The following is a 55,345-nucleotide window of genomic DNA, read 5'->3' on the forward strand; positions in this document are numbered from 1 at the left end:
GTCATCGGCAGCCAGCCGTCGAGCGTGACGTCGTAGTCGCCGCCCGCGACGCCCGCGAAGACGGGGCCGGCGTCGGCGTACTCGAGCTCGACGTCGTAGCCCTGCTCCTCGAGGATCGCCTCCCACAGGTAGGAGACGGCCTCGCCCTCGGGCCAGCCGTTGAAGACGCCGATCGTCAGGTCGGTCTGGTCGCTCGTCGACGCGGCGTCGCCCTCGGGGGCCTCCGCCTCGTCGCCGCTCGACGAGCAGCCGGCCAGGGCCAGCGCTCCGACGGCAGCCACGGCCGTCGCGCGGATGAATCGCTTGTGCATGCTGTGTCCTTCCTCGTTCCGTATCTTTCGTCCGTCGGCGGCCACCTGAGCGGCCGCCGAAGTCTCAGCGGCCGCTGCCGGCCGGTGCCGTCTCGACGGCCGCGACCGCGGCGACGTCGTGCGGCGATGCGGCGCTCGACGCGCGCGCTGCGATCCGTCGCCGCGAGCGCAGCTTCGCGACGGGGCTGTGCGCCTGCAGGCTGCCGAGCGCGTTCGTCACCCGGTCGAGCACGATCGCGAGGATCACGACCGACAGGCCCGCTTCGAAGCCGAGCCCCACGTCGATGCGCTGCAGCGCCTGCACGATGTCCTGCCCGAGCCCGCCCGCGCCGACCATCGCCGCGATGACGACCATCGAGAGCGACAGCATGATGATCTGGTTGACGCCCGTCATGATCGTCGGCAGCGCGAGCGGCAGCTGGATCTGCCGCAGGATGCGACCGGGGGAGGCGCCGAAGGCGGCGCCCGCCTCGACGATCTCGCGGTTGACGCCGCGGATGCCGAGCTCGGTCAAGCGCACGCCGGGCGCCATCGCGAACGCGATCGTCGCGATGATGCCGGGCACGACGCCGATGCCGAACAGGATGATCGCCGGGATGAGGTAGACGAACGCCGGCATCGTCTGCAGGAAGTCGAGCACGGGGCGGACGATCGCCGAGACGGTGTCGGAGCGCGCCGCCCAGATGCCGAGCGGGATCGCGAGCAGCAGCGCGAGCAGCGCCGCGACGACCGTGAGCGCGAGGGTCGCCATCGCGTTGTCCCACTGGTCGACGAGCACGATCACGACGAGCCCGACGACCGTGCCCACGCCCATCCGCCACCCCCGCACGAGGAAGGCGATCAGGGCCAGCACGACGATCATGACGATCGCGGGCGGCTCGGTGAAGACCATCTCGACGACGTCGAAGACGCCGGCGACGACCGTGCGGATCACGTCGAAGAGCACGGCGAGGTTGTCGGTGATCCAGTCGACGCCGGTCTCGACCCAGTCGCCGAGCGGCAAGCGGATGTCATCGAGCATCGGAGACCTCCTGGGAGTCGAAGCGAGCGGTCGCGTCGTCGAGCGTCTGCGCGACGAGCGCGGGGTCGAGCGCCGGGGGGAGGTCGACGATCGCCATCTCCGAGGTCTCGGTCGGCACGTTGCCGAGCGCCGCGAGCAGCATCACGCGCGGGATGACGCCGAGCAGGCGATCGCCGCCGTCGACGACCGCGATCGGCAGGCCGCTCGTGACGGCGAGCTCGGGCAGCTCGGCGAGGCTCGTGTCGGGCGAGACGCGGTGCACGTCGGCGTCGACGAGCGGGCGCAGCTCGCGGTGCCCGCGCTGCACGGCGCGCAGCACGTCGCGGTCGCGCACGGCGCCGAGCACGGTGCGGCCGGGGCCCGTGACGAGCAGCGTCGAGCTCTGCACGTCGCGCATCGCGCGCAGCGCGCCGCGCGGTCCGACGGTGACGGGCACGGATGCGGCGGGCGGCTCCATCACGCTCGCCGCGGTGAGCACGCGAGTGCGGTCGACGTCCTGCACGAACTGCGCGACGTAGTCGTTCGCGGGATCGGTGAGGATCTCCTCGGGGCTGCCGATCTGCACGATGCGGCCGTCGCGCATGACCGCGATGCGGTCGCCGAGGAACATCGCCTCGTTGAGGTCGTGGGTGATGAAGACGATCGTCTTGCCGAGCTCGGCCTGCAGCTCGACGAGCTGCTCCTGCATCTCGCGGCGGATGAGCGGGTCGAGGGCGCTGAAGGCCTCGTCCATGAGCAGCACGGGCGTGTCGGCGCACAGGGCGCGGGCGATGCCGACGCGCTGCTGCATGCCGCCGGAGAGCTCGCTCGGGAGCCGCTCCTCCCAGCCGGAGAGCCCGACCCGGCGCACGACGTCGCGCGCGAGCTCGAGGCGGCGCTCGCGGTCGACGCCCTGGATCTCGAGCCCGTACGCGACGTTGTCGAGCACCGTGCGGTGGGGCAGGAGCGCGAAGTGCTGGAACACCATCGAGACCTGCGAGCGGCGCACGGCGCGCAGGCGCTTCGCGTCGACGCCGGTCACGCGCTCGCCGTCGATCTCGACGGTGCCGTGGGTGGCGTCGAGCAGCCCGTTGAGCATGCGGATGAGCGTCGACTTGCCGGAGCCCGAGAGCCCCATGACGACGAAGATCTCGCCGCGCCGCACCTCGAAGGAGGCGTCGATGACGGCGGCGGTGCCGAGCTTGGCGACGTCCTCTCGGGAGGCGCCGGCGGCGAGGCGGTCGGCGGCCTCGAGGGCGCGGCGGCCGAACACCTTCGTGAGGTGCTCGACGCGCACGGCGATGTCGTCGGCGCCACGGGTCTCATCGGCACCCCCGGCGCGCGCGATCACTTGCGGTTCGGTCACGGTCACTCCTGCCACGCCGCGAGGGCGTTCAGTCGAGGACGGGTGCCACCGCGCCGGCGGTGTGTCGTCTGCCGTCCATCGACGACGGAGGTCGTCTGCGAAGCGGCACCATACGCTCGTCGACAGCTGGGAAGCCGACGGTCGCGTCCAATGGGAAGGGCGGCCAGCCGTGGCCGCCGCAGATCGACGTTACCCCACGTCAGAAGAAGAGCTACGAGCGCCGATCGGCCGCAACCGCGGAATCACGCGGATGGCGATGGATCCTCACCGCGGAAACGTGATGGTTTCGTTATAGCCAGGTCTCAGCGACCTACTGCCACCACGGCCGCTCGCGCTGCGCCGCGCGCCGGGCGGCTTCGAGCTCGGCGAGCTCCTCGTGCCGCTCGCCGATCTCGTGCACGGCCGACACGCAGCGCTTGACGAGCGCCTCGAGGTCGTCGAGCTCGTGGCGCTTCGCGGCGCCGATCACGATCGCCGCGCACGCCTCGGCGTCGCCACCGGCGTCGTGGTGGCGGAAGTCGTCGAAGCCCGCGGCGAGTGCCGCGACTGGCAGCCGGTACGACTCGAGCGCGAACGTCTTGCGGGCGATGCGCAGCGAGTCGGTCCAGCGCATGTCGGGCACGGGCAGCCGCGCGGCCTTCGCCGCCGCGCGCATGACGCCCTTGTCGAAGCCCGCGTTGTGCGCGACGTAGATGTCGTCGCCGCCGAACTCGAGGATGAGCCGCTGCGCCTCGGCCCAATCGGGGGCATCGAGCACCTGATGGGCGTAGATGCCGTGGATGCGCGTGTTCCACTCCCAGAACTCGTCATGCGGGAAGGACGGCCGGATGAGCGTCGAGAAGCGATCGACGATGAGCCCGTCGCGCACCTTCACGAGGCCGACCGCGCACGCGGAGGCGGCGCTGCCGTTGGCGGTCTCGAAGTCGATTGCCGTGAAGTCGAGCGCCATGTGACCAGTCTCCCAGTCGGCGCCCACACCGCTGGGCGACCCACGGCATCCGCCCCGGTCTGCCAGCATGGATGCGTGACCAACCCGACGCTCGACGCCCTGCGCGACATCGACGCGACCGATCACGCCGGCGCGTGGGCGATCGTGCGCGAGGCTGAGCTCGTCGTGCCCGCGGTCGTCGAGAACCCGCGCGACCCGGGCTCTGGCCGGTTCCTCGTCGTGCCGCACGGCGAGCTGCAGCTCGTCGTCGCGTTCACGTCGACGAAGCGCATCGGCGGCTTCGTCACGAAGACGCGCCGACACCTGAAGCTCACGGGCGCCGAGCTCGCCGCGGCGATCCCCGAGGGGCACGCGATCGTGCTCGACCCCGGCCACGACGACGGGCGCGTGTTCCTGCCCGACGTGCTCGACGCGGACGCCGACGCGGCTTCCTAGGCCAGCCGCTCCTCGATCGCCGCGCGGAGGCGCTCGAGGTCGGCGCCATCCTCGAAGCGCGCCCACCGGTCGAGCTGCGCGACGACCCACCGCCAGTGCTCGCGCTGCAGCACGATCGCCAGCATCCGATGCGCCGGAGGCCAGCCGAGCGCGTCGTGCTCGTCGGCGAAGGCGGCGGATGCGCGCCAGCCGGCATCGCGCACGCACGCGCTCGTGGTCACCGAGCCGATGTCGAGATCCACCACATCGGTGGATGCGCTGTTGTCGACGCACGCGTCGACGAGCTGCCAGTCGCGCACAGGCAGCTCGATCTGCACGTACTCCATCGGCGGCGGTCCCGATCGCTCAGGTGCACTCGCCGGTGCGCCCGATGCGGTCGACGGCGTTCGAGACGCCCTCGAGCGCGGTCACCGCGCTCACGACGTTCGTGTCGATGACGACCTCGGTCGCGGGGGAGCGGCCGTAGCTCACGAACGTCCAGACGTTCTCCTCCTGCGCGACCTCGAGCCAGTCGACGGGGCCGACCTGGATGCAGCGGTTCGCCGACGGCGCAGGCTCCGGCATGCCGCAGCGCAGCGTCACCGCGCTCGGGTCGCCCCACGCGGCCGTCGCTTGCGACGTCGTGTCGCGGCGCTCGAGCGGCTCGGGGAGGCTCGCATCGCCGAGCTGCTCGGGGAGCGAGACCGAGACGCGCGCGCACCCGGGGTCGGATGCGTCGTCGGCGGCCGGGAGCGTCACTGCGCGAGCGCAGCCGGTGAGCGCGAGGAGCGCGGCGGCAGCGGCAGCGAGGGGGAGGAGGCGCACCCGTCGAGCCTACCGAGGGGCCTGCGAGTGCTGCCCGGCGCGGCACCGCCGCCGCGGGACCCCTCCCACCCAGCGGGACCTGGTGCACCGGGTCCCGCGCGGTCGAAGGGGTCCCGGACGGAGCGCATCGGCCTTCCCGGCTAGCGTTGCCGACATGGACGACGCGACGCTGGCCGACGTCGGCGAGCTCGAGGTGCTGCGCCGGTTCCTGCCGCTCCTCCCGACGGGCGACGCGACGCTCGTCGGCCCCGGCGACGACGCGGCGGTCGTGCGGGCGCCCGACGGCCGCTTCGTCGTCACGACCGACACGATGCTCGAGGGCGCCGACCTGCGGCTCGACTGGTCGAGCTGGCACGACCTCGGCTGGAAGGCCGCCGCCTCCAACCTCGCCGACATCGCCGCGATGGGGGCCGTGCCCACCTCGCTCGTCGTGGCGCTCGCGGTGCCCCGCGCGACGCTCGTGCGCGACCTCGAGCGCTTCGCCGAAGGCCTCGCCGACGGCATCGCCGCGATGGCGCCCGGCTGCGGCGTGGTCGGCGGCGACCTCGGCACCGCCGAGCGCGTCACGATCGCAGTGACGGCGTTCGGCGACCTGCGGGGCGCGGATGCGGTGCTCCGCTCGGGCGCGCGGGCGGGCGACCGCGTCTGCGCCGTCGGCACCCTCGGCATGTCGGCGACTGGGCTCGGCCGCCTGCTCGCCGCGAGCGCCGAGGCCGGCGGCACGCTCGAGCCCGGCGCCGCCGAGCGACTCGCCGCCGACGATGCGACCGTGCGCATCCACCTCGCCCCGACCGCGCCCGTCGCGGCGGGGCCCGCGCTCGCGGCGATGGGCGGCACCGCGATGCTCGACGTCTCCGACGGCCTCGCGCTCGACGCCGCTCGTGTGGCCCGCGCATCCGCCGCCCGCATCGCGCTCGACGGCGCCGCCGTCGATGCGCTCGCGGCGCGGCTCGGCGTCGCGCGCGACGCGGTGCTCCACGGCGGCGAGGACCACGCGCTGCTCGTGACGCTCCCGCCGAGCATCGACCTCCCGACCGAGGTCGCCGGCGCGCCGCTCACCGAGCTCGGCGTCGTCGAGGCGGGCGAGGGCGTCACGCTCGACGGCGCGCCGGTCGAGCCGCGCGGCTGGGACCCCTACCGCGCCTGAGGCGGCAGGCGCGGGTCAGCCGTCGACCGTCGTCCCCGCGGTCGCGAGGTAGTGCAGCGTCGTGTCGCCGTAGTCGCGCGCCCGCTCGAGCACGAGGTCGCCCGGCAGGTCGAGGGCGCCCGAGCGCTTCGACTGCTCGACGACGACGACCGCGGGGTGCGACAGCAGCGGCGCGAGCGTCGCGAGCACGAAGCCGATCTCGGCGGGCGGCAGGTCGTAGGGCGGGTCGATGAAGACGAGGTCGAACTGCCGCCCCGAGCGCTGCAGGAACTGCGCGACCGACACCGGCTCGACGACGGCGCGCGCCGCGCCCGCCTTCGCGACGGCCGCGGCGTTGCGCTCGGCGACCTTCGCCGCAGCGCGATCGCGCTCGACGAGCACGACGGTCTCCGCGCCGCGGCTCGCGGCCTCGAGGCCGAGCGCGCCCGAGCCGGCGTAGAGGTCGAGCACGTTCGCGCCGTCGCACAGCCCGCGCGCGTCGAGCGCGCTGAAGATCGCCTCGCGCACGCGCTCCGACGTCGGCCGCGTGCCCCGCAGCGGCACGTGCAGCCGCAGCCCGCCCGCGAGCCCTCCGATGATGCGCGTCACGGACACATCCTGACGCATGAGCACTGTGCGGATGCGCCAGGGCGCGTGGGCGGGAGCGCCTACCCTGGGCGAGTGGTGTCGAAGGCAGCCGGCGGAGCGCTCCCCGAGGGGCTCGAGCGCCCGCTCGAGCGGCTGCTCGGGAAGGCGCAAGCGGGGAAGCTGCATCGCGCGTTCGGCCTCGAGACGGTCGGCGACCTGCTGTGGCACCTGCCGCGCCGCTACGCGAAGCGCGGCGAGCTCACCGAGCTGCGGAGCCTCGTGCCGGGCGAGCACGTCACGGTCGTCGCGAAGGTCCGCAGCGTCGAGACGCGCGACCTGCAGCGCGACGCGCGGGGTCGGCCGCGGAGCCTCACGAGCATCACGATCACCGATGGCTCGAGCGAGCTCGAGCTCGCCTTCTTCAACCAGGCGTGGCGGAAGGCCGAGCTGCACCAGGGCGTCACCGCGCTCTTCTCCGGCGTCGTCGGCGACTACAAGGGCAAGCGGCAGCTGACCCACCCCGACTACGAGCTCTTCGACGAGGAGGCGGGCGTCGACGCCGAGCGGTGGGCGCAGCAGCCCGTGCCGATCTACCCGGCGACGCAATCGCTCGCGACGACGAAGATCCAGGCGATGGTCGCGCAGGCGCTCGACTCGCTCGACGTCGTGCGCGACCCCGTGCCGGCGGAGGTGCGCGCCGAGCACGGCCTCATGTCGCTGCTCGAGGCGCTCCGCATGGCGCACCAGCCCGAGACCGAGCGCGACGCCTACCGCGCCCGCCACTCGCTCGCGTGGCAGGAGGCGTTCCTGCTGCAGACCTACCTGCTCGCCACCCGCGACTGGTTCGACACCCTCCCCACCCAGCCGAGGCATCCGGGTGCCCTGCTCGAGCGCTTCGACGCGGGCCTGCCGTGGCAGCTGACCGATGACCAGCGCGCGGCGGGCGACGCGATCGCCGCCGACCTCGCGAGCGGCACCGCGATGCACCGGCTCGTGCAGGGCGAGGTGGGCTCGGGCAAGACCGTCGTCGCGACCCGCGCGATGCTCACGGTCGCCGAGTCGGGCGGCCAAGCGGCGCTCCTCGCGCCCACCGAGGTGCTCGCGGTGCAGCACCTCCGCTCGATCGTGCGCTCGCTCGGGCCCGACCTCGCCGCCGAGCTGCAGCCGACGCTCCTCACCGGTCAGATGCCGGCCGCCGACCGCAAGCGCGCGGCGCTCGCGATCGCGGCCGGCTCCGCGCGCATCGTCGTCGGCACGCACGCGCTGCTGAGCGAGCGGACGACCTTCGCCGAGCTCGCGCTCGTCGTCATCGACGAGCAGCACCGGTTCGGCGTCGCCCAGCGCGAGGCGCTGCGCGCGAAGGGCATCCACCCGCACACGCTCGTGCTCACTGCGACGCCGATCCCGCGCACGATCGCGATGACGGCGTTCGGCGACCTCGACGTCTCGACGATCCGCTCGCTGCCGGCGGGCCGCAGCCCCATCAAGACGTTCGTCGTCGACCCCGTCGAGCGCCCGGGCCACTTCGCGCGCGTCTGGGAGCGCATGCGCGAGGAGCTCGACGCGGGCCGCCAGGCGTTCGTCGTGTGCCCCGCGATCTCGCCGGGCAAGCTCGAGGGCATCGACCGGAGCGACGACGAGGCGGATGCGTCGGCGGGCGCGCGGCCGCTGCCTCCCGTCGACGACGTGGTGACGACCCTCGATCGGCTGCGGAAGCATCCGGCGCTGCGCGGCAAGGAGCTCTCGCAGCTCACCGGCGCCGACACGACCGAGCAGAAGGACGCCGTCATGCGCGCGTTCCGCGACCGCGAGATCGACGTGCTCGTCGCGACGACCGTCATCGAGGTCGGGGTCGACGTGCCGAACGCGACGATGATGGTCGTCCTCTCAGCCGATCGCTTCGGCGTCTCGCAGCTGCACCAGCTGCGCGGCCGCGTCGGCCGCGGCGAGCACGCCGCCGTGTGCATGCTCGTCTCCTCCGTCGACCCCGAGAGCACGGCGCGCGAGCGGCTCGACGCGGTCGCCTCGACGCTCGACGGCTTCGAGCTCGCCGAGGTCGACCTCGAGCAGCGCGGCGAGGGCGACGTGCTGGGCGCCGCGCAGTCCGGCGGGCGGAGCGGCCTGAAGGTGCTGCGGGTCGCGCGCGATGTCGGCATCATCGAGGCGGCTCGCGACGCCGCGCGCGCGGTGCTCGACGCCGATCCGAAGCTGCTCGCGAACCCGGCCCTGCGGCTCGCGGTCGACCGGCGGCTCGACCCCGATGCTCGAGCGGCGCTCGTGACGGCGTGACCTCCGCTCCCTGAGCCGGTCCGCGCCGGAGGCGCGGACCGCGTCGAAGGGTCCCGCCCATGCCGCGCCTATGCATCCGCGCCCTCGCCCTCCGCGCGGCGCCAGCGCCCGCATCCGCCTTATAGGCTGGCGGCATGCCTCGCATCGCCGTCGTGCCCGGTTCGTTCGACCCTGTCACCCTGGGTCACCTCGACGTCGTCGCGCGAGCCGCGAGGATCTTCGACGAGGTGCACGTCGTCGTCACCCACAACCCCGACAAGCACGCGTTCCTGCCGGTCGTCGAGCGCGAGGCGCTCATCGAGCGATCGATCGAGGAGGCCCGCATCGAGGGCCAGATCCGCATCGCGAACTGGTCGATGGGCCTGCTCGTCGACTACTGCCAGCAAGTGGGGGCCGAGGTGCTCGTGAAGGGCATCCGCTCGTCGACCGACCTCTCGTACGAGACGCCGATGTCGATCGTGAACCGCAACCTCGCCGGCGTCGAGACGATCTTCATGCTCCCGAACCCCGAGAACGCGCACGTCTCGTCGAGCCTCGTGCGGCAGGTCTCGGAGCTCGGCGGCGACATCAGCCCCTACGTGCCGCGGGCGGTCGCCACCTTCCTGCAGTCGCGATGAGCGAGCCCGACCTCGAGCTGCGGGCCGTGCGGGGGATGGGCGAGATCCGTCCCGGCGACGACCTGCCGGCGCTCGTCGCCGACGCGATCGGGCCGCTCGAGCCGCGGGACGGCGACATCGTCGTCGTCACGAGCAAGGTCGTCTCGAAGGCCGAGGGACGCATCCGCGCCGCCGCCGAGCGCGAGCGGGCGATCACCGAGGAGTCGGTGCGGCTCGTCGCCTCGCGCGCGCACCCGGGCGGCATCACGCGCATCGTCGAGCACCGCTCGGGCCTCGTGCTCGCCGCGGCGGGCGTCGACGCGTCGAACACCGACGACGGCACGATCCTGCTCCTCCCGGAGGATTCGGATGCGTCGGCGCGCGCGATCGCCGAGCGGCTGCGGTCGCGCTTCGGCGCCGAGGTCGGCGTCGTCGTGAGCGACACGCTCGGTCGCGCGTGGCGGGTCGGGCAGACGGACGTCGCGATCGGCGCCGCGGGCATCCGCGTGCTCGAGCCGCTCGCGGGCGCGCTCGACGCGAACGGCCGGCCGCTCACCGTCACCGCCCCGGCGATCGCCGACGAGATCGCGGGCGCCGCCGACCTCGTCGCCGGGAAGGCCGACCGCGTGCCGGTCGTGCTCGTGCGCGGCCTCGGCCGCCACGTCACGGGGCTCGACGAGCCCGGCGCCACGCGCCTCGTGCGGCGCGAGGGCGACATGTTCCACCTGGGCGCCGACGAGGCCTATCGGCTCGGGCGCGAGGCGGGCAGGATCGACGCACTGGCAGAGGCGGGAGCGGGGCATGACGGCTGAGGAGCGCGAGGCGCCGGTGCTCGAGCACGTGCCCGACCTGCCGATGGCCGCCGGCGAGCGCATCCAGCGCGCCGTGCAGAGCGTCATCTCGGGCAAGACCGACGAGATCCGCACCGTGCTCACCGTGCTGCTCGCCGAGGGCCACGTGCTGCTCGAGGACGTGCCGGGCGTCGGCAAGACGCAGCTCGCGCGCGCGTTCGCCGCCGCGATCGGCGGCACGGTGCGGCGCATCCAGTGCACGCCCGACCTGCTGCCGAGCGACATCACCGGCATGTCGGTGCTCGACCGCGCGAGCGGCGAGCTGCGCTTCCAGCCCGGCCCCGTCTTCGCCAACATCGTCATCGCCGACGAGATCAACCGCGCGAGCCCCAAGACCCAAGCGGCGCTGCTCGAGTGCATGGCCGAGGGGCAGGTGACGGTCGATGGCGTCACGCACCGGCTGCCGACGCCGTTCCTCGTCGTCGCGACGCAGAACCCGATCGACATGGAGGGCACGTACGCGCTGCCGGAGGCGCAGCGCGATCGCTTCATGGTGCGGCTCGAGCTCGGCTACCCGGACGAGGGCGCGGAGCTCGCGATGGTGCAGGCCCGCGAGACCGCGCAGCCGCTCGACGCCGTGCGACCCGTGACGACCGAGGAGCAGTTCTCGGCCGAGATCGCCGCCGCCCACGCGGTGCGCGCGCACGAGCTCGTCGAGCGCTACGCCGTGCGGCTCGCGCGCGCGACGCGCGAGCACCCCGACGTGCGGCTCGGCGCGAGCCCGCGCGCGACGCTCCAGCTCGTGCGCGCGGCGAAGGCGCGCGCCCACCTCCTCGGCCGCGACTGGCTCTCGCCCGACGACGTCAAGGCGCTCGCGCAGCACGTGCTGCCGCACCACCTCGTGATGCACGATCCGCGCGCTCGCCACGACGACGCGCGCGCGGTCGTCGCGCACGCGATCGCCTCCACCGTCGCGCCCGTCATGCGCTGATGGCCGCGCGCGTGGGCCGGGCCGCGAGGGATCGGTCGAGGTCGAGGCTCACGCCTCGCGGCTTCGTGCTCGTGCTCGCGGGGCTCGGCCTCGTGCTCGCCGCCTACTGGGAGCGGCAGGTCGTGCTGCTCGTGCCCGCGGCGCTGTGCCTCGGCGTCGTCGCGCTCGGGCTCTGGTGGGCGATCGGCGCGGTCGGCCGCGTGCGGCTCGGCGTGCCCGGGGTCATCGCCGAGGGGCAGTCGGCGGCGCTCCGCATCGTCGGCGACGCGCGCCAGGTCGGCGCGCGCTGGTCGACGTGGGCGCCGGGTCCCGAGCGCTTCCTGCTGCTCGAGGGCGACCTCGGCGAGGGTGCGCAGGCGTCGGTCGAGCTCGGCTCGCACCCGCGGGGCCGCTGGCGGCTCGCGCCGGTCGAGGTGACGACGCTCGACCCGTTCCGCGTCGTGCGCACGACGCGCGCGATCGACCCGCGCGCGAGCCTCGTCGTCGGTCCCGAGGTGCTCGCGGTCGGCTCGAGCGAGCTGCGCTCGAACCGCACGGAGGGCCGGCTCGCGCAGTCGCGCACGGCCGACGAGGTCGACGCGATGGTGCGCGAGTGGCGGCCGGGCGATCCGCAGCGCCGCGTGCACTGGCGGCAGAGCGCCAAGCGCGGCGAGCTCATGGTGCGGCAGGAGGCGAACCCCGCGACCGACGACGACATCGTCGTCGTCGACACCGCTCGCGCCGCGGGCCGCGGCCGCGACGCCGAGGACCGGCTCGCGCGGGCCGCGTGCTCGATCGCGCTCGCCCTCGCGGGCCGCGACCGGGCGGTGCAGGTGCGGGAGACGGGCGAGCCGTCGCTGCCGGCGGCCGACTGGCGCGACCTCCGCTCGGCCCTCGCGGCGTTCGCCTCGTTCGAGGCGCACGCCGCCGACGAGCCGCGGCCGATGGACGCCGACGCGGCGCACGTCGTCGCGCTCGAGGAGGCGGCCCCGGAGGGGTGGTCGCTCGCTCCCGGCACGACGCTGTGGCTCGTCGCGCGCCCGGTCGACCCGCCGAGGCGCATCTCGGCCGGCTCCCGCGTCGCCGTGCACCGCTGGATCGATCGCGCCGGTCCGGTGCGGGAGCTCGCGTGAGCGCCGCTGCCACCGGGCGGGCATCGACCGGCAGCTCCGGGGTGACCGTGGCCCGGGACGGGCCACGGCGCTGGGGTCGCGGCGGCGACCCGAAAGGGTCGCCGCCCTCGAGCTCCACCGCGCGCATCCACGCCGGTCCGGTCGAGACGACCGCGCTCGCCGTGCTGCCGATCGCGTGGCTGTGGTCGACCGGCACCGTGCTGGGCGACGGATGGCTGCTGCCCGCGCTCGGCGCGGTGCTGACGATGGCGCTCGCCGCGGCGCTCGCGCGCACGATCATGCCCGCGTTCGTCGCGACCGGCGTCGTCGCGCTCCTCGGCGTCGGCTGGATCACGGCGACCTCCGCGCCCGACGAGGCGCTGCTCGGCGTCATCCCGACGCCGGAGTCGGCCGGCGCCTCGATGCGCGCGATCGGCGAGGGCGTGCAGGCGATCGCCTGGGCGCTCCGCACGCCGATCGAGGTCGAGGGTGCCGTGCTGGCCGCGGTCGTCGCGGGCGCCGTCGTGCTCGCGCTCGGCGTCGACCTGCTCGGGCACGCGATGCGGCTGCCGGCGATCGCGGTGCTGCTCGCCGCCGCGCCGCTGCTGCTGCCGATCGCCTTCCGCGCCGACATCCCGTGGTGGCACGCGCTGCCCGGCGCCGCGGCCGCGGCACTCGCGCTCGCCGCGCCCGCGATCGACGAGCGCGTCGCGATCGGGCGCGGCTGGCTCGCGCCCGTCGCGCTCGTCGGCGTCGCCGCGGCGCTCGCGGCCGCCGTGCCGCTCGTCGCCCCGAGCCCTCGCGACGTCGCGCTCGACCTGCCGACGCTCGAGGAGCTGCTGCGCTCGCCGACGCCCGTGCTGCAGACCGACATCGACCTCGGCGACGAGCTGCGCCGGCCCGAGGCGAGGCAGGTCTTCACCTACTCGACGAGCGACGGGCTGCCGACCGTCACGCGCCTCATGACGCTGCCCGAGGCGGGGGAGGACGGCTTCCGCCAGGTGGCGCCGACCGCGGGCGACCCGGACCTGCTCGTCGAGGGCGCCGACCTCGGCGCGCCGATGCAGCTCACCGTGCGCATGAGCCCCGTGCGCGCCGAGAGCCTGCCGACGCCCGAGCGCGTCGCCGGCGCGACCGCGCCCGAGGGCGCGCACTGGGACGACGCGAACGACGCGCTGCGCATCGAGGGGAGCGTCGACACCGACGGGCTCGAGTTCACCTCCTCCGGCACGCGCTCGCCCGACCTCGCGAGCCTCGTCGGCGATTCGTCGACGGGGCACGAGGAGCTGCTCCTGCTGCCCGAGCGGGCGCAGGGCATCCGCGAGCTCGGGAGCTCGCTCGTGACCGAGGGGATGGGCGCGGCCGACCGCGTGCGCGCCGTGCACGCCTACATGACGACCGGCGTGTGGGACTACTCCGAGCAGCTCGACCTGCCCGGCTTCGCTGGCGCCTCGGGCGACGGCTGGGAGGCGCTCGAGGGCTTCCTCGAGACCCGCAGCGGCTACTGCGTGCACTACGCGAGCGCGACGGGCGCGCTGCTGCGCGGCGCGGGCGTGCCCGCTCGCGTCGTCGTCGGCTTCCTGCCGGGCGACGAGATCGCCGGCGGGCGATCGGTCACGACCAACCACATGCACGCGTGGGCGGAGGCGTGGGTCGACGGCGCCGGTTGGGTGCGCGTCGAGACGACGCCGGGCGCGGGCACGGGCCAGGCGAGTCCAGAGGGCGACGAGCAGACGCAGGAGCCGACGCCCACGCCGACCGAGTCGGCGGCGCCGACGCCGACGCCGAGCGCGACGCAGAGCGCCGCGCCGACGACCGCGCCGACCGCCTCGCCGACGCCCTCGTCGCCCGGCGTCGCCGAGCCCGGGGCGACCGCGATCGACTGGGCTGCACTGCGGCCCTGGCTCATCGGCGCGGGACTCGTGCTGCTGCTCGCGCTCCCGTGGCTCGTGCGGCGCGGGCAGCGCGCCGTGCGGCTGCGGCGGGGGGCCCCGGGCGGCTGGCACGAGCTGCGCGCCGCGCTCGCCGACGCGGGCACGCGGCTGCCGGCATCCGCGACGCCCGGCGAGGTGCAGGCGGCGATCGGCGCGCGGCTCGCCGACGACCCCCAGGCGCGCAGCGCCGCCGACCGCGTGCGGCTCGCGGCCGAGCGGGCGGTCTTCGACGCCGGTCCGCGCGAGCGAGGCGCCGTCGACGCCGACGTGCGGCTCGTGGCGCGTGCCCTCGGGCGCTCGCAGCCGCTGTGGCGGCGGGTGCTGTCGACGGCGCTGCCGCCGAGCCTCGTGCGCGTCGTCCCGCCGATCGACGAGTGAGGCCCGCTGCGAGCGGCGGCGCATCGCGCTCGACGTAGGCTTGGCCTCGTGCAGTGGTCGATCGTCATCCCCGTGAAGGGCTCGATCGGCAAGTCGCGCCTCGCGGCGGGCGACGCGCGCGCGGCGCTCGCGGTCGCGTTCGCCCGCGACGCCATCACGGCCGCGTGCCGGAGCGCATCCGCCGATCAGGTGATCGTCGTGACGTGCGACCCCGCGGTCACCGAGGGCCTCGAGGCCGTGCGCGTCGTCGACGACCCGAGCGGCGGGCTGCTCGCCGCGATCGACGCCGGCCTCGCGACGATCGACCCCGCGGCGCCCGCGGCGGTGCTGCTCGGCGATCTGCCGGCGCTCACGCCCGCCGAGCTCGACGCCGCGCTCGCACTCGCCGAGCGGGAGCACCGCGCCTTCGTGCCCGACGCGATCGCGGTCGGCACGACCATGCTCACGGCCACGCGGGCGGATGCGCTGCGGCCGCGATTCGGGCCGGGCTCGGCCGAGCGGCACCGGCAGGCGGGCCACGTCGAGCTGCCGATCGCGCCCGGCACGGGCCTGCGCCTCGACGTCGACGAGCTCGCCGACCTGCACACCGCCATGGACGCCGGCGTCGGCCCGCACACGCGCGCGGTGCTCGCGCAGGCCTCGCTGTCGGCTTGACCGGCAGCTGCCGGCGAGCTCGATCGGGCGGAGCGCGGCGCCGAGCCTGCATCCGGCTCGAGCGTGGCCTCAGCGCGATCGAGCTCGCCGCTGCACCGGGTCAGGCAGCGGGCGGAGGCGCGGGTCGAGCGGCGCGCACCCGCTCGGCGAGCGCGAGCGCATCCTCCGCCACCTGCTGCGCCGGCCCGCCCGGCGTCAGCAGCAGGGGTCGCGCCTCGGCGACGATCCCGAGCTCCGCGAGGCCGCCGATCGAGCCGGCGTCCTCCTCGGCGAGCAGCCAGCCGTCGAGCAGCCCGCCCGCCCGCCGCGCGCCGTAGTGCGCGGCGACCGCAGCCGCATCCGCCTCGACCCCGATGACCTGCAGGCACGTCGCAGCCATGCCGCGCAGCGCCCTGCCCGCGATGAGCGGCGCGACGCCGACGATGGGCGCCGGCGCCGTCTCGAGCGCGTCGCGCACGCCCGGGATGCCGAGGATCGTGCCGATCGACACGACGGGGTTCGAGGGCGCGATGAGCAGCACGTCGGCGGTCGCGATCGCGTCGCGCGCGGCGTGCGAGATGCGCGAGCGCTCGAGCCCGTGCTGCACGAAGCGGTGCGCGGGCAGCTCGGCGCGCGTGCGCACCCACCACTCCTCGAAGTGGAGGACGCCCTCGCCCGTCACGACGTGCGTCGGCACCTCGTCGTTCGTGACCGGCAGCAGCCGCGCGCCGAGCTCCCAGCGCGCCGAGAGCCGCGCGGTCGCCTCGGTGAGGCTCGCGCCGTCGCGCAGCATCGACGAGCGCGCGAGGTGGGTGCCGAGGTCGAGGTCGCCGAGCGTGAACCACGGCCAGCCGACGCCGTAGGCGGCGAGCTCGGCGGCGACGCGCTCGCTCTCGCCCGCGCGGCCCCAGCCGCGCTCGGTGTCGCCGACGCCCGCGAGCGCGTACATGAGCGAGTCGAGGTCGGGGCACACCTTGACGCCCGCGAGCCACATGTCGTCGCCGACGTTGGCGACGATCCGGATGTCGGCCGCGTCGCCGTGCAGCGCGCGCGCCGCCTCCCGCAGCCCGAGCGCGAAGCGGGCGCCGCCGACGCCGCCGGCGAGCACGGTGATCCTCAAGCGCTGCTCCTCACGAGGCCATCCTCCGATAGCGGATCGCCACCCCGCCAGGGCGCGCGTCGATCTCGGCGTCGACGCCGTAGACGGCGCGGATGCGCTCGGGCGTCAGCACGTCGGACGGCGCGCCGCTCGCGACGACCCGGCCCCGGTCGACGAGCACGACGCGGTCGGCGTGGGTCGCGGCGAGGGCGAGGTCGTGCACGGTCATGACGACGGGACGGTCGAGCGCGAGTCGGCGGACGAGCTCGAGCAGCTCGAGCTGCCACGCGACGTCCAGGTGGTTCGTCGGCTCGTCGAGCAGCAGCAGGCCGGGCTCGCCGCCCGACTGCTGCGCGAGGGCGCGCGCGAGGTGCACGCGCTGCAGCTCGCCGCCCGAGAGCTCGGCGAGCGGGCGCTCGGCGAGCGCCATCGCGCCCGCCGCGTCGAGCGCGGCCGCGACGTGCCGGTCGTCGCCGAGCGAGAACCCGAGCATCCGGTGGTGCGGGGTGCGGCCGAGCCGCACCGCCTCTCGCGCCGTGAGCTGCGGCGCGCCGTCGGCGAGCTGCTCGACGAGCGCGACGCGCCGCGCCCGCTCTCGCGGGGGCAGCGCGTCGAGGCGCTCGCCGCCGAGGAGCACGCGGCCGGTCCGCTCGGCGCGCTCGGGCACGACGCCCGCGATCGCCCGCAGCATCGACGACTTGCCGGCGCCGTTCGGGCCGACGAGCGCCGTCAGCCGCCCCGCGGGCGCGCTCCACGTCGCGTCGTCGACGAGCGCGCGGCCGCGCACCCGCACCGAGAGCGACTCGACCTCGAGGGCTGCGCCCACGGGGAGCGGGCCGCTCACGTGCGCACCCGCCCGGAGAGCATGAGCGCCGCGAACACCGGGGCGCCGATGAGCGCCGTGACGATCCCGACCGGCAGCTCGCGCGGGTCGAACGCCGCGCGCGCGACGGTGTCGCTCACGAGCAGCACGAGCGCGCCCGCGAGCGCCGAGAGCGGCAGCAGCCGCGCGTGCCCCGCGCCGACCGCGAGCCGCACCGCGTGCGGCACGACGAGCCCGACGAAGCCGATCGCGCCCGAGACCGACACGAGCACGCCCGTGACGAGCGCGCTCGCGACGAGCAGCGCCCAGCGCGTGCGCCGCGCGTCGACGCCGAGCGCCCCCGCGGCGGCGTCGCCGAGCGCGAGCGCGTCGAGCAGTCGCCCCGTCGGCAGCAGCGCGAGCGCGAGCCCCGCGCCGACGAGCGCGACGAGCGCCGTCGGCCACGTGATCGCCGCGAGCGAGCCGAGCAGCCACGCGAGGATCTCGCGGTAGGCGTCGCCGTCGGCGCCCCAGAAGATGACGAGGCTCACGAGCGCGCTCGCGGCGGATGCGACCACCACGCCCGCGAGCACCGTGCGGGTCGGGGTGGCGCCCCCGGCGGCCGCGGCGAGCCCGAGCGTCGCGAGCAGCGCCGCGAGCGCGCCGACGAACGCCGCGACCGGGAGCAGCACGCCGAGCCCCGCGATGAGCACGAGCACCGCGCCGACCGACGCGCCGGAGGAGACGCCGAGCAGGTAGGGGTCGGCGAGCGGGTTGCGCACGAGCGCCTGCATGATGGCGCCGACGATCGCGAGTCCCGCACCGACCGCGCACGCGGCGAGCGCCCGGGGCAACCGCAGGTCGACGACGATCGCGTCGTCGACGGCGCCGAGCGGCGACTCGCCGACGCCCAGCCGCGCGAGGATCGCGCCGAGCGCCTCGAGCGGCCCGATGCCCGCCGGGCCGGCGCTCGCGGCGACCGCGACCCCGACGACGAGCAGTGCGCCGAGCGCGAGCGCCAGGAGGAGCGCCGGGCTCCGGCGGCGCCGCGGCCCGCGAGTCGGCAGCTGTGCGGGGATGTGCGCTGCAGCGCGCGTCGTGGCAGTCGATGCACGCTCAGCTGCGGTGGCCGGGCGCTCGCGGCCCGCGGCCGGCTGCTCGGTGCGCGTCATCCGAGCCCCAGCTCCCGCACCTCGCGCGCGACGAGGGCCACCGCATCCACCGTCCCGACACCGGCCTCCGCCATCGGGAACGGCACGATGACGAAGCGCTCCTCGCGCACCGCCTCGAGCGCGGCGGTCGCGGGGTTCGCGCGCAGGCGCTCGACCTTCGACGCGGCCGTGTGCCACGGCGCGTCGACGAGCACGATGACGTCGGGATCGCTCGCCGCGACGGCCTCCCACGAGAGCGTCGCCCAGCCGTCATCGAGATCGCTCGCGACGTTCTCGAGCCCCGCGGTCTCGAGCACGAGCTGCGGCGCGCCGGAGCCGCCGCCGACGTAGGGCGCGTCCTCGCCCGAGGAGTACCAGAGGGCGGTCGGTGAGCCCTCGACGGGCTCGATCGCCGCGAGCGCCGCGCGCTGCTCGTCGACGAGCGCGCCGCCGGCCCCGGGCACGCCGAGCATCGCGCCCGCGCCGCCGAGCTCGGCGAAGAGCCCCTCCCAGTCGAGCGCCGGCACCTCGGTCGACCAGCAGGCGGCGGGGGAGACCCACGTCGTCACGCCGAGCTCGTGCAGCTGCGCGCGGTCGCCGATCGCCTCGGGCGCGAACGCCGACTCCCAGCCTGCGACGATCGCGTCGGGCTCGAGCGCGAGCACGGCCTCGCGCGACGGCATGCCGTCGATCGTCGGTGCGTCGGCGCCCTCGAGCGGCCCGTCGAGGAACGCCGTCGCGACGAGCGCGTCGCCGAGCCCGAGCGCGACGACGAGCTCCGCCGCGGTGGACTTCACGGCGACGATGCGCTCGGCGGGCGCCGGCAGCGGCAAGACCTCGGCGTCGCAGTTCGTCGTCGCCACCCGGACCTCGAGCGTCGCCTCCGGTTCGTCCGGCGTGGCGGCGCAACCGGCGAGCAGCGTGGCGGCGACGATCGTCGAGACGAGAGCGGGGCGGCGGGACACTTCAGGCTCCTCGGGCAGGCTGGCGCGAACGGTGTGCATGGGTCCGCGCGCGGAGGTGATGCCCGGCGCTTGACCACTGTAGCCCCGCCCAGCAGACTCAGGGCACCGTCGCTCGGCGCCGCCACGACCCAAGGGTCGCGAGGCTCCGAGCGGGCGTCAGCGTCGACGCCCGGCTGCGGATGCGCTGCCGTCGGCACTGAGGAGAGTCGAGGGAACCATGACCACGGTCCGCGCAGCGATCACCCAGACCACCTGGACCGGTGACAAGGCATCCATGCTCGATCGCCACGAGGCATTCATGCGCGAGGCCGCCGAGCAGGGCGCGCAGGTCGTCTGCTTCCAGGAGCTCTTCTACGGCCCCTACTTCGGCATCACGCAGGACAAGCGGTACTACGCCTACGCCGAGCCGGCCGACGGCCCGATCGTGCAGCGCTTCGCGAGGCTCGCGAAGGAGCTCGGCATGGTCGCGATCCTGCCGATCTACGAGGAGGAGCAGACCGGCGTCTACTACAACTCCGCCGTCGTCGTCGACGCCGACGGCTCCATCCTCGGCACCTACCGCAAGCACCACCTGCCGCACCTCGACCGCTTCTGGGAGAAGTTCTACTTCCGCCCCGGCAACCTCGGGTACCCGGTGTTCGACACCGCCGTCGGCAAGGTCGGCGTCTACATCTGCTACGACCGCCACTTCCCCGAGGGCTGGCGCGAGCTCGGCCTCGCCGGCGCCCACATGGTCTTCAACCCCAACGCGACGAAGCCGGGCCTCTCGAACCGGCTGTGGGAGGTCGAGGGGCCGGCCGCCGCGGTCGCGAACGGCTACTTCGTGCTGCAGCCCAACCGCGTCGGCCGCGAGGACAACGAGTACGGCGAGCTCGCGGTCGACTTCTACGGCACGAGCCAGGTGATCGACCCGCGCGGCAACTTCGTCGGCGAGCGCGGCTCCGACAGCGGCGAGGAGCTGCTCATCCGCGACCTCGACATGGATGCGGTCAAGGAGATGCGCGACGACTGGCAGTTCTACCGCGACCGCCGGCCCGACTCGTACACCCGGATCGCGAAGCTGTAGGGGGCACGCCATGGCAACCACGCTCATCCGCGGCGGCACCGTCGTCACCGCGACCGGCCGCTCCCTCGCCGACGTGCTCATCGACGGCGAGACGATCCGCGCGGTGCTCGCGCCCGGCAGCGAGCTGCTCGGCGTCGACCTCGCCGCCTCCGTCGACCGCGTCATCGACGCGACCGGCAAGTACGTCATCCCAGGCGGCATCGACGCGCACACGCACATGGAGCTGCCCTTCGGCGGCACCGCCGCGAGCGACACGTTCGAGACAGGCACGCGCGCCGCCGCGTGGGGCGGCACGACGACGATCGTCGACTTCGCCGTGCAGACCTACGGCCAGCGCGTCGAGGACGGGCTCGCGGCGTGGCACGAGAAGGCCGCCGGCAGTTGCGCGATCGACTACGGCTTCCACCAGATCGTCGGCGACGTCGACGAGGCCTCGCTCGCGGCGCTGCGCGGCCTCGCCGACGAGGGCATCTCGAGCTACAAGCTCTTCATGGCCTACCCGGGCGTCTTCTACTCCGACGACGCGCAGATCCTGCAGGCGATGCAGGTCGCCGCCGACACCGGGCTCATGACGATGATGCATGCCGAGAACGGGCCCGCGATCGACGTGCTCGTGCGGCAGCTGCTCGAGCAGGGCAAGCGCGACCCCTACTTCCACGGCGTCGCACGCGCGTGGCAGATGGAGGAGGAGGCGACGCACCGCGCGATCATGCTCGCGCACCTCACGAACGCGCCGCTCTACGTCGTGCACGTGAGCGCGAAGCAAGCCGTCGCGCAGCTCGCGGCGGCGCGCGACACGGGGCAGAACGTCTTCGGCGAGACGTGCCCGCAGTACCTCTACCTCTCGCTCGAGGAGCAGCTCGGCGCGTCGAGTGACGAGTGGGGCGCCTTCGAGGGCGCGAAGTGGGTGTGCTCGACGCCCCTGCGCTCGAAGCACGAGCACCACAGCGACGAGCTCTGGAGCGCGCTGCGCACGAACGACCTCCAGATGGTCTCGACCGACCACTGCCCCTTCTGCATGAAGGACCAGAAGGAGCTCGGCCGCGGCGACTTCTCGAAGATCCCGAATGGCATCGGCGGCGTCGAGCACCGCATGGACCTGCTCTATCAGGGGGTGGTGGATGGGCAGATCTCGCTCGAGCGCTGGGTCGAGATCACCGCCACGACGCCCGCCCGCATGTTCGGGCTCTACGGCCGGAAGGGCGTCATCCAGGCGGGCGCCGACGCCGACATCGTCGTCTACGACCCGAAGGGCCACACGTCGATCGGCGTCGGCAGGACGCACCACATGAACATGGACCACTCGGCGTGGGAGGGCTTCGAGATCGACGGGCACGTCGACACCGTGCTGAGCCGCGGCCGGGTCATCGTCGACGACGCGCAGTACCTCGGGCGGCCCGGCGACGGCTCGTTCGTCAAGCGCGGGCTGAGCCAGTACCTCGTGTGACGACCATGGAGTTCGGCGCCGTCTTCCAGACCAACCCGCCCGCGAGCCGCGTCGTGCAGCTCGCGCAGCTCGCCGAGGTGCACGGCTTCAGCCACGTGTGGACCTTCGACAGCCACATCCTCTGGCAGGAGCCCTACGTCATCCTCTCCGCCGTCCTCGGCGCGACCCGGCGCGTGACCGTCGGGCCGTTCGTCACGAACCCCGCGACGCGCGACTGCAGCGTCACCGCCTCGACGTTCGCGACCCTCAACGACATGCACGGCAACCGCACCATCTGCGGCATCGGCCGCGGCGACTCGGCGGTGCGCGTCTCTGGCGGCAAGCCGACGACGCTCGCCGAGCTCCGCGAAGCGGTGCACGTCATCCGCGAGCTCGGCTCGAGCCGCGCGGTCGACGTCGGCGGGGCGACGCTCCGGCTGCCGTGGTCGCACGGCTCCGAGCTGCCGGTGTGGGTGGCCGCCTACGGGCCGCTCGCGCTCAAGCTCGCGGGCGAGGTCGCCGACGGCTTCATCCTGCAGCTCGCCGACCCGGAGATCACGAAGTGGATGATCCAGCGCGTGCGCGACGCCGCCGACGACGCGGGCCGCGACCCGATGTCGATCAGGATCTGCGTCGCGGGCCCCGCCTACGTCGGCGACGACCGCGCGCACCAGCGCGACCAGTCGCGGTGGTTCGGCGGCATGGTCGGCAACCACGTCTCCGACATCGTCGGGAGATACGGCAAGGGGAGCGCGATCCCCGACGACCTCGCGAGCTACATCGAGGAGCGCACCGGCTACGACTACAACACGCACGGCAAGGCCGAGAACGACCACGTCGACTTCGTGCCGGATGCGATCGTCGACCGGTTCTGCGTGCTCGGCACCGCCGACGAGCACATCGAGAAGCTCACGCGCCTGCGCGAGCTCGGCGTCGACCAGTTCGCGGCCTACGTCATGCACGACGACAAGGAGGAGACGCTCCGCCAGTACGGCGAGCGCATCATCCCCGCGCTCCGCCGGCTGCCGCCGGCCCGCGCCTGACCCTCCCGTCGGTCGAGCAGCGGTCGCAGGCCGCGCAAGGACACCGCCCCGCTACGGTGAGAGAGCATCCCGAGCACGCAGAGGAGCCCCCATGCCAGCATCCGATCTCGATCCCGCCGACGGCGCCCGCGCCCGCGAGCTCGACCCGCTCATCCTGCACTCGTGGTCGAAGCACGGCTCCACCAACCCCTTCACCGTCGCGCGCGGCGAGGGTGTGCGGCTGTGGGACTACGACGGCCGCGAGTACCTCGACTTCTCGAGCCAGCTCGTCAACACCAACATCGGCCACTCGCACCCGAAGGTCGTCGAGGCCATCCAGCGGCAGGCGGCGCAGCTCGCGACCGTCGCGCCCGCCACGACCAACCTCGCGCGCGGCGAGGCGGCCGAGCGCATCCTCTCGAAGATCGACGACATGGCCGCCGTCTTCTTCACGAACGGCGGGGCGGATGCGGTCGAGAACGCGATCCGGATGGCTCGCGTGCACACGGGGCGAGCCAAGGTCGTCTCCCACTACCGCTCGTACCACGGCAACACCGGCGCCGCCGTGAACGCGACGGGCGATGCGCGCCGCATCGGCAACGAGTTCGCGACCGGCCACGTGCACGTCTTCGGGCCGTTCCTCTACCGCTCCGAGTTCTGGGCCGAGACCGAGGAGCAGGAGTCGGAGCGCGCGCTCCAGCACATGCGGCGCGTCATCGAGGCCGAGGGGCCGTCGACGATCGCGGCGATCATGGTCGAGGGGCTCCCGGGCACCGCCGGCATCCTCGTGCCGCCGCCGGGCTACCTGCAGGGCCTGCGCGCGCTCGCCGACGAGCACGGCATCGTGCTCATCCTCGACGAGGTGATGGCGGGGTTCGGCCGCACGGGCCACTGGTTCGCGCACCAGCACGACGGCGTCAAGCCCGACCTCGTGACGTTCGCGAAGGGCGTCAACTCGGGCTACGTGCCGGTCGGCGGCGTCATCATCAGCGAGCGGGTGCTCGAGACGTTCAAGCAGCGCGCGATCCCCGGCGGGCTCACCTACGCCGGCCACCCGCTCGCCGCCGCGTCGATCGTCGCGACGATCGACGCGATGACGGAGGAGGGCATCGTCGAGCACGCGGCGCACCTCGGCGCCGACATCCTCGGCCCGGGCCTCCGTGAGCTCGCCTCGCGGCACGAGATGATCGGCGAGGCGCGCGGCCGCGGCTGCTTCTGGGCCCTCGACCTCGTGACCGATCGCGGCTCGCGCGTGCCCGTCGACGCATCCGTCGTCGCGAGCCTCAAGTCGTCGCTGCTCGAGCGTGGCTACGTGCCGTTCACGACCGACAACCGCATCCACGTCGTGCCGCCGCTCGTGATGAGCGACGACGACGCGCGCCGCGGCCTCGAGATCCTCGACGACGCCTTCTCGGCGCTCTGAGGCATCTTCAACCGGATAGCCGGAAGGGCGCGACACATATGTCCTCGCCCCACCGGCTGTCCGGTTGAAGACGATGCGGGAGGATGGGGGCATGAGCATCCACCTGCTGGGCGGCGGCTGGGCCGACGACGAGTCGGCCTGGACCGGCCGCTTCGTCGCCGAGGCCCGCGAGCGCGCCGAGGTCCCGCCCGTCATCGCGTGCGTGCTGTGGGCGGAGGACGCCGAGGAGGGCGAGCGCTGGCACGCCGACTACCGCGACGACCTCGCGAAGCTCGGCGCGGGCGAGGTGCGTATCGTGCAGCTCGGGCCCGACCGCGAGCTGCGCCCGACCGACCTCGGCAGCGCCGACGGCATCTTCGTCGGCGGCGGGCTCACGCCCGGCTACCACCGCGCGATCATGCCTGCGGCCGACACGATCCGCGGCCTCGTCGCCTCGGGCGTGCCCTACGCCGGCTACTCGGCGGGCGCGATGATCGCCGGCGACGTCGCGCTGCTCGGCGGCTGGCGCATCGGCGGCGTGCCCGTCTGCCCCGAGGCGAGCAGCGAGAAGCTCGACGAGGTGACGCTCGACGCGGGCCTCGGCCTCGTCGACCTCGTCGTCGACGTGCACGCGGCGCAGTACGGCAACCTCTCGCGCGCCGTCGCGATCGTGCACGCGGGCCTCGCCGACCGGGTCGTCGCGATCGACGAGTGCACGTCGCTCGTCGTGGGCGCCGGGGGCCTCGTCGTCGCCGGTGAGGGCAGCGTCTGGACGGCCGAGCGCGAGGCTGACACCGATCGCGTCTCGGTGGCCGTGCTCGGGGCATGACCGAGCCGCTCGCCGAGCTCGTCGATCCGGGCTGGGCGGATGCGCTGCGCCCGGTCGAGCACGTCGTGCGCGACCTGGGCGATCGGCTGCGCGCCGAGGTCGCCGCGGGGCGGCCCTACCTGCCGCCCGGCGACGCCGTGCTGCGCGCCTTCCGGCGGCCCCTCGACGACGTGCGGGTGCTCGTCGTGGGACAGGACCCGTATCCGACGCCCGGCCACTCGATCGGCCTCGCCTTCGCCGTCGAGCGGCACGTGCGGCCGCTGCCGCGCTCGCTCGTCAACATCTACCGCGAGCTGCACGACGACTTGCGGATCGAGCCGGCCCCGCACGGCGACCTCTCGGCGTGGGCCGACCAGGGCGTGCTGCTGCTCAACCGCGTGCTCACGGTGCAGGCGGGGGTCACCGACTCGCACCGCGGCTGGGGGTGGGAGCGCGTGACCGAGGCCGCGATCCGAGCGCTCGTGGCTCGGCGGCTTCCCGACGGCTCGCGCGCGCCGCTCGTCGCGATCCTGTGGGGCAACAAGGCGCAGTCGCTCGCGCCGCTCCTCGAGGGCGTGCCGGTCATCGCCTCCGCGCACCCCTCGCCGCTCAGCGCGCGCCGCGGCTTCTTCGGCTCGCGGCCGTTCTCGCGCGCGAACGAGGCCCTCGTCGCGCAGGGGGCGCGGCCGGTGGACTGGCGCATCCCGACCGAGGCCTGAGCAGCGCGAGCCGAGGAATTCCGCAACATCGTTGCGGAACCTCGTCCTCCTCGACGATGCTGTCGCCAGCGGCCGCTCGGCCGCGGAGGAGGGCCAGCATGACGGCGACGCGCTACCGGGCTCGCACGAGCTTCGCGCTCGGCACGCTCACGGTCGCGCTCATCGCGCTCGGCCTGAGCGTCGTGGTGGGCATCGGCCTCGTCGCGGGCATCGCTCCCGAGCTCCAGGGCTCGCCCGTCGGGTTCGTCTACGGCGTGCTCCTCGGCGTGCCCGCGATCGGCGCCGTGCTCGTCGCGCGCGCGGGCGTGCGGCGCCACTACAACCCCTGGATCGCGGGCGCGCTCGTCGTCGCCGGCGCGACGCTCTTCGCGCTCGCGCTGTTCTCGCTCGTGCAGCTGCGCCCGGGCGGCGTGCCGCTCGTCGCGCTCACCGGGGCGCTCATCGCGCTCATCGCGGTGGCGCTCGCGGTGCGGCGGCGCGAGCCGCGCGCCTGACGCGCGCCCGCGCATCCGCTCGCCGCGACCGCGCACCCGGCCCTGTCGTGCGCGAGGATGGGACGACCATGTCGCCCCGCCTCCGCATCTGGCTCGCCGCCCTCGTGCTCGCCGTGCCGCCGCTCGCCATCGCCGTGACGTGGGCGGCGCTCGCGCCGCAGCTGCCCGACGTCATCGCCACCCACTGGTCGGGCGCCGACGTCGCCGACGGCTTCTCCGAGACCGGCCCGATGCTCCGCTGGCTGCTCATCGCGACGTGTGCGATGCTCGGCGTCGGGCTCGTGCTCGCGGCCGTGACGATCGACGGCCGGCTGCGCGCGATGCTGCTCTCGTGCCTCGCCGCGGTGAGCGGCATGCTCGCCGGGGCGTTCATCGCCTCGGTCGGCGCGACGCTGCAGGCGGGCAGCGCCGAGCAGGCGGTGCTCGGTGCGTGGCTGCTCGTGCTGCTCGCGCCGCTCGCGCTGCTGCTCGTGCCGTGGTTCGTCCATCCGCGCGAGGGGGAGACCGCGGCCGGGCCGGCCGAGCGCATGCCGCTGCCCGAGAGCGACGCGACGGAGTGGCGCGGCGAGCTCGGCTCGGCCGGCTTCGCCTGGATCGGCGTCGGGCTGCTCGTGCTCGGCGCGGTCATCGCGCTCGTCGCCCCGGAGACGGGCGCGGTGCCGCTGCGCGTGCTCGTCGGCGTCACGACGGCGGCCGCGGCGCTCGTCGTGCTCGCGCTCGCGCGCATCCGCGTCACGATCGACTCGGAGGCGCTCCGCGTGCGCGGGGCGCTCCTGCCGGTGCCGCTGCGCACGATCGCGACCGACCGCATCCGCGCCGTCGACGCCGCCGTCATCGAGCCGATGCACTGGGGCGGATGGGGCTACCGCGGGCTGCCGGGGCAGGTCGCGATCGTGCTGCGCAAGGGGCCGGGCATCGTCGTCACGACGCGCGATGGCAGCCGCTTCGCGGTCACGGTCGAGGGCGCGGAGCACGGCGCCGCGGTGCTCGCGGGCATCGTCGAGCGATCGCGGCAGCGCAGCGAGTGAGCGGCGCGCCGGAGCCCGTGTCGGCGCCGAGTGCCACGATGGGGGCCGTGAACGACTTCGAAGCCTGGCGCGACGCGAGGCAGCGCGCCGATGCGGCGGCGGCCGCGGCGGCCGCCGCGAGCGACGCGCACGCGACCGTGACCGATCTCGGCCCCGGCTTCTGGATGGTGACGGTCGCGGGAGCGACGCGCGGCTTCATCACCCAGATCGAGGTGAAGGGCGAGCTGCGCTTCGAGGCGCGGCTGCGGCACCTGAACCCCGGCCAGGGCACGCGCATCGGCGAGTACTGGGAGCTCGAGCGCGCGATCGCGGCGATCCTCGAGGAGCCGCCGCGCACCGTCGGTCGCGATCCGTTCCGCGAGCTCACGAACTACGCCACGCGCGACCAGATGCGGGAGCGCACCGAGCGCAAGCGCCTGCAGCGGCGAGCGAACCGGTACTTCGGGTGAGCGCGGCCACGGGCCACGCGCGGCCGGCCGGACCGGTGTTCCGGCTCAGCGCAGCCCGCGTGGTGCTCGCCACGACGGGCCTGGGCGCGGGCGTCGGCGCGGTCACGCTGCTCGTGCTCACGATCCTCGCCGGCGGTGTCGGCGCGTCGCTCGAGGAGCTCGTCTTCTGGGTCGCGATCGCCGGATGGATGCTGACGCTCGGCGCTGCGACGGGGTGCGCCGTCGGCGTCGCCGCGCTCGTGCTGCGCGAGCTCGCGCGCGGCGACGTGCCGCTCGCCGCGCTGCGGTGGGTGCTGGGCGCCGTCGCCGCCGCGACGACCGTGCTCGTGCTGCGCTGGGCGCTGAGCGCCGAGTCGGTCCCGCTCCTCGCGCTCCTGGTCGTGGTCGGGGGAGCGCTCGGCTGGCTCGTGCCGCGGCTCACGCTCGCGACGGGGACGCAGCGGTGAGCGCGATCCACGAGCTCGGGGCGCTCGAGCTCTGGCGGCTGCTGCACGCGCGACAGCTGAGCGCCGTCGAGGTCGCGACGCACTTCCTCGACCGCATCGAGCGGCTCGACGAGGCGAACGCGTTCGTGCACGTCGATGCCGAGCTCGCGCTCCGCCGCGCGCGTGAGCTCGACGACGCCGACGACCGCACCGGGCTCATCCACGGGCTGCCGTTCGCCGACAAGGCGCTCTCGCTCCGCGAGGCGCAGCCCGCCGACATGGGCAGCCGCTGGCTCGAGGGCACGATCGCCGAGGCGACCGACCCGCTGCCGCGCGTGCTCGACGCGGGCGGCGGCGTCGTGCTCGGCCGCACCGCCTCGCCCGAGTTCGGCTTCGCGGGCTACACGCGCTCGGCGCTCCACGGCTTCACGACGCTGCCGGGCCGGCCCGACCTGCACGCGGGCGGCTCCTCGGGCGGTGCCGCGGCCGCGGTCGCGCAAGGCCTGCTGCCCTTCGCGCCCGGCTCCGACGGCGGCGGCTCGATCCGCATCCCCGCCGCGACGTGCGGGCTCGTCGGGCTGAAGCCCACGCGCGGTCGCATCCCCGCGCAAGGCGGCGTCGGCCAGGTCGGCGGGCTCGCGACCGCCGGCGCGATCGCCCGCTCGGTCATCGACGTCGCACTCCTCACCGACGCGCTCATCGGCCGCGTCAACGGCGTCGCCCCGCACGAGCTCGTGCTCCGCTCGCCCGAGCGCGACGACGGCTCGCTGCTCGCGGCCGCGATCCGCGGCGAGGGCCGCTACCGCATTGCGGTGATGACGGGCGGCACCCCGTGGGACTCGAGCGACGACATCCGCATCGCCCCCGAGGCGACCGCGGCGGTCGACGAGACCGTCGCGCTCCTCAAGCGCTTCGGGCACGAGGTCGGTGAGGTGGCGCTGCCGGATGCGTCGGGGTACCCCGAGGCGTTCACCGACCTGTGGCGAGGCGGTGCGGCGACGATCCCGATCCCGGTCGAGGAGCGCGACCGGCTCGAGCCGCTCGCGCGCTGGATCATCGAGTCGAGCGACCGCCTCACCGCGGGCGGGCTCGCGAAGGCGCAGCTGTGGGCGACGGAGTTCGAGCGGCGCGTGCTCGCGGCCTTCGCGCCGTGGGATGCGGTGCTGACGCCCGTGACGGCGCTCACGCCCCGGCCGCTCGACTGGTACCCCATCGACGACGGCGAGGCCGACTTCCGGCACCAGGTGCTGCACACGCCGCACACCTCGTTCGTCAACGTCACGGGGCTGCCGGCGATCGCGCTGCCGGTGCACCGGACGGCGGAAGGCCTGCCGATGGGCGTGCAGCTCATCGGCCGGCCGGGGGAGGAGGCGACGCTGCTCGCGATCGGCCGCCAGCTCGAGCGCCGCGTGCCGTGGGAGCAGCGCGTCGTCGACCGCATGCGCCCCTGACGCCCCGCGCTCGCTCGTCGAGCAGGCGCCGCACCACCGCCCCTCCCGTGCGTCGAGTAGGCGTCGACGGCGCCGCCCCTCCCGTTCGTCGAGTAGGCGTCGCACCACCGTTGATCGAGTAGCGCGCGAAGCGCGCGCATCGAGATCGTCTCGATGCGGCGCCTTCGGCGCCTACTCGACGAGCGGGCGAGGCCGCTTCGGCAAGTAGCCGCCCAGCTCGAGCCCCGCCTCGATCTCCCACTTGTTCGTGAGCCCGTCGAGGCCCGCCGCGAAGTACATCGGGATGAACCACAGCCCGTAGCGCTCCCACTGGCGGCGGTGCACGTCCTCGTGCGCGAGGATGTCGGGGCTCGTCGCGCTCCGCGTCAGGAACGTCGCGCCGACCGTCGTGCCGCCGCGGCCGAACGCCCAGGTCGGGAGCCCCGAGATGACGGTGAGCTCGCCGACCTGCCGCTCCTCGCCGCCGAGCAACCGCCCCCACAGCCGCGCCGCCTGCGTCGCGACGCGGTGGCCCGCCGCTGCGACGGGCCTGGCGGTCACCGCGCGGAAGGCGGGACCGGCGAGCGAGCGGCCGAGCGCGCCGACGCGCGCGCCGATCGAGGTGAGCGGGGAGCGGTGGACGGCCATGCGGCCGACGATAGCGCGCCGATACGCTGAGGCCATGACCCGCGTCGCGCCCCGCTCGGCAGCTCCGAGCCCTCGCGGCGAGAGGCCCGGCGGCACGCGCAGGGCGACGCCGTGAAGATCGCGATGGTGTCGATGCACACCTCGCCCGCCGACCGGCCCGGCAAGGGCGACGCGGGCGGCATGAACGTCGTCGTGCTCGAGAGCGCCCTCGCGCTCGCGGCGCACGGCCACGACGTCGACCTCTTCACGCGCTCCGCGGGCGCCGAGCACGCCGAGACGATCGCGCCGCGCGTCACGCTCCGAGCGCTCGACACGGGCGGCGGCATCGTCCGCAAGCACGACCTCCCGAACCTCGCCGACGCGTTCGGCGAGCAGCTCGAGCGCGCCGCGCTCACCGCGAGCGTGCCCTACGACGTCATCCACGCGCACTACTGGCTCTCGGGCCTCGCCGCGCTCCCCGTCTCGCTCTCCCTCGGCATGCCGATCGTGCAGACCTTCCACACGCTCGCGGCCGAGAAGAACCGCCGCGTCGGCGACGGCGACCGGCCCGAGCCCGAGCGGCGGCTCCTCACCGAGCGCTACCTCGCCGGCCAGGTCGACGCGATCGCGGCCGTCTCGCGCGCCGAGGTCGACGTGCTGTGCGACGCGGTGGGTGCGAGCGCCGAGCGGGTCTGGCTCGTGCCGCCCGCGGTCGACGCGCAGCGCTTCCAGCCTGGCCCGATCGCCGCGCGGCTCGAGCTGCGCAACCGGCTCGGCGTGCTCCCCGAGCAGGGCCTCATCGCGGTCGTCGGCCGCGTGCAGTCGCTCAAGGGGCAGGACCTCGCCGTGCGCATGCTCGAGCACCTGCCCGACGCCGTGCTCGTCATCGCGGGCGACGCGGTGCCTGGCGACGAGCGCTACCTCGAGTCGCTCCACGACATCGCGCGCGAGGTGGGCGTCGAGGGCCGCGTGCGCCACATCGGCAGCCTCGAGCGCGACGCCCTCGCGCAGCTGCTCGACGCCGCCGACGTCGTCGTCGTGCCGAGCCGCTCGGAGTCGTTCGGGCTCGTGCCGCTCGAGGCGGCCGCGTGCGGCACGCCCGTCGTCGCGGCGCGCGTCGGCGGGCTGTGCGAATCGGTCGTCGACGGCGAGACCGGCGTGCTCATCGACGGCCGCGACCCCGAGGAGTGGGCGGATGCGGTCGACGCGATCCTCGACGACACCGAGCTCGCGCTCGAGCTCGGCCTCGCGGGCCGTCGCGCCGCGACCCGCCGCGACTGGGAGGACGTCGCCCTCGAGCTCGAGACGGTCTACCGCGCCGCGGTCCGCGCGCGCGCCTGACGCGACCCGACGCATCCGCCCGCCCCGACTCCGAAGCCCCGGGCGCACGCGAAGAGGGGGCGGGCCGCAGCCCACCCCCTCCGATCGAGCGCCCGGAGGCCCGGGATCAGCGGTCGACGACCTCGGCCTCGACGTGGTCGCCCTCGCTCTGCGTCGAGCTCGAGCCCGCCCCGAGCTGGCCCTGGTTCGCCGAGCCGCCGTGCTTGAGCGCGGCGAGGCGCGCCTCGATCTCGGTCTGGCGGCCGACGTCCTCGAGCGCCTCGAACTGCGCGTCGAGGGTCGAGGCGGCGAGCTCCTGCTGGCCCATGACCTTCGCCTCCTCGCGGCGGATCTTGTCCTCGAAGCGGCCGATCTCGCTCGTGGGGTCGAGGATGTCGATCGACTTCACGGCGTCGTGCACCTGCGACTGCGCCTCGGCGACCTTCGCGCGCGCGATGAGCTCGGAGCGCTTCGACTTCAGCTGGTCGAGCTTCTGCTTCATCGTGTCGAGGCCGGTCTTGAGCTTGTCGACGACCTCGTTCTGCGAGCGGATCGACGGCTCGGCGGCACGCGCCTCCTGCTCCGACTGCATCTGCTTGCCGAGCGCGACCTTCGCGAGGTTGTCGAACTTGTCGGCGTCGGGCTTGCCCTCGGCGCGCAGCTGGTCGGCGCGCTGCGAGGCGGCGAGCGCCTTGCGGCCCCAGTCCTCGGCGGCGCGCACGTCCTCCTGGTAGTCCTGCTCCTGCAGGCGCAGGTTGCCGATCGTCTGCGCGATGGCGGCCTCGGCCTCGGCGATCGAGTTGGTGTAGTCGCGCACCATCTGGTCGAGCATCTTCTGCGGGTCCTCGGCCTGGTCGAGGAGCGCGTTGATGTTGGCCTTCGCGAGCTGCGCGATGCGGCCGAGGATGGACTGCTTGGACATGGGGTTCCTTCCTGCACTGCCGCCGAGGCGGCCTCTGATCGATTGTCGTCTGGTCATGCTCTGCAAGTGATGAGTGGATGGGTCGGGTCGCGCGGGCGGTGAGCGCGCCCGGGTGCCGGGTCAGTCCCCGAAGCCGCCCCCGCCGCCGCCGAAGCCGCCGCCACCGCCGGAGAAGCCGCCGAAGCCGCCGCCGAAGAAGCCGCCGCCCCCGCCGCCGAAGCCGCCCCCGCCGCCGGAGAAGAGGTCGCCGAGGCCTCCGCCCCCGCCGCCATCGCCGCCGCCCCAGCCGCCGCCGTGGTGGCCGGAGCCGTTCAGCATGTCGCCGAGGATGTAGCCGAGCAGGCCGCCCGTGAGCATGTCCTGCCCGCGACCGCCGCCGCCCCGGTAGTACGGGTTCTGCGCCCGGCCGCCCCAGCCGCCGATGTCGTGCGACGCATCCTGCATCGCCTGCTCGGCGTGCTGCGACGCGGCCTGCGCGTACTGCATCGCCGTCGCCGGATCCTGCTGCGCGAGTCGCAGCGCTTGCGCGAGCTCCTGCTGTGCGGTCGCGAGCAGCTGCCGGGCGTGCATGCCGACGCCGATGCGGCGCGTGTGGATGTAGTCCTCCGCGCGGTCGATGTTCGCGCGCGCCGAGCCGATCCAGCGGTCGAGGCTCGCGCGCTGCCGCTCGAGCTGCACGCCGCCCTGCCGCAGCTGCGCGGTCGCCTCGTCGAGGCGCTGGTTCGCGCGCTGCAGGTTGGCGAGCACCGCGAGCGTGTCGGTCGGGCGGCGCTGGGCGAGCTCGACCTGCTGCTCGACGTGCTCGATGAGGGGGCGGAGGTCGACGCGGTCGGTGCTGCGGAGCGTCTTCGCCGCGGCGATGTCGCCGATCGAGTCCTCGACGAGGCCGCGCAGCTGCTGCGCGGAGTTGCCGAGGTCCTGCTCGGCGCGCTCGACGGCCGCGAGCAGCCCCGACGATTGCGCGAGCGCGGCCTCGGCCGCGTGCACGGCGAGCGCCGCAGCCGCGCCGTCGCCGCGGGCGACGGCCTCGCGGCCTGCCGCGATCGACTGGTCGATGTTGGGCAGCTGGCGCTCGGCGCCCGCGATGTTCTCGCGCACGGGCTCGATCGACGAGCCGGAGTGCACGTCGTCGAGCCGGTCGAGGATCGCGCGCGCGTTGGCGATGCGGCCGTCGAGCGCCTGGCGCGATTGCGCGACCGCCTCGAGCACCTGCGGGGCGTTGCGCTCGAGGTCGCGCAGCTGCTCGAAGGAACCGGCGTGGCTCGCGAGCTCGGTGCCGGCGCCCTCGGCGATCTGCAGGATGCGGCTCGACCACTCGTGCCGCTCCTGGTCGGTGTCGGGGAAGGCGTCGTCGAGCTGCTGCTGCAGCGCGAACGCCTCCCGCAGCCCGCCCTTCGCCTTCTCGAGCGCCTCGCGGTAGGGACGCACCGCATCCTCGCCGAACTGCGCGCCCGCGAAGGCGAGCTCCTGCTCGCTCTGCTGCACGGTGTCGTCGAGCTGCACGAGCGCGATGTCGGCGCGCTGCTTGAGCTCGTCGAGGCTCAGCTGCTGCTGCTGCTTCGCGGCGATCTCGCCCTGCTTCTTCTTGCGCGAGCGCATGCCGCGCGAGACGAGCCACGCGCCGCCGCCGATGACCGCGGCGCCGCCCACGAGCGCGACGACGGGCAGCACGGCGGAGCCGTCGACGTTGACCTGCGTGCCGCCGTCACCGCCCGACGAGGGGTCGAACTGCGCGACCGCGGTGCCGAAGCCCATCGCGGCGCCGGCGACGTCGCCGTTGTTGAGGGCGGGCAGCAGGTCGGACTGCGCGAGCTGGTTGACCTCGGCCTCCGAGAGCGGGTAGCCGTCGGGGTAGGCGTAGCCCCACTGCTCGTCGTCCATCGCGATCGCGATGAGGAGGTCGTCCTGCCCGAGGCCCGAGGCCTCGGCCGACTGCACCGACCAGTCGCCGCGCTCGATGCCGTCGAACGAGTCGACCACCACGACGTACACGTCGGCGGGCGAGGATGCGTTCTCCTCCTCGAGGTGCGCCGTCACCTCCGCGTCGTCGCCCGCGTAGTCGCCGGTCTCGTCGACGAAGGGGTCGCCGCCGACGTCGACCGGGTCCTCGGTCGCGAGCGCTCCGGCGGAGAGCCTCAACGACGTCGCCGCCCCGAGGGCGACCACGGCGAACGGGCGAACGAACCGGACCTGCATCTGCGCTCCCTGCCTTCGGCACTCCTGCGATGCCGACGTCTTCGCGAGTCTAACCAGCGCAGGTGTCGGTCAGCCCGGGGGCTGGCCCCCATGCGCGCCCGCTCTCAGCGAACGGGGTACGCGTCTCCGACGACCGCGAGGCGTCGACCCTCGAGCTCGATGAGCAGGAGCGGGGCCGGAGCGGTCGCCGCGTCGATGCCGCAGCCGAGGAGGGGCCCATCCGGGAGCACCACGTCGGCAAGGGTGACGCTGCCGGCTTCGGAACCGGGCGTCGTCGAGCCAGCGTTCGCCGCCGCTTCGAGCACCGAGAGGTCCTGCGCCGCCACGATCGTGAGCGGGTCGTCGACGGCGACCTGCGCGATCCCGACGCCGAGCACCTCGAGCGTGCCGGCCTCATCGGGCAGCAGCAGCTCCACACCGGCGATGCCGTCGGCAGGGTCGTCGGTGAACGTCGCCTCGATGCCGGTCTCGGCGCGGATCGCCGGGTAGGCGCACGCGAGCGCGACCGACCCGTCCGCTTCGGTCGCACCCGACGCGTCTCCGCCGCTCGAGTCCTGCTCCGGCGCCGCCTCCTGCGCCGCCCCCTGATCCGACATCACCGTGCTCGACGGCGACATCGGCGAGAGCCCTGGCACGACGAACGGCGCGACGATGAGCACCCCCGCGCCGGTCGCCGCCGCGGTGACGGCCGCGACCTTCGGGCGCCGCCGTTTCCGCGCCCGCTCGACCACCGCATCCACGTCGAGCCTGCTCGCAGGGCCGGGCAGCTCCTGCAGCCTGCGCCGCAGCTCCTCCTCGCCGCTCATGACGTCCCTCCCGGCGACCGCTCCTCGCGCTGCAGGCGACCCTGCTCGCGCTCGAGGATCCCGCGCAGCTTCGCCAGCGCATCCGACAGGTACCGCTTGACCGCGCCCGCCGAGATGCCGAGCTCGGTCGCGATCTGCTCGACGGTGCGGTCCTCGTCGTAGCGCAGCACGATGCACGCGCGCTCGCGCGGCGAGAGCCGCTGCAACCGCGCGGCCATGTCGAGCCGCTCGCCCGTGAGCGTCGAGCCGGAGTCGAGCCGCTCGCGCTCGCCGACGAGCGGCGCGATGCGGCGCCACCGCTGCCCGCGGCGCGCGCGGTCGAGGAAGCGGTTGGCGATCGCCCGCCGCACGTAGGCCTCGGCCTGCTCGACCTCGAAGCCGTTGCGCAGCCGACCGAACGTCGCCGCGAGCGCGTCCTGCACCATGTCGCGCGCCTCCTCCTCATCGCCGCTCAAGAGGGTCGCGTACCGCACGAGCGCATCGCCGCGCTCGGCGACCAGCTCGGCCACCACCAGCTCCCACCTGGCTGCCACGCGATCCTCCCTCTACCCCTGTCGACGAACGAGCGCAGTCGATCGTTGGGGTCAGGCTCCGGCCGCGCGCATGCGCGCCGCGAGCGGGGGGTTGGATGCGTCGAGGTGCGCGAGCACGCTCGCTCGCGTCTCGGGGCTCTTGTTCTGGCTCATCTTCGACTTCGCGTCGAGCTCGCGGACCGTGAGCCGCAGCCCGATCGTGCCCATCGCCATGCCGCGGTTGCCCTCGTCGTCGATGTCGAGCCGCACGCCGCGCTCGGGCGCGTAGGCCTGCTCGAAGTGCTCGACGAGCTGCTGGAGCGTGCGCATGTTCGCGTCGGCGTCGAGCACCTCGACGTCGCAGCGCATCGATGCCATCTCGAAGTTCCACGTCGGCACCTGGCCGGCGTCGGCGCCGACGTACCAGCTGGGCGACACGTAGCCGTGCGCGCCCTGGGTGACGACGAGCATCGCGTGCGGGCCGGGCTCGAGCAGCCCGTGGAGCCGCGCGTCGGCGCGCCCGAGGTGCGTGAGCAGCGCGAGCTCGCCGTCGGGCGCCGCTTCGTCGAGCAGCACGGGGGAGGGGGATGCGACGGGCCCGCTCGCGGGATGCGACACGAGCAGCATCCACGGCGCGCGGCGGAGGAGGTCGCGCACCTCGGCGTCGCCGATGCGGTAGAGCGGGTTGGGCTGCACGCCCCCATCGTGGCGCATGGAGCGCGCCGCGCGCGCTCCGCCGCGCGCGCCGCTGCGTCGCACCGCGCGCCGCCCACCACCGCAGGTATAGCGCGAGTCGCTCAGAAGGCGCCGCCATCCCAGCAACACGCCCTCTACCTGCTCAGCTGGCGGCGGGCGGCCAAGAGTGTCCGTCGGAGGTAGAGGGCGAGTCACGCGCAAGCCCGCTCGATTCCGACGACACGCCCTCTCTCTCTGCGACGCATCCACAGGGGCGTGAGCATCGCCGTCGTCGGCACGGCGGCAGGGGGCATCCTCCGCGAGTGCGCACCTCTGCTCCACTGCCGGAACCGTTCGACGACGGCCCGTTCCTCGTCGCCGACGCCATGCGAGCCGGCGTCGGCGAGGGGCGGCTGCGCGCCTCGGACCTCGAGGCACCGTTCCGCGGCGTGCGGTCGCGACCCGTCACGGACGTCGTGGCACTCGCGACCGCGTACACGCGCGTCATGGCTGAGCATCACTGCTACGGCGGCGTGACTGCAGCCCGGCTCTGGGGCCTGCCGATCGCCGCGAAGTGGACACGCGGTGAGCTGCTCGTCATCGCTCGTCCGAATCGCACCGCTCCTGGCTCGTTCGCCGGCACCAAGCACATTGCGTACGACGACAGCCGACTCGTGCGCACCGAGACGCTCGGGCTGCCGGTGCTCGAGCCGCTCGCGACTGCGCTGACGCTCGCCCGCGAGCTCGATCACGAAGCGCTCGTGCAGGTGGTCGACGCGCTGCTCACGCCATCGCGGTCGTATCCGGGCCTCCGGCTGCCGCGGGCGGCTGGCGAGCCGTATGCGACCCACGAGCAGCTCGACCACTTCATCGAGCGCTGCCGCGGGCTCGCGGGCATCGCGGCGCTGCGCGCGGCGGCCGAGGATGCGCGGTTCGGCGTCGACTCCCGCTTCGAGACCATCTCGCGGCTGCTCATCGTCGAGGCGGGGCTCCCCGAGCCGATCGTGCACCCGCTCGTCGTCATCGACGGCATCGACTGGCACCCGGACCTCGCGTACCCCGAGCTGAAGATCGCGATCGAGTACGAGGGCGACGGGCACCGCGACGAGCGGCAGTGGCACATCGACATCGACCGCTACGCCCGCTTCGAGGCCGCGGGCTGGATCACCGTGCGGGTGACGCGCGACCACATGGCGCATCGCGGCGCCCACTTCGTGGATCGCGTGCGTGCCGCGCGCGCCCGACGGGCGTGACGCATCCGCCCCGGGAGACGCGAGCGGCGCGACCCCGGCAGGGGCCGCGCCGCGCGAACGAGCGAGGAGCCGTCAGACGCCGACGGGCTGCGCCTGCTGCACGTGCTCGAGGCGCCACCGCACGTGGTTCAGCTGGCGCACGAGGCCGGTCGGCAGTGCGCGGCCGAACTGGCCGAAGAACGCCTCGACGTCGACGAGCTCGCCGAGCCACGCCTTCGCGTCGATCTCGAACAGCTCCTGCACGACGGCGTCGTCGATGTCGAGCCCCTCGAGGTTGAGCGCGCCCTCCGCGGGCATGACGCCGATCGCCGTGTCGACGCCCGCCGCGGTGCCGGCGACGCGGCCCGCGATCCACTCGAGCACGCGCGCGTTCTCGCCGAAGCCCGGCCACAGGAAGCCGCCCTCGTCGTCGCGGCGGAACCAGTTGACCGAGAAGATCTTCGGCGCGTGGCGGCTGAGGCGGTGCCCCATGTCGATCCAGTGGGTGAAGTAGTCGCCCATGTTGTAGCCGCAGAACGGCAGCATCGCGAACGGGTCGCGGCGGATCTCGCCGACCGGGCCCTCGGCCGCGGCGGTCTGCTGGCTCGAGACGGTCGCGCCGACGTAGACGCCGTGCTCCCAGTCGCGCGCCTGCATGACGAGCGGCACCTGCGTGGGGCGGCGGCCGCCGAAGATGATCGCGTCGATCGGCACGCCCTGGGGCGCGTCCCAGTCGGGGGCGATCGACGGCGCCTGCTCGGCGCGCACGGTGAAGCGCGCGTTCGGGTGCGCGGCGGGGCCGTTGGCGGGGTCGTAGGGGCGGCCCTGCCAGTCGATGAGGCCCTCGGGCGCCTCCTTCGTCATGCCTTCCCACCACACGTCGCCGTCGGCGGTGAGCGCGACGTTCGTGAAGATCGTGTCGTGCGTCATCATCGCCATCGCGGTGGCGTTGGTCTTCTCGGAGGTGCCGGGAGCGACGCCGAAGAAGCCGTTCTCCGGGTTGATGGCCCACAGCCGGCCGTCGTCGCCCGGACGCATCCAGACGATGTCGTCGCCGAGCGTCTCGACCGTCCAGCCGGGGATCGTCGGCTGCAGCATCGCGAGGTTCGTCTTGCCGCACGCCGAGGGGAAGGCGCCCGCGAGGTGCAGCTGGCGGCCGTCCTCATGCTTCATTCGCAGCAGCAGCATGTGCTCGGCGAGCCAGCCCTCGTCGCGCGCCTGCACGCTCGCGATGCGCAGCGCGAAGCACTTCTTCGCGAGCAGCGCGTTGCCGCCGTAGGCGGAGCCGAACGACCAGATCTCGCGCGTCTCGGGGAAGTGCGAGATGTAGCGCGTCGGGTTGCACGGCCACGGCACGTCGGCCTCGCCCTCGGCGAGCGGCGCGCCGACCGAGTGCACCGCGGGCACCCAGTCGTCGGTGCCGTGCATCGCCTGCAGCGCCTCGGTGCCGACGCGCGTCATGTAGTGCATGGATGCGACGACGTACGGCGAGTCGGTGATCTCGATCCCGAGCTTCGAGATCGGGCCGCCGACGGGGCCCATCGAGAAGGGGATGACGTACATCGTGCGGCCGCGCATCGCGCCGTCGAAGAGGCCGCCGAGCACCTGGCGCATCGACTCGGGGTCGCGCCAGTTGTTCGTGGGGCCCGCGTCCTCGCGGTCCTCCGAGCAGATGAAGGTGCGGTCCTCCATGCGCGCGACGTCATCGGGGTTCGAGCGCGCGAGGTAGCTGCCCGGGCGCTTCGGCACGGGCACGATCGTGCCCGCGTCGAGCATCGTGTCGATGAGGCGCTGGAGCTCCTCCTGCGAGCCGTCGGCCCAGACGACGTCCTTCGGCTCGAGCAGCTCGGCGATCGATGCGACCCACGCGACGACGCCCGGGTCGGCGCCGTCGGGCGCGCTCACCGATGCGGGCTTCACGGTCTTGAAGGTGGAGCGGGACGGCGCGGGAGGGAGGATCGTCATGCTCCGAGTCAACCCGCTCGGTCCTCGGCCCGCACCCGCCAGAGCGCAAAGGATCGCGGATTCCTTCACAGGCGGCAAGCGTTCAGTGCGGCAGGCGGGCTCGCGGCGCCTACGACTGAGGGGCATGGGGCTGGGCGCCGGTGCGCGCACATCCCTCAGAAGACGACGGATGCGTTGGAAGCACGCGGGCAGACGCGCGTCCCGACCCGCGGTGCAAGGTTCCGCGTTTCTTTCGTATGCTGGGTGCATGGTCGACGCAGCAGTCCTGGGGCACCGCATCCGTCACTTCCGCACCCTCGCAGGGCTGACGCTCGACGCGCTCGGCGAGCGCATCGGCCTCGCCGGCAGCCAGCTCTCGCTCATCGAGAACGGCCACCGCGAGCCGAAGCTCAGCCACCTGCAGGCGATCGCCGAGACGCTCGGCGTCTCGACCGGCCAGCTGCTCGACCCCGAGCCGCCGAGCGAGCGCAGCCGCATGGAGCTCGACCTGCAGCGGCTGCAGGAGGGCGCGAGCTACAAGCGGCTCGGGCTGCCGGTCGTGCGGCCGACGCGCTCGATGGGCGACGACGTGCTCGGCGCGCTCGTGGGCCTGCACCGCGAGCTCGACCGTCGCGCGCGCGAGGCGATCGCGACGCCCGAGCAGGCCAGGCGCGACGCGACGGCGCTGCGCCACACGATGCGCGAGCGCAACAACTCCATCCCCGAGATCGAGGAGCTCGCCGAGGAGCAGCTGCGCGCCGTCGGGTACGAGGGCGGCAGCCTCACGCACCGCACGGTGAGCGAGATCGCCGCGCGGCTCGGCTTCGAGCTCGTCTACGTCACCGACCTGCCCCACTCGACGCGCTCGGTCACCGACCTCGAGAACGGCCGCATCTACCTGCCGCCCGCGTCGATCCCCGGCGGCCACGGCCTGCGCTCGATGGCGCTGCAGGCGCTCGCCCACCGGCTGCTCGGCCACCACGAGCCGCAGGACTACCAGCAGTTCCTGCAGCAGCGGCTCGAGATCAACTACTTCGCCGCCGCGACGCTCATGCCGCGCTCGCGCGCGGTCGACTATCTGCGGAAGGCGAAGAAGGAGCGGAACCTCGCGGTCGAGGACTTCCGCGACGCGTTCGGCGTCACGCACGAGACGGCCGCGATGCGCTTCACGAACCTCGCGACGACCGACCTCGACATGCGCGTGCACTTCCTGCGCGTGCAGGAGGACGGCTCGCTCTCGCGCGTCTACGAGAACGACGGCCTGCCCGTGCCCGTCGACGCATCCGGCCACGCCGAGGGGCAGCTCGTCTGCCGCAAGTTCGCGGCCCGCACGGCGTTCGAGCGCACGAGCCGGACGACCGAGTTCTACCAGTACACCGACACGCCCAACGGCACCTTCTGGTGCTCGACGCAGACCGGCTCGGGCACCGACGGCGAGTTCTCCATCTCCTTCGGCGTGCGCTTCGACGACGCCAAGTACTTCCGCGGGGCGCAGACCGCATTCCGCGAGGTGTCGACGTGCCCCGACGAGCGCTGCTGCATCCGCCCGAGCGACGGCCTGCAGGAGCGGTGGCGCCACCGCTCGTGGGCCTCGGCGCGCATGCACCAGCACACGCTCGCGCCGCTCCCGTCGGGCACGTACCCGGGCGTCGACGACGCCGAGCTCTACGAGTTCCTCGAGCGGCACGCGCCCGCGCTCTGACCGCCCGGGCGGCGGCGCGCGGGCCTTGAGCGGCGGCGCGCGGCAGGCCTAGCCTGAGGGAGCCACGTCGACCGGAGGAGCCGACATGACCGAGCGACCCGGCGGGCTCGACTCGCCCGACGAGACCCTGCGCCGCGGCGCCCGGCACCTCGCCGACGCGCATCCGCGGCTCGACGCCCGCCTCGTCGAGCGCATCGTCTTCGAGTCGCACGCGACGCTCGCTCGCGGCGCGCGCACCCGCACCCACCTGCCGGCGCTCGCGCTCAAGTTCGCCGCCGACCGCCTACAGGCGCTCGAGGTCGCCGACGGCGCGGGCGCGAGCGGCACGGGGGAGGGCCGGCCCGTGCGCGTGCTCGTCGAGTCGATCCGCAACGACGGCATCTCGCAGATGGCGGCCGCCTTCCTCAACGCGCTCGGCGACGGGCGGGTCGAGGCGCTCTCGGCGGCCATCAACCCCGCCGACGAGGTGCTCCGCACGGTCGTCGACGTGATGGAGGAGGACGGCGTGCCGGTCGCCGAGAGCTACCCGAAGCCCGTCACCGACGACATCGCCCGCGCCGCCGACGTCATCATCACGATGCTCATCGAGCACCCCTTCGACCTGCGCTCGGACCAGCGCATCGAGGCCTGGGACTTCGACGACCCCGCGGGCCTCGGCACCGACGAGGTGCGACGCATCCGCGACCGCGTGCGCCGGCGAGTGGTCGAGTTCCTCGGCGCGCTCCCGTCGTGAGCGAGCGCATGGTCGACCTCGACGAGCTGGGGCGCCTCCGGCGGGCGCGCGACCGCATGGACCGCGAGTTCGCGAAGCCGCTCGACGTCGCTGCGATCGCGCGCACCGCGCTCATGTCGCAAGCGCACTTCAGCCGCCGCTTCCGCGAGGCCTACGGCGAGTCGCCCTACGCCTACCTCATGACGCGCCGCATCGAGCGCGCGGCGGCGCTCCTGCGCACGGGCGACGTGTCGGTGACGGATGCGTGCATGCAGGTCGGGTGCTCGAGCCTCGGCTCGTTCTCGGCGAGCTTCACGAAGCTCATGGGCGAGACGCCGAGCGCCTACCGCGCGCGCGACCACGAGGCGCTCGAGGGCATGCCGGGCTGCCTCGCGATGGTGCTGACCCGGCCGCGCAAGGGCGACCCGTCGAGCAGGTTCCGAGAAGCGCAGCGCGCGCTGCCCGCCCTAGCCTCGAGCGCATGAGCATGTCCATCAGCGCAGTGCACGTGATCGTCGACGACCCGGATGCGGCGGTCGGGTTCTACCGCGACGTGCCCGGGATGACCGTCACGAGCGAGGTCGAGAACGAGGGCTACCGCTGGGTGACCCTCTCGCCCGAGTCGCAACCCGACATCCAGCTCGTCCTGAGCCACCCGCGCGCGGGCCGCTCGGAGCAGGACGGCGAGGCGGTCGCCGCCCTGCTCGCGAAGGGCGAGCTCGGCAGCGTCAACCTGCGCTCGAGCGACCTCGAGGGCGTCTCCGACCGGGCCGCCGCGCACGACGGCGTCGAGGTCGTGCAGGAGCCGACCGATCAGTTCTGGGGCGTGCGCGACATCGCGCTGCGCGACCCCGCCGGCAACCTCGTGCGGATCGAGCAGTCGGCCGGTTGAGCCGGGCTCGAGCTCACGCCGTCGGCGCGAGCTCGGCGAACTCGAGGATGCGGCGGGCGACCTCGGCCGGCGCCTCGTCGACCACCCAGTGGCCGGCGCCCGGCACCTCGTCGACGCGCATGCTCGGCGCGAGGCGGTCGAGACCCTCGAGCGCGGATCGCGGCACCACCGGGTCGTCGGCACCGAAGAGCACGAGCGTCGGCATCGTCGGCAGCCGGTCGCGGTAGCCGCCGCGCACGATGCGCAGGAACTCGGGCACGACGAGCTGCCGGTAGGTGCGGGAGGCCGCGCGCGCCCGGTCGGGCTCGCGCAGCCGCGCGACGTACGCCTCACGGTCGCGCTCGGTCGGTCCGCCGTGGACGGCGAAGGTCGAGAAGAGCCAGTGCGGCAGCCGCTGCTCGCCGCCGCCGAGGAGGCGCTCGCCGAGGCCCGGCACCGCGAGCGCGTACTGGAACCAGAGGTGGCGCACCGAGCGCAGCAGCGCGGGCGAGAGCTTGACGTACATCGGCGGGACCGAGAGCACGACGAGGTGGGAGACGCGCTCGGGGTGCTCCATCGCGAGCGCGAGCGCGCCGAGCGCCCCGATGTCGTGCCCGACGACGACGGCCCGCTCGATCCCGAGCGCGTCGAGCAGCTCGACGAGGTCGCCGCACATCGTGTCGAGCCGGTAGGGGCTGTCGGGCGCCTCGCTCCGGCCGGCGCCGCGCAGATCGGGCGCGATCGCCCGCGCGTGCGGCTCGATGAGCGGCATGACGCGCGCCCACTCGCGCGAGCTCTGCGGGAACCCGTGCACGAGCACGACCGGGGTGCCGGAGCCCGCCTCGACCACGTGCATCCGCAAGCCCGGCAGGTCGAGGAACCGGCCGCCCTCGACCGATCGCGATTCGCGCGCCATGGTCACCCCCGCAGGAGCCGCGACGCCTCCGCGGCATCGAGTGCCGCTGATCGTAGCGATGGGGGACACGGCGCGCCAGGGCAGGATCGCGCGCCGCGCACGTCGCTCACGCGGTCGGTCGGAACCAGCGGAGCGTGAGCGAGTGCAGCACGACGAAGACGCTCGAGAAGGCCATCGCGGCGCCCGCGATGAGCGGGCTCAGCATGCCGGCCATCGCGAGCGGGATCGCGAGCACGTTGTAGGCGAAGGCCCAGAAGAGGTTGCCGCGGATGGTGCGGAGCGTGCGGCGGGAGAGCGCGATCGCGTCGGCGGCGCCGGCGAGGTCGCCGTGCACGAGCGTGATGTCGGCGGCCTGCTGCGCCGCGTCGGTGCCGGTGCCCATCGCGAGCCCGAGATCGGCGGCGGCGAGCGCGGCGGCGTCGTTCACGCCGTCGCCGGCCATCGCGACCTTCGCGCCCCGGGCCTGCTCGGCGCGCACGGCGTCGACCTTCTCGGCGGGGCTCACGCCGGCGATGACGCGCTCGATGCCCACCTCGTCGGCGACGGTGCGGGCGGCGCGCTCGTGGTCGCCCGTGAGCATGACGACCTCGACGCCGATGCCCGCGAGCCGCTCGACCGCGGCGCGGCTCGTCGCCTTCACGGTGTCGCGCACGCCGATCACGGCGCGCATGCGGCCGTCCCACGCGACCGCGAGCGCGGTCGCGCCCTGCGCCTCGAAGCGCTCGAACGGATCCGCGAGCTCACGCGGCATCGCCACGCCCCAGTCGTCGGCGAGCCACGCGGGCTTGCCGACCTGCACGGCCCGGCCCTCGGCGACGCCGACGACGCCAGCGCCCTGCGCGGCGCGCACGTCGCTCGCGACCGGCGCGTCCGGCGCCGCGGCCGCGATCGCCCGCGCGATCGGGTGCTCGCTCGCGCGCTCGACGGCGGCCGCGATGCGGAGCGCCTCGTCGGCGTCCTCACCGGCTGCCGCGGCGACGCCCTCGACGCGCATCCGCCCCTCGGTGACGGTGCCGGTCTTGTCGACGAGCATCGCCGAGATGCCGCGGCTCGACTCGAGCACCCGAGCGTCGCGGATGAGCACGCCCAGCTCGGCGCCGCGGGTCGTGCCGACGAGCAGCGCCGTGGGCGTCGCGAGGCCGAGCGCGCACGGGCACGCGATGATGAGCGTCGCGACGGCGGCGGTGAAGGCGGCGGCGACGTCGCCCGTCAGCACGATCCAGCCGACGAGCGCGGCGAGCGCGAGCACGAGCACCGCGGGCACGAACCACTGCGAGACGCGGTCGGCGAGCCGCTGCACGTCGGCCTTGCCGTCCTGCGCGCGGCGCAGGAGCGAGGCGATGCGCTCGAGCTCGGCGTCGGCGCCGACGCGACGGGCCTCGACGACGAGCATGCCGTGGCCGTTGATCGTCGCGCCGACGACCTCGCTCCCGGCGGTCACCTCGACGGGCAGCGACTCGCCGGTGAGCAGCGACGCGTCGATCGCCGAGGCGCCCTCGACGACGATCCCGTCGGTCGCGATCTTCTCGCCCGGCACGACGCGGAAGCGGTCGCCCACCGCGAGCTGCCCGACCGGGATGCGCTCGTCGCCCGCCTCGCCGATGCGCGTGACCTCCTTCGCGCCGAGGCGCGCGAGCGCGCGCATCGCTTGCTGGTTCGAGCGCTTCGCACGCGACTCGATGAGCCGGCCGGCGAGCAGGAACACCGTCACGAGCGCGGCGACCTCGAGGTAGAGCTCGTCGCCGTGCCCGCCGAACCACGCCAGCTCCATGCGCATGCCGATGCGGCCCGCGTCGCCGAGCACGAGCGCCCACAGCGACCAGCCGAGCGCGGCGATCACGCCGAGCGAGATGAGCGAGTCCATCGTCGCGGCGCCGTGGCGCAGGTTGATCGCGGCCGCGCGGTGGAACGGCCACGCGCCCCACACGGCGACGGGCAGCGTGAGCACGAGCGCGACCCACTGCCAGCCGGGGAACTGCAGGGCGGGGATCATCGAGAGCAGGCCGACGGGCACGGCGAGCACGGCGGATGCGATGAGTCGCGTCGCGAGGCGCGTCCCGCGCTCGTCGCGCTCGGCCTCGGGCGCGGGGAGCGCGGCGGTGTAGCCGGTCTGCTCGACCGTGCGGATCGCGTCGTCGACGCTCATCCCGCTCGGCAGCGTCACGCGCGCGACCTCGGTCGCGTAGTTGACGCTCGCCTCGACGCCGGGCAGCTTGCCGAGCTTGCGCTCGATCCTGCCGGCGCACGACGCGCACGTCATGCCGCCGATCTCGAGCTCGACCGTCTGCGCTTCAGCCATGCGCCAACTATACCCCCCAGGGGTATTTTTGTCTCGTCGATCGAGTAGGCCCGCAGGGCCGCATCGAGATCGGGCGCATCGACGCGAGAGCGCCGGCCCCTCGCAGGAAGACCGGCGCTCTCGAAGACCTCGGTCAGACGAGCGTGTAGCCAGCCTCGCTCACGGCCGCGCGCACGTCGTCGAGCCGCAGCGCCGCATCCGACGCCACCGTGACCGTCGAGCGGCCGCCGGGGACGAGCTCGACCTCGACGCCCTCGACGCCCGCGAGGCCCGAGAGCTCCTCGGTGACCGACGAGACGCAGTGGCCGCACGTCATGCCCTCGACCTCGAAGGACTGCGAGACGGCGCCGTCGGCAGCGGGTGCGGGCGCGTGGCATGCGCCGCCGCAGCAGCCGCCGGCCTGCGCCTGCGCGTCGGCGTCGGCGGGGGTCGACATGATCTCGATGTTCTGCAGCATGGGTTGCCTTCCTAGGGGAGGGGGATCGGGGTCACGACCGCACGAGGCGCGCGATCGCGGCGCTCGCCTCGCTCAGCTTCTCCTGCGCGACGGGGCCGCCGCGCTCGGCCGCCTCGGCGACGCAGTGCGCGAGGTGGTCCTCGAGCAGCTGGAGGGCGACCGTCTCGAGCGCCTTCGTCGCCGCCGACACCTGCGTGAGGATGTCGATGCAGTAGGCGTCCTCGTCGACCATGCGCGCGACGCCGCGCACCTGGCCCTCGGCGCGACGCAGGCGCTTGAGGAGCGCATCCTTGTCGGCCGTGTAGCCGGGTGCCGAGTGGTCGATCATGATGCGACGATCATACCCCTGAGGGGTATGTGCGGCAAGGGTCAGGCGACCGCGCTCTCCACCTCGGGCGAGGTCCAGCTGCGCCAGATGGCCGCGAGCAGCGCCTCGAAGAGCGCGTCAGCCTGCTCGGCTGGGTAGAGGCCGAGCAGCTCGAGGGTGATGAAGCCGTGCACGCCGGCGAAGATCGTGCGCGTCGTGGTCACCGGGTCGCCGTGCAGCGTCCCGGCGTCGATCGCGGCGGTGACGGCGTGCAGCAGCGGGTCGGTCGTGCTCTCGCGCGCCTCGTCGACGGCGGGGGAGTCCTCGCTGCGGCCGAACACGACCTGGAACATCGCGGCGTGCTCGCGCGCCCACGCGCGCATCGCGTGCGCGAGGGCGGGGATGAGCTCCGCGGGCGCCTCGGCCTCGACCGCGTGCTGCGCGTCGACGAAGGAGCGGGCTGCGCGGACGGTGATCGCCTCGACGAGCTCGCCGCGCGAGCCGAAGAGCGAGTAGACCGCCGAGGTCGAGGTGCCGACCGACGCGACGAGCGGGCGCAGCGAGAAATCGGGGCCCTCGACCGCCATCAGATCCGTGGCCGCCTCCAGCAACCGCTGGCGCAAGTGCTCATCGTGGAGGCGAGGTCGTCCCATGCGGCAAACCCTACGTGCTTTCGTCCTGGCGACCCGATGCGCCGGCCGTGTGTTGCGGGGGCGCGGGGTGTGTGTTGCTTCGACAGCGGCTGTCGGTGCCCCCAGCAGGATTCGAACCTGCGGCCTTCTGCTCCGGAGGCAGACGCTCTATCCCCTGAGCTATGGGGGCCGGGCTGCGCGAGGCAGCGTCGATCAATCTACCACCGAGGCGACGCTGCCCCCGACCGCCGGCTCAGTCGGCTGAGGTCAGACCCGCCTCGAGGTCGTGGAACGCCTGGTCGACGAGCTCGGCGATCTCGGTCGCCCCGCCGTCCCCGAGCATCCACATCCGCATCGCGGTCTTGACCGCCGTGCTCGCCGCGCCGGCGACGAGCCTCGGGTAGCGGTCGGCCTCCGCGTCGAGGCCCGCGCGCTCCGCGACGAGCGCTCGCACCGCATCCTCGAACGCGTCGTACTGCGCCGCGCGCTGCAGCTGCAGCGATGGGTGTCGGTCGATGAGCTCCTCGCGCCGCCGGAGCACCTTCGCCTCGGCCCTGCTCATGCCGCGCATGTGGGCGACGAGCGTCTCGCGCAGCGACTGCAGGGGCGGCTCGTCGGCCGGCCGAGCCTCGATGCCGTGCAGCAGGTCGAGCGGGGCGTGGCCGTCGACCGCGAGCACCGCGGCCTCCTTCGAGGGGAAGTAGTTCGAGACCGTGCGCGGCGAGACGAAGGCGCGCTCGGCGATCTGGTCGATCGTCACGCCGTCGAGGCCGCGCTCGAGCGTGAGCTCGAAGGCTGCTTCGGCGATCGTGCGTCGGGTCAGGCGCTTCTTGCGCTCGCGAAGGCCGAGCATCGGCTCATCGTCGGCGCCTGTCGGGGCTGTCGGGGACATGGGGACCTCACTGGGGCGAGGATCGGCAGCTCGTGCGCGTCGACCCGCCCACTGGGGCACGGCCGGGATCGGATGCGCAGTCGTGCTCCGTCGGTACGGTGCCGCCGCGGGCGCGACGGCGTCGCAAGTCTGCGCGCGGCGCGCGAGCCGGTCAAGCCGAACGTGCCTGATGCGCACGAATGCTGAGGGAGCACCACTTCCCTGAGGTTTCCTTGAGCATCCCGAATGTTGCGTGCCGAGCAATCCGTGTGCCACGCTCACCGCAGTCGATCTCCCCAGGATCGATCGAAGCACCCCAGCACCGGAGCCCCCAGCTCCAAGGCCCTGTCACGAAGGTCCCTGAAGATGTACGCACAGTCGTGTGCGGTCGATGCGCTCTGCGCCGGCCGCTCGGCGCGCAAGAAGGCGCGGACGCCATGGCGTCGCTGACGTACTTGCTGGCTCGTCGCGGCGAGCTCTCGATAGCTCGCCGCGACCAGCTGCTCGCCGCCGGCCTCGACGACGAGGGGGCCATCCGCGCCCTCGTCGAGGACGGCACCATCACCGGCGCCCAGGCAGCGCGAGTGCGCGCCGAGCAGGCCGGCCTGCCGTTCGTCGTCGTGAGCGAGTTGAACGTCGACCGCGTCGCGGTCTCCCGGGTGCCGAGCGCGATCGCGCGCCGGCACATCCTCCTCCCCGTCGCCCACGAGGAGGGCCGGCTCGTCGTCGCGATGACCGACCCAGCCGACGTGCTCGCGATCGACGACGTGCGTCAGGCCTCCGGCCTCGCCGTCGAGCCCGTCGTCGCCGAGCGCGGCGACCTGCTCGCGGCGATCGACCGCTTCCACCGCGCCGACTCCGAGCTGAGCGACATCACCTCCACGATCCAGGAGGAGCAGGAGCAGGCAGCGGCCGCCGACCCCTTCGGCTTCGGCATGGCCGACGCCGCCGACGAGGACGCCCCGATCGTGCGCTTCGTCAACCTGCTCGTCAACCAGGCCGTGCAGGACCGCGCGAGCGACATCCACATCGAGCCCGGCGAGTCGTCGGTGCGCGTGCGCTTCCGCGTCGACGGCGTGCTGCACGAGATGCAGTCGGCGCCCAAGACGATGCAGCAGGGCATCATCTCGCGGCTCAAGATCATGAGCGACATCGACATCGCCGAGCGCCGCCGCCCGCAGGACGGCCGCATGTCGGTCATGCACGGCGGCCGCAAGGTCGACCTCCGCGTCGCGACGCTGCCGACGGTGTGGGGCGAGAAGGTCGTCATGCGCATCCTCGACACCGGCGGCACGCAGCTGCAGCTCTCCGACCTCGGCCTGCTGCCGCACAACTTCGAGCGCTACCAGGCCTCGTACAAGAAGCCCTACGGCATGATCCTCGTCACCGGGCCCACGGGATCCGGCAAGTCGACGACGCTCTACACGACCCTCAACGCCGTCGCGCGCACCGAGGTCAACGTCATCACCGTCGAGGACCCGGTCGAGTACCGGATGCCCGGGGTCAACCAGGTGCAGGTGCACGCGAAGGCGGGCCTCACCTTCGCCGCCGCGCTGCGCTCGATCCTGCGCTCCGACCCCGACGTCGTGCTCATCGGCGAGATCCGCGACCACGAGACGGCGCAGATCGCGATCGAGGCGTCGCTCACGGGCCACCTCGTGCTCTCGACCCTGCACACGAACGACGCCCCGAGCGCCGTCACGCGCCTGACCGAGATGGGCATCGAGCCCTTCCTCGTCGGCTCGGCTCTCGACTGTGTCGTCGCGCAGCGCCTCGCGCGCCGGCTCTGCGACCGCTGCAAGGAGCCCGACCTCCGGGGCGCCGAGCAGTTCGCGGCGATGGGCTTCGAGGTCACGGGCCAGCTGGGCGTGCACCGCGCCGTCGGCTGCACGCACTGCTCCGGCACCGGCTACCGCGGCCGCATCGCGATCCACGAGGTCATGACGGTCTCGGAAGAGATCGAGCGGCTCACGGTCGAGCGCGCCTCGACCTCCGAGGTCGCTCGCGTCGCCTCGCAGCAGGGCATGCGCTCGCTGCGGCAGGACGCGTGGGAGAAGGCGACCCTCGGCCTCACGACGGTCGAGGAAGTGCAGCGGGTGATCGTATGAGCATCGACGTCCAGGGCATGCCGACGCGAGCGGCGCTGCGCCAGCAGTGGGCGCAGTCGGCGGCGCCCGCCGCGGCAGCGCCCGAGTTCCCGACCCCGACCGGCACCGACGGCGACCTGCTGCTCGCGCTCGAGACCGTCGTGCGCGCCGGCGCCTCCGACCTGCACGTGACGGCGGATGCGCATCCGACGATGCGCCTGGACGGCAAGCTCCTGCCGCTCGAGGAGTACGGCGTCTGGTCGGCCGCCCGCGTGCAGGCGGCGCTCACCGCGATCATGACGCCCGAGCAGCGGGAGATCTTCGAGCAGGAGCTCGAGCTCGACTTCGCCTACGACCTGAGCGCCGAGGCGCGGTTCCGCGTCAACATCTACCAGCAGCGCTCCGCGCGGGGCGCGGCGTTCCGCCTCATCCCCACGCGCATCCGGACCGTCGAGGAGCTCGACCTGCCCGCGGGCATCACGCGGTTCGCGACCCTGCCGCGCGGGTTGGTGCTCGTCACCGGACCGACCGGTTCGGGCAAATCGACGACGCTCGCGGCGCTCATCGACCTCATCAACCGCACGCGCGCGGAGCACATCGTGACGGTCGAGGACCCGATCGAGTTCATGCACCAGCACAAGAAGGCGGTCGTCAACCAGCGCGAGGTCGGGCACGACACCCACTCATTCGCCGCGGCCCTCAAGCACGTGCTGCGCCAGGACCCCGACGTCATCCTCGTCGGCGAGATGCGCGACCTCGAGACGATCTCGGTCGCCCTCACCGCCGCCGAGACCGGCCACCTCGTCTTCGCGACCCTGCACACGCAGTCGGCGGCGCAGACGATCGACCGCATCATCGACGTCTACCCGCCGCACCAGCAGGGCCAGGTGCGGGCGCAGCTCGCCGCGACGCTGCAGGGCATCGTCTGCCAGACGCTCGTGCCGCGCGCGAGCGGCAAGGGCCGCGTCGCCGCGAGCGAGATCCTCATCGCCACCTCCGCCGTCTCGAACCTCATCCGCGAGGGCCAGATCCACCAGATCGGCAGCGCTCTGCAGTCGGGCGGCTCGCTCGGCATGCGCACGCTCGACCAGCACCTCGCCGACCTCGTGAACCGCGGAGTCATCAAGGAGGATGCGGCGCGCGAGAAGGCGCACAACGTCGACGAGCTGCGCGGCATGCTCGCGACCGGCGGCATGGCGCCCGCGCTCGACACGGGCGTCGACTTCGGCGACTCCTTCTCGAGGGGGCAGCGATGACCTCGACGAAGACGTGGGCCTACAAGGGCCGCGAGCGCGGTGGCAAGCTCGTGAAGGGCAAGCTCGACGCGCCCACGCAGGCGGCCGCGCTCTCGCGCATGCGCGACATGGGGCTCTCGCCCGTCAGCGTCGACGAGTCGGCGATGGGCACGGGCCTCAACCGCGAGATCAACCTGAGCTTCGGCCAAGCCGTCAAGCTCAAGGACCTCTCGGTCATGGCGCGGCAGATGTCGACGATGATCGGCGCCGGCCTCTCGCTCCTCCGCACCCTGCACATCCTCTCGGAGCAGACGGAGAACAAGACGCTCGCGAAGGTGCTCACCGAGGTGCGCGGCGACATCGAGACCGGTGGCACGCTCTCGCAGGCGTTCGGCAAGCACCGGAACGTCTTCCCGCCGCTCATGATCCACCTCATCGCCGCGGGCGAGACGGGCGGCTTCCTCGACGACGCGCTCGACGCGGTCGCGACGGCCTTCGAGAAGGAGGTCAAGCTCAAGAGCACCGTGCAGTCGGCGATGGCCTACCCGATCGTCGTCGTCGGGATGGCGATCGTCGCGGTCATCGCGATGATCTGGTTCATCGTGCCGATCTTCGAGGGCATGTTCTCCGACCTCGGGGGAGCGCTGCCGCTCCCGACGCAGATCCTCGTCACCATCTCGGCGAACATGGTGTGGCTCGGGCCGCTGCTCTTCGTCGCGGCGATCGCCTTCAGCGTCTGGTGGGGCAAGAACAAGCACGCGCCCGAGGTGCGGGCGGTGCTCGACCCGGCGCTGCTGAAGCTGCCGGTCTTCGGCGAGCTGCTGCGCAAGATCGCCCTCGCGCGATTCACCCGCAACTTCGCGGCGCTGCTCAAGGCCGGCGTGCCGATCGTGCTCGCGCTGCAGGTCGTCGGCGAGATCTCGGGCAACAGCGTCATCCTGCAGGCGTCGAACCGCATCGCCGACGCCGTCCGCGAGGGCCGACCGGTCGCCGAGCAGCTCGCGCTCGAGCCCGTCTTCCCACCGATGGTCGTGCAGATGGTCGCGGTCGGCGAGGACGCCGGCTCGATGGAGCTCATGCTCTCGAAGATCGCCGACTCCTACGACAGCGACATCGAGTCCACGACGGCGCAGATGACCTCGATCATCGAGCCGATCCTCATCGCGGGCGTCGGCGCACTCATCGGCGGCATGATCATCGCCCTCTACATGCCCGTCTTCTCCATCTTCGAGCAGATCAACTGACTCGCTCGACCCATACGTATCCCTTCCCCTGTCCCAACCCCAACCCAACAAGTAAGGAACCACCCATCATGCAGAAGATGCTTCAGCTGCTCGGCGACCGCCGCGCAATGCTGCAGGAGGAAGGCAAGTCGCAGCGCGGCTTTACCCTCGTCGAGCTCCTCGTCGTCGTCATCATCATCGGCATCCTCGCCGGCATCGCGATCCCCGTCTTCCTGAACCAGCGCGAGAGCGCGTGGCGTGCCGAGGTCGAGTCGGATCTGAAGAACGCAGCTCTCGCTGCAGAGACGTACTCAGTGCAAAAGGGCGGCAGCTACGACGGGCTGACCCTGGACAAGCTCGTGGAGCAGGGCTTCGAGACGAATGTGGCGGGGACTGGCTACCTGACCGTTGTCGAGACGGACAGCAACTTCACGATCGTCGCGAAGCACCCTGACCTCGGCGGCGACACGCTGAAGTACGACAGCAATGCTGGCGGACTGCAGGAGTGGGTCGAAGCCACGACTCCGCCCACGACGCCTAGCAACTAATCGGCGTTCGCGTGGTGGCTGGTCCAGTGCCACGCGATTCAAGAGAGGAGAGCGCCATGCGAGGCCTACGCGAGCCTCTTCGGATCACCAACCAAGGTGACCGCGGTATGACGCTCATCGAGGTGATGGTCGCGATGTTCGTCTTCGCGATCATCTCGACGCTGGTGCTCTCCTCTCTCGTTCAGGTTCTGTCCGTCAACCGGGCATCCTCGATGCAGCACGTCGCGGCCAACCTTGCCGCGCAGGAGCTCGAACGCGCCCGCGCCACCACCGACCTGTTCGCGCTCACGAGCGAAGAGCGCGCGGTCACCGTGAACGGCACGACATTCGCGATCGACAGGGACGCTGTCTGGGTCAGCGAGAGCGATGACCAGGCGGCGTGCGGCGCGGGTGGCGGCAACCTGCGGTTCAAGCGTGTGAACGTCACCGTCAGATGGTCCGGGATGTCGCCATCGCAGGCGCCCGTGCGCGCCGACACCATCATCGACCCGTCGCAGCGCCTCAATGACCCCTCGACCGGCACCGTGCTTGTCTCGGTGATCGACGCCGAAGGGTTCGGCGTCGCCAATGCGACGGTGTCCCTCACCGCGACTGCAAACGGTGCGCCGCGCGCCCCGGTGCAGACCGACGCTGAGGGCTGCGCCTACCTGCTCGAGGTGGCGCGCGGCACCTACACGGTCTCCGTGTCCAAGCTCAACTACGTCGGCCTCGCGCTCGACCCGACGCCGAAGCAGGCCGACATCGCCGTCGAGGCCGGCTCGACCTCGAGCCTCGGCTTCCAGTACGACGAAGCGGCGACGATCACCGCTCGGCTCGCTGCCGGCTCCCAGGTGCGCCTGCCGACGAACCTTCCGATGACGTTCGTCAGCACCTATGGCGTCGTGACGCAGGCCGTCACGACCACCGCCACCTCGACCGTGACCCAACGCACCGTGAAGGTGCACCCGCGCGTCAACTACCGAATCTTCGCGGGCAACTACGGCAGGAACACCGGTGCTGAATGCACCGCGCCCGACCCGAACGCCTGGCCCGCGGTCACCCTCGGCGGCGTCGCGTACGCAGCGGGCGCCGCCCCCGAGATCAACTTGCCGAAGCGCGGCTCGCTCACCGTCGACGTGCCGATGGGGACTGTGTCGGTCCGTGGGCAGGTGCGGGGGCTCCGCGCCACCGCTGCACCGGGCGCACCTGGAGACCCCACGTGTGCCTCGACGATCGTGCACGAGTTCGGCGATGTCTCGGCCAACTCGACGGTCGTCATCGCCCTTCCGTACGGCACCTGGGCGCTCACAGATCGCAACGGCGTGGCTGTCTCCGGGGTGACCGTCTCAGGCAACGACACGGCGGTGGCCAACGTGGTGACCCTGGATCCCAGAGAGGTCGTGCCATGACGGCCGACAGCCGCGACCGCGGCATGACGCTCGTGGAGCTGCTCGTCGCCATCTCGCTGCTCGCGATCGCGACCACGCTGATCACCGCGATGGTGGTGACCCTGGCGCGCAGCTCGACGCGGCAGGAAGCGGAGCAGTACAGCTCGCGCACCGCAGCCGTCGCGCTCGATCAGGTGGGGCGGGTCGTGCGCGGAGCGACGCCGACGCTGCACGCCAACGGCTGGCAGCAGCTGCCCGCCGTCGTCGAGGCACGCGCGGACCGCGTCCGATTGAGCACGTACCTCGAAACCGACGC

General features: G+C 73.6%; 56 protein-coding genes and 1 tRNA gene (2 of these 57 cut by a window edge). 32 read left to right on the top strand and 25 right to left on the bottom strand.

Annotated features, from left to right (window positions below):
• The 4 genes from L332_RS25120 to L332_RS25135 form a co-directional block, all read right to left on the bottom strand.
• Window positions 1–311, bottom strand: partial view of a glycine betaine ABC transporter substrate-binding protein gene (locus L332_RS25120; protein WP_021065068.1) — the 5' end (the start) only. It extends 607 nt beyond the left edge of the window; 311 of the gene's 918 nt are visible here — the first part of the coding sequence; its start codon is at window positions 309–311; its stop codon lies beyond the left edge, outside the window.
• Between the two features lie 64 nt (window positions 312–375).
• Window positions 376–1,332, bottom strand: coding sequence for an ABC transporter permease (locus L332_RS25125; protein ID WP_021065069.1), 957 nt, complete (start codon window positions 1,330–1,332; stop codon window positions 376–378).
• The gene (locus tag L332_RS25130) at window positions 1,322–2,608 is read right to left on the bottom strand and encodes a quaternary amine ABC transporter ATP-binding protein (protein ID WP_052588726.1); all 1,287 of its coding nucleotides are present in this window, start codon (window positions 2,606–2,608) and stop codon (window positions 1,322–1,324) included. Before L332_RS25130 ends, L332_RS25125 begins: the two co-directional genes overlap by 11 nt.
• A 379-nt stretch (window positions 2,609–2,987) precedes the next feature.
• The gene (locus L332_RS25135) at window positions 2,988–3,626 is read right to left on the bottom strand and encodes a 3'-5' exonuclease (protein ID WP_021011072.1); all 639 of its coding nucleotides are present in this window, start codon (window positions 3,624–3,626) and stop codon (window positions 2,988–2,990) included.
• 75 nt (window positions 3,627–3,701) lie between these two features.
• Between L332_RS25135 and L332_RS30385 the strand changes: the two genes are divergently transcribed.
• Entirely contained in the window at window positions 3,702–4,061 is a 360-nt protein-coding gene (locus tag L332_RS30385; protein ID WP_021011073.1) for an SseB family protein, read from the top strand.
• Here the strand turns inward: L332_RS30385 and L332_RS25145 are convergent.
• The gene (locus L332_RS25145; protein WP_021011074.1) at window positions 4,058–4,387 is read right to left on the bottom strand and encodes a hypothetical protein; all 330 of its coding nucleotides are present in this window, start codon (window positions 4,385–4,387) and stop codon (window positions 4,058–4,060) included. The two genes, L332_RS30385 and L332_RS25145, sit on opposite strands and share 4 nt — an antisense overlap.
• 19 nt (window positions 4,388–4,406) lie before the next feature.
• Entirely contained in the window at window positions 4,407–4,865 is a 459-nt protein-coding gene (locus tag L332_RS25150) for a DUF3515 family protein (RefSeq protein WP_021011075.1), read from the bottom strand.
• A gap of 154 nt (window positions 4,866–5,019) precedes the next feature.
• Between L332_RS25150 and thiL the strand changes: the two genes are divergently transcribed.
• Window positions 5,020–6,012 carry a thiamine-phosphate kinase gene (thiL, locus tag L332_RS25155; protein ID WP_021011076.1) on the top strand — a complete coding sequence of 331 codons (993 nt, stop codon included), beginning with the start codon at window positions 5,020–5,022 and terminating at the stop codon, window positions 6,010–6,012.
• A 15-nt stretch (window positions 6,013–6,027) separates the two neighbouring features.
• Here the strand turns inward: thiL and rsmD are convergent, their stop codons facing one another.
• Window positions 6,028–6,600: a 16S rRNA (guanine(966)-N(2))-methyltransferase RsmD gene (gene rsmD / locus L332_RS25160; RefSeq protein WP_021011077.1), complete on the bottom strand. Its 573-nt coding sequence runs from the start codon at window positions 6,598–6,600 to the stop codon at window positions 6,028–6,030.
• A gap of 72 nt (window positions 6,601–6,672) precedes the next feature.
• Between rsmD and L332_RS25165 the strand changes: the two genes are divergently transcribed.
• The 7 genes from L332_RS25165 (at window position 6,673) to cofC (ending at window position 15,303) form a co-directional block, all read left to right on the top strand.
• Window positions 6,673–8,868, top strand: a complete 2,196-nt coding sequence (locus L332_RS25165; protein ID WP_021011078.1) for an ATP-dependent DNA helicase RecG — start codon at window positions 6,673–6,675, stop codon at window positions 8,866–8,868.
• A 134-nt stretch (window positions 8,869–9,002) separates the two neighbouring features.
• Window positions 9,003–9,485, top strand: a complete 483-nt coding sequence (gene coaD, locus L332_RS25170; protein WP_021011079.1) for a pantetheine-phosphate adenylyltransferase — start codon at window positions 9,003–9,005, stop codon at window positions 9,483–9,485.
• Window positions 9,482–10,276, top strand: coding sequence for a coenzyme F420-0:L-glutamate ligase (gene cofE, locus L332_RS25175; RefSeq protein WP_021011080.1), 795 nt, complete (start codon window positions 9,482–9,484; stop codon window positions 10,274–10,276). The genes coaD and cofE overlap by 4 nt, the downstream gene beginning before the upstream one ends.
• Complete coding sequence (locus L332_RS25180) at window positions 10,266–11,246, top strand: AAA family ATPase (RefSeq protein WP_021011081.1); 981 nt, start codon at window positions 10,266–10,268, stop codon at window positions 11,244–11,246. Before cofE ends, L332_RS25180 begins: the two co-directional genes overlap by 11 nt.
• Window positions 11,246–12,358 carry a DUF58 domain-containing protein gene (locus tag L332_RS25185; RefSeq protein ID WP_021011082.1) on the top strand — a complete coding sequence of 371 codons (1,113 nt, stop codon included), beginning with the start codon at window positions 11,246–11,248 and terminating at the stop codon, window positions 12,356–12,358. The genes L332_RS25180 and L332_RS25185 overlap by 1 nt, the downstream gene beginning before the upstream one ends.
• Before the next feature lie 41 nt (window positions 12,359–12,399).
• Entirely contained in the window at window positions 12,400–14,649 is a 2,250-nt protein-coding gene (locus L332_RS25190; protein WP_144061076.1) for a transglutaminase-like domain-containing protein, read from the top strand.
• Window positions 14,650–14,697: 48 nt separating this feature from the next.
• On the top strand, window positions 14,698–15,303 hold the full coding sequence (gene cofC, locus L332_RS25195) for a 2-phospho-L-lactate guanylyltransferase (protein ID WP_021011084.1): 606 nt from the start codon (window positions 14,698–14,700) through the stop codon (window positions 15,301–15,303).
• A gap of 100 nt (window positions 15,304–15,403) precedes the next feature.
• On the opposite strand, the gene cofD is transcribed toward cofC, so the two are convergent.
• Genes cofD through L332_RS25215 form a run of 4 tightly spaced genes read right to left on the bottom strand, consistent with a single transcriptional unit; the run spans window position 15,404 to window position 19,299 of the window.
• Window positions 15,404–16,402, bottom strand: coding sequence for a 2-phospho-L-lactate transferase (gene cofD / locus L332_RS25200; protein ID WP_021011085.1), 999 nt, complete (start codon window positions 16,400–16,402; stop codon window positions 15,404–15,406).
• A gap of 10 nt (window positions 16,403–16,412) precedes the next feature.
• Entirely contained in the window at window positions 16,413–17,225 is an 813-nt protein-coding gene (locus L332_RS25205) for an ABC transporter ATP-binding protein (RefSeq protein WP_021011086.1), read from the bottom strand.
• Complete coding sequence (locus L332_RS25210; protein ID WP_021011087.1) at window positions 17,222–18,355, bottom strand: iron chelate uptake ABC transporter family permease subunit; 1,134 nt, start codon at window positions 18,353–18,355, stop codon at window positions 17,222–17,224. The genes L332_RS25205 and L332_RS25210 overlap by 4 nt, the downstream gene beginning before the upstream one ends.
• Window positions 18,352–19,299 carry an ABC transporter substrate-binding protein gene (locus L332_RS25215; RefSeq protein ID WP_021011088.1) on the bottom strand — a complete coding sequence of 316 codons (948 nt, stop codon included), beginning with the start codon at window positions 19,297–19,299 and terminating at the stop codon, window positions 18,352–18,354. The genes L332_RS25210 and L332_RS25215 overlap by 4 nt, the downstream gene beginning before the upstream one ends.
• 217 nt (window positions 19,300–19,516) lie before the next feature.
• On the opposite strand from L332_RS25215, the gene L332_RS25220 reads away from it, so the two are divergent.
• The 11 genes from L332_RS25220 to L332_RS25270 all read left to right on the top strand — a co-directional run bounded on the left by L332_RS25220 (window position 19,517) and on the right by L332_RS25270 (window position 29,589).
• Entirely contained in the window at window positions 19,517–20,365 is an 849-nt protein-coding gene (locus tag L332_RS25220) for a nitrilase-related carbon-nitrogen hydrolase (protein WP_021011089.1), read from the top strand.
• A 10-nt stretch (window positions 20,366–20,375) separates the two neighbouring features.
• The gene (hydA, locus tag L332_RS25225) at window positions 20,376–21,812 is read left to right on the top strand and encodes a dihydropyrimidinase (RefSeq protein ID WP_021011090.1); all 1,437 of its coding nucleotides are present in this window, start codon (window positions 20,376–20,378) and stop codon (window positions 21,810–21,812) included.
• A gap of 5 nt (window positions 21,813–21,817) precedes the next feature.
• Window positions 21,818–22,834, top strand: a complete 1,017-nt coding sequence (locus L332_RS25230) for a TIGR03842 family LLM class F420-dependent oxidoreductase (protein WP_031223995.1) — start codon at window positions 21,818–21,820, stop codon at window positions 22,832–22,834.
• 91 nt (window positions 22,835–22,925) lie between these two features.
• A complete protein-coding gene (locus L332_RS25235) occupies window positions 22,926–24,236 on the top strand; it encodes an aspartate aminotransferase family protein (protein WP_021011092.1) in 1,311 nt (436 codons plus the stop codon).
• 91 nt (window positions 24,237–24,327) lie between these two features.
• Complete coding sequence (locus tag L332_RS25240; protein WP_021011093.1) at window positions 24,328–25,044, top strand: Type 1 glutamine amidotransferase-like domain-containing protein; 717 nt, start codon at window positions 24,328–24,330, stop codon at window positions 25,042–25,044.
• Window positions 25,041–25,742: a uracil-DNA glycosylase gene (locus tag L332_RS25245; protein ID WP_021011094.1), complete on the top strand. Its 702-nt coding sequence runs from the start codon at window positions 25,041–25,043 to the stop codon at window positions 25,740–25,742. Before L332_RS25240 ends, L332_RS25245 begins: the two co-directional genes overlap by 4 nt.
• A gap of 98 nt (window positions 25,743–25,840) precedes the next feature.
• Window positions 25,841–26,236: a hypothetical protein gene (locus tag L332_RS25250; protein ID WP_021011095.1), complete on the top strand. Its 396-nt coding sequence runs from the start codon at window positions 25,841–25,843 to the stop codon at window positions 26,234–26,236.
• Window positions 26,237–26,304: 68 nt separating this feature from the next.
• Window positions 26,305–27,264: an SdpI family protein gene (locus tag L332_RS25255; protein ID WP_021011096.1), complete on the top strand. Its 960-nt coding sequence runs from the start codon at window positions 26,305–26,307 to the stop codon at window positions 27,262–27,264.
• Between the two features lie 47 nt (window positions 27,265–27,311).
• Complete coding sequence (locus L332_RS25260) at window positions 27,312–27,713, top strand: hypothetical protein (RefSeq protein WP_021011097.1); 402 nt, start codon at window positions 27,312–27,314, stop codon at window positions 27,711–27,713.
• Entirely contained in the window at window positions 27,710–28,159 is a 450-nt protein-coding gene (locus L332_RS25265; RefSeq protein WP_021011098.1) for a hypothetical protein, read from the top strand. Before L332_RS25260 ends, L332_RS25265 begins: the two co-directional genes overlap by 4 nt.
• A complete protein-coding gene (locus L332_RS25270; RefSeq protein WP_021011099.1) occupies window positions 28,156–29,589 on the top strand; it encodes an amidase in 1,434 nt (477 codons plus the stop codon). Before L332_RS25265 ends, L332_RS25270 begins: the two co-directional genes overlap by 4 nt.
• Before the next feature lie 171 nt (window positions 29,590–29,760).
• Here L332_RS25270 and L332_RS0115470 read toward each other — a convergent pair whose 3' ends face one another.
• Window positions 29,761–30,216, bottom strand: a complete 456-nt coding sequence (locus L332_RS0115470) for a hypothetical protein (RefSeq protein ID WP_021011100.1) — start codon at window positions 30,214–30,216, stop codon at window positions 29,761–29,763.
• A gap of 111 nt (window positions 30,217–30,327) precedes the next feature.
• Between L332_RS0115470 and L332_RS25275 the strand changes: the two genes are divergently transcribed.
• The gene (locus L332_RS25275; RefSeq protein ID WP_021011101.1) at window positions 30,328–31,536 is read left to right on the top strand and encodes a glycosyltransferase; all 1,209 of its coding nucleotides are present in this window, start codon (window positions 30,328–30,330) and stop codon (window positions 31,534–31,536) included.
• A 106-nt stretch (window positions 31,537–31,642) separates the two neighbouring features.
• On the opposite strand, the gene L332_RS25280 is transcribed toward L332_RS25275, so the two are convergent.
• The 5 genes from L332_RS25280 to L332_RS25310 form a co-directional block, all read right to left on the bottom strand.
• Window positions 31,643–32,437, bottom strand: a complete 795-nt coding sequence (locus L332_RS25280) for a PspA/IM30 family protein (protein ID WP_021011102.1) — start codon at window positions 32,435–32,437, stop codon at window positions 31,643–31,645.
• A gap of 120 nt (window positions 32,438–32,557) precedes the next feature.
• The gene (locus L332_RS30880) at window positions 32,558–34,633 is read right to left on the bottom strand and encodes a TPM domain-containing protein (RefSeq protein ID WP_021011103.1); all 2,076 of its coding nucleotides are present in this window, start codon (window positions 34,631–34,633) and stop codon (window positions 32,558–32,560) included.
• A gap of 104 nt (window positions 34,634–34,737) precedes the next feature.
• Entirely contained in the window at window positions 34,738–35,439 is a 702-nt protein-coding gene (locus L332_RS25300; RefSeq protein ID WP_021011104.1) for a hypothetical protein, read from the bottom strand.
• Window positions 35,436–35,972 (bottom strand): sigma-70 family RNA polymerase sigma factor, encoded by a 537-nt coding sequence (locus L332_RS25305; RefSeq protein ID WP_021011105.1) that lies wholly within the window; start codon window positions 35,970–35,972, stop codon window positions 35,436–35,438. The genes L332_RS25300 and L332_RS25305 overlap by 4 nt, the downstream gene beginning before the upstream one ends.
• Before the next feature lie 51 nt (window positions 35,973–36,023).
• Complete coding sequence (locus L332_RS25310; protein WP_021065073.1) at window positions 36,024–36,647, bottom strand: FMN-binding negative transcriptional regulator; 624 nt, start codon at window positions 36,645–36,647, stop codon at window positions 36,024–36,026.
• Window positions 36,648–36,949: 302 nt separating this feature from the next.
• Between L332_RS25310 and L332_RS25315 the strand changes: the two genes are divergently transcribed.
• The gene (locus tag L332_RS25315) at window positions 36,950–37,879 is read left to right on the top strand and encodes a hypothetical protein (RefSeq protein WP_021011107.1); all 930 of its coding nucleotides are present in this window, start codon (window positions 36,950–36,952) and stop codon (window positions 37,877–37,879) included.
• 72 nt (window positions 37,880–37,951) lie between these two features.
• Here L332_RS25315 and L332_RS25320 read toward each other — a convergent pair whose 3' ends face one another.
• Window positions 37,952–39,823 carry a phosphoenolpyruvate carboxykinase (GTP) gene (locus L332_RS25320; RefSeq protein WP_021011108.1) on the bottom strand — a complete coding sequence of 624 codons (1,872 nt, stop codon included), beginning with the start codon at window positions 39,821–39,823 and terminating at the stop codon, window positions 37,952–37,954.
• Window positions 39,824–40,070: 247 nt separating this feature from the next.
• On the opposite strand from L332_RS25320, the gene L332_RS25325 reads away from it, so the two are divergent.
• From L332_RS25325 to L332_RS25340, 4 genes are all read left to right on the top strand, one after another.
• Complete coding sequence (locus L332_RS25325) at window positions 40,071–41,504, top strand: helix-turn-helix domain-containing protein (protein WP_021011109.1); 1,434 nt, start codon at window positions 40,071–40,073, stop codon at window positions 41,502–41,504.
• 85 nt (window positions 41,505–41,589) lie between these two features.
• Window positions 41,590–42,237 carry an arsenate-mycothiol transferase ArsC gene (locus L332_RS25330; protein WP_021011110.1) on the top strand — a complete coding sequence of 216 codons (648 nt, stop codon included), beginning with the start codon at window positions 41,590–41,592 and terminating at the stop codon, window positions 42,235–42,237.
• 8 nt (window positions 42,238–42,245) lie between these two features.
• A complete protein-coding gene (locus L332_RS25335) occupies window positions 42,246–42,701 on the top strand; it encodes a helix-turn-helix transcriptional regulator (RefSeq protein WP_041204066.1) in 456 nt (151 codons plus the stop codon).
• Window positions 42,698–43,108: a VOC family protein gene (locus L332_RS25340; protein WP_021011112.1), complete on the top strand. Its 411-nt coding sequence runs from the start codon at window positions 42,698–42,700 to the stop codon at window positions 43,106–43,108. The genes L332_RS25335 and L332_RS25340 overlap by 4 nt, the downstream gene beginning before the upstream one ends.
• A gap of 13 nt (window positions 43,109–43,121) precedes the next feature.
• Here L332_RS25340 and L332_RS25345 read toward each other — a convergent pair whose 3' ends face one another.
• The 7 genes from L332_RS25345 to L332_RS25375 all read right to left on the bottom strand — a co-directional run bounded on the left by L332_RS25345 (window position 43,122) and on the right by L332_RS25375 (window position 48,551).
• Entirely contained in the window at window positions 43,122–44,003 is an 882-nt protein-coding gene (locus L332_RS25345; protein ID WP_021011113.1) for an alpha/beta fold hydrolase, read from the bottom strand.
• Between the two features lie 106 nt (window positions 44,004–44,109).
• Complete coding sequence (locus L332_RS25350; RefSeq protein ID WP_021011114.1) at window positions 44,110–46,302, bottom strand: heavy metal translocating P-type ATPase; 2,193 nt, start codon at window positions 46,300–46,302, stop codon at window positions 44,110–44,112.
• 133 nt (window positions 46,303–46,435) lie between these two features.
• On the bottom strand, window positions 46,436–46,759 hold the full coding sequence (locus tag L332_RS29530; protein WP_021011115.1) for a heavy-metal-associated domain-containing protein: 324 nt from the start codon (window positions 46,757–46,759) through the stop codon (window positions 46,436–46,438).
• A gap of 31 nt (window positions 46,760–46,790) precedes the next feature.
• Window positions 46,791–47,087, bottom strand: a complete 297-nt coding sequence (locus tag L332_RS25360) for a metal-sensitive transcriptional regulator (RefSeq protein WP_021011116.1) — start codon at window positions 47,085–47,087, stop codon at window positions 46,791–46,793.
• Between the two features lie 41 nt (window positions 47,088–47,128).
• On the bottom strand, window positions 47,129–47,719 hold the full coding sequence (locus L332_RS25365) for a TetR/AcrR family transcriptional regulator (RefSeq protein ID WP_081646146.1): 591 nt from the start codon (window positions 47,717–47,719) through the stop codon (window positions 47,129–47,131).
• Between the two features lie 96 nt (window positions 47,720–47,815).
• Window positions 47,816–47,888: transfer RNA gene (locus L332_RS25370), tRNA-Arg, on the bottom strand.
• A gap of 63 nt (window positions 47,889–47,951) precedes the next feature.
• Complete coding sequence (locus L332_RS25375; protein ID WP_021011118.1) at window positions 47,952–48,551, bottom strand: acyl-CoA-like ligand-binding transcription factor; 600 nt, start codon at window positions 48,549–48,551, stop codon at window positions 47,952–47,954.
• Window positions 48,552–49,006: 455 nt separating this feature from the next.
• Between L332_RS25375 and L332_RS25380 the strand changes: the two genes are divergently transcribed.
• The 6 genes from L332_RS25380 to L332_RS30395 all read left to right on the top strand — a co-directional run.
• Window positions 49,007–50,677, top strand: a complete 1,671-nt coding sequence (locus tag L332_RS25380; protein ID WP_021011119.1) for a GspE/PulE family protein — start codon at window positions 49,007–49,009, stop codon at window positions 50,675–50,677.
• Window positions 50,674–51,912, top strand: a complete 1,239-nt coding sequence (locus L332_RS0115475) for a type IV pilus twitching motility protein PilT (RefSeq protein WP_021011120.1) — start codon at window positions 50,674–50,676, stop codon at window positions 51,910–51,912. Before L332_RS25380 ends, L332_RS0115475 begins: the two co-directional genes overlap by 4 nt.
• Window positions 51,909–53,135 (top strand): type II secretion system F family protein, encoded by a 1,227-nt coding sequence (locus tag L332_RS25385; protein ID WP_021011121.1) that lies wholly within the window; start codon window positions 51,909–51,911, stop codon window positions 53,133–53,135. Before L332_RS0115475 ends, L332_RS25385 begins: the two co-directional genes overlap by 4 nt.
• 68 nt (window positions 53,136–53,203) lie before the next feature.
• Window positions 53,204–53,662, top strand: coding sequence for a type IV pilin protein (locus tag L332_RS30935; protein WP_021011122.1), 459 nt, complete (start codon window positions 53,204–53,206; stop codon window positions 53,660–53,662).
• Window positions 53,663–53,769: 107 nt separating this feature from the next.
• A complete protein-coding gene (locus L332_RS25390; RefSeq protein WP_021011123.1) occupies window positions 53,770–55,050 on the top strand; it encodes a carboxypeptidase regulatory-like domain-containing protein in 1,281 nt (426 codons plus the stop codon).
• Window positions 55,047–55,345 carry the start of a PulJ/GspJ family protein gene (locus tag L332_RS30395; protein ID WP_021011124.1) on the top strand. Its footprint extends 394 nt past the window's final position, so 299 of the gene's 693 nt are visible here — the first part of the coding sequence; the start codon lies at window positions 55,047–55,049; its stop codon lies beyond the right edge, outside the window. The genes L332_RS25390 and L332_RS30395 overlap by 4 nt, the downstream gene beginning before the upstream one ends.

It is taken from the genome of Agrococcus pavilionensis RW1 (assembly GCF_000400485.1).
GTDB classification, from domain to species: Bacteria; Actinomycetota; Actinomycetes; order Actinomycetales; family Microbacteriaceae; genus Agrococcus; species Agrococcus pavilionensis.

Bases quoted from the DNA above. Each gene is read 5' to 3' on its own strand.
- L332_RS25125 (WP_021065069.1), bottom strand. From the start codon at position 1,332: ATGCTCGATGACATCCGCTTGCCGCTCGGCGACTGGGTCGAGACCGGC.
- L332_RS25135 (WP_021011072.1), bottom strand. From the start codon at position 3,626: ATGGCGCTCGACTTCACGGCAATCGACTTCGAGACCGCCAACGGCAGC.
- L332_RS25145 (WP_021011074.1), bottom strand. From the start codon at position 4,387: ATGGAGTACGTGCAGATCGAGCTGCCTGTGCGCGACTGGCAGCTCGTC.
- thiL (WP_021011076.1), top strand. From the start codon at position 5,020: ATGGACGACGCGACGCTGGCCGACGTCGGCGAGCTCGAGGTGCTGCGC.
- coaD (WP_021011079.1), top strand. From the start codon at position 9,003: ATGCCTCGCATCGCCGTCGTGCCCGGTTCGTTCGACCCTGTCACCCTG.
- cofE (WP_021011080.1), top strand. From the start codon at position 9,482: ATGAGCGAGCCCGACCTCGAGCTGCGGGCCGTGCGGGGGATGGGCGAG.
- L332_RS25180 (WP_021011081.1), top strand. From the start codon at position 10,266: ATGACGGCTGAGGAGCGCGAGGCGCCGGTGCTCGAGCACGTGCCCGAC.
- L332_RS25185 (WP_021011082.1), top strand. From the start codon at position 11,246: ATGGCCGCGCGCGTGGGCCGGGCCGCGAGGGATCGGTCGAGGTCGAGG.
- L332_RS25210 (WP_021011087.1), bottom strand. From the start codon at position 18,355: ATGACGCGCACCGAGCAGCCGGCCGCGGGCCGCGAGCGCCCGGCCACC.
- L332_RS25220 (WP_021011089.1), top strand. From the start codon at position 19,517: ATGACCACGGTCCGCGCAGCGATCACCCAGACCACCTGGACCGGTGAC.
- hydA (WP_021011090.1), top strand. From the start codon at position 20,376: ATGGCAACCACGCTCATCCGCGGCGGCACCGTCGTCACCGCGACCGGC.
- L332_RS25230 (WP_031223995.1), top strand. From the start codon at position 21,818: ATGGAGTTCGGCGCCGTCTTCCAGACCAACCCGCCCGCGAGCCGCGTC.
- L332_RS25235 (WP_021011092.1), top strand. From the start codon at position 22,926: ATGCCAGCATCCGATCTCGATCCCGCCGACGGCGCCCGCGCCCGCGAG.
- L332_RS25240 (WP_021011093.1), top strand. From the start codon at position 24,328: ATGAGCATCCACCTGCTGGGCGGCGGCTGGGCCGACGACGAGTCGGCC.
- L332_RS25245 (WP_021011094.1), top strand. From the start codon at position 25,041: ATGACCGAGCCGCTCGCCGAGCTCGTCGATCCGGGCTGGGCGGATGCG.
- L332_RS25250 (WP_021011095.1), top strand. From the start codon at position 25,841: ATGACGGCGACGCGCTACCGGGCTCGCACGAGCTTCGCGCTCGGCACG.
- L332_RS25255 (WP_021011096.1), top strand. From the start codon at position 26,305: ATGTCGCCCCGCCTCCGCATCTGGCTCGCCGCCCTCGTGCTCGCCGTG.
- L332_RS0115470 (WP_021011100.1), bottom strand. From the start codon at position 30,216: ATGGCCGTCCACCGCTCCCCGCTCACCTCGATCGGCGCGCGCGTCGGC.
- L332_RS25280 (WP_021011102.1), bottom strand. From the start codon at position 32,437: ATGTCCAAGCAGTCCATCCTCGGCCGCATCGCGCAGCTCGCGAAGGCC.
- L332_RS30880 (WP_021011103.1), bottom strand. From the start codon at position 34,633: ATGCAGGTCCGGTTCGTTCGCCCGTTCGCCGTGGTCGCCCTCGGGGCG.
- L332_RS25300 (WP_021011104.1), bottom strand. From the start codon at position 35,439: ATGAGCGGCGAGGAGGAGCTGCGGCGCAGGCTGCAGGAGCTGCCCGGC.
- L332_RS25320 (WP_021011108.1), bottom strand. From the start codon at position 39,823: ATGACGATCCTCCCTCCCGCGCCGTCCCGCTCCACCTTCAAGACCGTG.
- L332_RS25325 (WP_021011109.1), top strand. From the start codon at position 40,071: ATGGTCGACGCAGCAGTCCTGGGGCACCGCATCCGTCACTTCCGCACC.
- L332_RS25330 (WP_021011110.1), top strand. From the start codon at position 41,590: ATGACCGAGCGACCCGGCGGGCTCGACTCGCCCGACGAGACCCTGCGC.
- L332_RS25335 (WP_041204066.1), top strand. From the start codon at position 42,246: ATGGTCGACCTCGACGAGCTGGGGCGCCTCCGGCGGGCGCGCGACCGC.
- L332_RS25340 (WP_021011112.1), top strand. From the start codon at position 42,698: ATGAGCATGTCCATCAGCGCAGTGCACGTGATCGTCGACGACCCGGAT.
- L332_RS25345 (WP_021011113.1), bottom strand. From the start codon at position 44,003: ATGGCGCGCGAATCGCGATCGGTCGAGGGCGGCCGGTTCCTCGACCTG.
- L332_RS25350 (WP_021011114.1), bottom strand. From the start codon at position 46,302: ATGGCTGAAGCGCAGACGGTCGAGCTCGAGATCGGCGGCATGACGTGC.
- L332_RS29530 (WP_021011115.1), bottom strand. From the start codon at position 46,759: ATGCTGCAGAACATCGAGATCATGTCGACCCCCGCCGACGCCGACGCG.
- L332_RS25360 (WP_021011116.1), bottom strand. From the start codon at position 47,087: ATGATCGACCACTCGGCACCCGGCTACACGGCCGACAAGGATGCGCTC.
- L332_RS25365 (WP_081646146.1), bottom strand. From the start codon at position 47,719: ATGGGACGACCTCGCCTCCACGATGAGCACTTGCGCCAGCGGTTGCTG.
- L332_RS25375 (WP_021011118.1), bottom strand. From the start codon at position 48,551: ATGCTCGGCCTTCGCGAGCGCAAGAAGCGCCTGACCCGACGCACGATC.
- L332_RS25380 (WP_021011119.1), top strand. From the start codon at position 49,007: ATGGCGTCGCTGACGTACTTGCTGGCTCGTCGCGGCGAGCTCTCGATA.
- L332_RS0115475 (WP_021011120.1), top strand. From the start codon at position 50,674: ATGAGCATCGACGTCCAGGGCATGCCGACGCGAGCGGCGCTGCGCCAG.
- L332_RS25385 (WP_021011121.1), top strand. From the start codon at position 51,909: ATGACCTCGACGAAGACGTGGGCCTACAAGGGCCGCGAGCGCGGTGGC.
- L332_RS30935 (WP_021011122.1), top strand. From the start codon at position 53,204: ATGCAGAAGATGCTTCAGCTGCTCGGCGACCGCCGCGCAATGCTGCAG.
- L332_RS25390 (WP_021011123.1), top strand. From the start codon at position 53,770: ATGACGCTCATCGAGGTGATGGTCGCGATGTTCGTCTTCGCGATCATC.